The 57,671-nt window shown below is 38.2% G+C and carries 40 protein-coding genes and 2 pseudogenes (1 of these 42 running past the window's edge); 27 read left to right on the top strand and 15 right to left on the bottom strand.

Annotated elements, in window-relative coordinates:
- From PN450_RS17350 to PN450_RS17315, 8 genes and pseudogenes are all read left to right on the top strand, one after another.
- On the top strand, positions 1 to 11,396 hold the 3' portion of the coding sequence (locus PN450_RS17350; RefSeq protein ID WP_271837041.1) for a type I polyketide synthase. It extends 217 nt beyond the left edge of the window; only the last 11,396 of its 11,613 coding nucleotides appear in the window; the start codon falls outside the window, past its left edge; its stop codon occupies positions 11,394 to 11,396.
- A 58-nt stretch (positions 11,397 to 11,454) separates the two neighbouring features.
- Positions 11,455 to 12,387, top strand: coding sequence for an SAM-dependent methyltransferase (locus tag PN450_RS17345; protein WP_015078936.1), 933 nt, complete (start codon positions 11,455 to 11,457; stop codon positions 12,385 to 12,387).
- A gap of 36 nt (positions 12,388 to 12,423) precedes the next feature.
- Positions 12,424 to 22,872 carry a non-ribosomal peptide synthetase/type I polyketide synthase gene (locus PN450_RS17340; protein WP_271837040.1) on the top strand — a complete coding sequence of 3,483 codons (10,449 nt, stop codon included), beginning with the start codon at positions 12,424 to 12,426 and terminating at the stop codon, positions 22,870 to 22,872.
- A gap of 41 nt (positions 22,873 to 22,913) precedes the next feature.
- The gene (locus tag PN450_RS17335) at positions 22,914 to 23,672 is read left to right on the top strand and encodes an aspartate/glutamate racemase family protein (protein WP_148764552.1); all 759 of its coding nucleotides are present in this window, start codon (positions 22,914 to 22,916) and stop codon (positions 23,670 to 23,672) included.
- Between the two features lie 50 nt (positions 23,673 to 23,722).
- Positions 23,723 to 24,736: a hydroxyacid dehydrogenase gene (locus tag PN450_RS17330; protein WP_271837039.1), complete on the top strand. Its 1,014-nt coding sequence runs from the start codon at positions 23,723 to 23,725 to the stop codon at positions 24,734 to 24,736.
- Positions 24,737 to 25,030: 294 nt separating this feature from the next.
- Positions 25,031 to 26,809 carry an ABC transporter ATP-binding protein/permease gene (locus PN450_RS17325; protein ID WP_015078932.1) on the top strand — a complete coding sequence of 593 codons (1,779 nt, stop codon included), beginning with the start codon at positions 25,031 to 25,033 and terminating at the stop codon, positions 26,807 to 26,809.
- Between the two features lie 118 nt (positions 26,810 to 26,927).
- Positions 26,928 to 27,428 (top strand): annotated as a pseudogene (locus tag PN450_RS17320) (transposase family protein); the annotation flags it as partial.
- Positions 27,429 to 27,508: 80 nt separating this feature from the next.
- Positions 27,509 to 27,769: a hypothetical protein gene (locus PN450_RS17315; RefSeq protein WP_271837038.1), complete on the top strand. Its 261-nt coding sequence runs from the start codon at positions 27,509 to 27,511 to the stop codon at positions 27,767 to 27,769.
- A 230-nt stretch (positions 27,770 to 27,999) separates the two neighbouring features.
- Here PN450_RS17315 and PN450_RS17310 read toward each other — a convergent pair whose 3' ends face one another.
- Positions 28,000 to 28,485 (bottom strand): allophycocyanin subunit alpha-B, encoded by a 486-nt coding sequence (locus tag PN450_RS17310; protein WP_015083049.1) that lies wholly within the window; start codon positions 28,483 to 28,485, stop codon positions 28,000 to 28,002.
- A gap of 158 nt (positions 28,486 to 28,643) precedes the next feature.
- Here PN450_RS17310 and rlmD point away from each other — a divergent pair, with 158 nt between their 5' ends.
- Together rlmD and PN450_RS17300 are read left to right on the top strand one after the other, a co-directional pair.
- The gene (gene rlmD / locus PN450_RS17305; protein WP_148764556.1) at positions 28,644 to 30,026 is read left to right on the top strand and encodes a 23S rRNA (uracil(1939)-C(5))-methyltransferase RlmD; all 1,383 of its coding nucleotides are present in this window, start codon (positions 28,644 to 28,646) and stop codon (positions 30,024 to 30,026) included.
- A gap of 413 nt (positions 30,027 to 30,439) precedes the next feature.
- Positions 30,440 to 30,889: an ATP-binding protein gene (locus PN450_RS17300; protein ID WP_015083047.1), complete on the top strand. Its 450-nt coding sequence runs from the start codon at positions 30,440 to 30,442 to the stop codon at positions 30,887 to 30,889.
- Positions 30,890 to 31,024: 135 nt separating this feature from the next.
- On the opposite strand, the gene PN450_RS17295 is transcribed toward PN450_RS17300, so the two are convergent.
- Positions 31,025 to 31,324 (bottom strand): DUF6439 family protein, encoded by a 300-nt coding sequence (locus PN450_RS17295; RefSeq protein ID WP_271837036.1) that lies wholly within the window; start codon positions 31,322 to 31,324, stop codon positions 31,025 to 31,027.
- 66 nt (positions 31,325 to 31,390) lie between these two features.
- Between PN450_RS17295 and PN450_RS17290 the strand changes: the two genes are divergently transcribed.
- The gene (locus PN450_RS17290) at positions 31,391 to 31,735 is read left to right on the top strand and encodes a sll0565 family protein (protein ID WP_213711921.1); all 345 of its coding nucleotides are present in this window, start codon (positions 31,391 to 31,393) and stop codon (positions 31,733 to 31,735) included.
- A gap of 83 nt (positions 31,736 to 31,818) precedes the next feature.
- Positions 31,819 to 33,210, top strand: coding sequence for an asparagine--tRNA ligase (gene asnS / locus PN450_RS17285; RefSeq protein WP_271837035.1), 1,392 nt, complete (start codon positions 31,819 to 31,821; stop codon positions 33,208 to 33,210).
- Between the two features lie 49 nt (positions 33,211 to 33,259).
- Here the strand turns inward: asnS and PN450_RS17280 are convergent, their stop codons facing one another.
- From PN450_RS17280 to PN450_RS17260, 5 genes are all read right to left on the bottom strand, one after another.
- On the bottom strand, positions 33,260 to 34,072 hold the full coding sequence (locus PN450_RS17280) for a DUF4351 domain-containing protein (protein WP_148764562.1): 813 nt from the start codon (positions 34,070 to 34,072) through the stop codon (positions 33,260 to 33,262).
- 63 nt (positions 34,073 to 34,135) lie between these two features.
- Entirely contained in the window at positions 34,136 to 35,416 is a 1,281-nt protein-coding gene (locus tag PN450_RS17275) for a photosystem II assembly protein (RefSeq protein ID WP_271837034.1), read from the bottom strand.
- Positions 35,409 to 36,329 (bottom strand): SPL family radical SAM protein, encoded by a 921-nt coding sequence (locus PN450_RS17270; protein ID WP_148764566.1) that lies wholly within the window; start codon positions 36,327 to 36,329, stop codon positions 35,409 to 35,411. The genes PN450_RS17275 and PN450_RS17270 overlap by 8 nt, the downstream gene beginning before the upstream one ends.
- A gap of 484 nt (positions 36,330 to 36,813) precedes the next feature.
- The gene (locus PN450_RS17265) at positions 36,814 to 37,119 is read right to left on the bottom strand and encodes a hypothetical protein (protein WP_271837033.1); all 306 of its coding nucleotides are present in this window, start codon (positions 37,117 to 37,119) and stop codon (positions 36,814 to 36,816) included.
- Positions 37,106 to 37,495 carry a type II toxin-antitoxin system RelE/ParE family toxin gene (locus PN450_RS17260; RefSeq protein ID WP_271837032.1) on the bottom strand — a complete coding sequence of 130 codons (390 nt, stop codon included), beginning with the start codon at positions 37,493 to 37,495 and terminating at the stop codon, positions 37,106 to 37,108. The genes PN450_RS17265 and PN450_RS17260 overlap by 14 nt, the downstream gene beginning before the upstream one ends.
- Positions 37,496 to 37,635: 140 nt before the next feature.
- Between PN450_RS17260 and PN450_RS17255 the strand changes: the two genes are divergently transcribed.
- The 3 genes from PN450_RS17255 to dcm all read left to right on the top strand — a co-directional run bounded on the left by PN450_RS17255 (position 37,636) and on the right by dcm (position 40,153).
- The gene (locus PN450_RS17255; protein ID WP_271837031.1) at positions 37,636 to 38,085 is read left to right on the top strand and encodes a Tse2 family ADP-ribosyltransferase toxin; all 450 of its coding nucleotides are present in this window, start codon (positions 37,636 to 37,638) and stop codon (positions 38,083 to 38,085) included.
- 19 nt (positions 38,086 to 38,104) lie between these two features.
- Complete coding sequence (locus tag PN450_RS17250; protein WP_246862948.1) at positions 38,105 to 38,578, top strand: hypothetical protein; 474 nt, start codon at positions 38,105 to 38,107, stop codon at positions 38,576 to 38,578.
- Between the two features lie 255 nt (positions 38,579 to 38,833).
- Positions 38,834 to 40,153, top strand: a complete 1,320-nt coding sequence (gene dcm, locus PN450_RS17245) for a DNA (cytosine-5-)-methyltransferase (protein WP_148764574.1) — start codon at positions 38,834 to 38,836, stop codon at positions 40,151 to 40,153.
- A 23-nt stretch (positions 40,154 to 40,176) separates the two neighbouring features.
- Here dcm and PN450_RS17240 read toward each other — a convergent pair whose 3' ends face one another.
- The 3 genes from PN450_RS17240 to groES all read right to left on the bottom strand — a co-directional run bounded on the left by PN450_RS17240 (position 40,177) and on the right by groES (position 43,075).
- The gene (locus PN450_RS17240; RefSeq protein WP_148764576.1) at positions 40,177 to 40,854 is read right to left on the bottom strand and encodes an NgoBV family restriction endonuclease; all 678 of its coding nucleotides are present in this window, start codon (positions 40,852 to 40,854) and stop codon (positions 40,177 to 40,179) included.
- A gap of 167 nt (positions 40,855 to 41,021) precedes the next feature.
- Positions 41,022 to 42,656 carry a chaperonin GroEL gene (gene groL / locus PN450_RS17235; protein ID WP_271837030.1) on the bottom strand — a complete coding sequence of 545 codons (1,635 nt, stop codon included), beginning with the start codon at positions 42,654 to 42,656 and terminating at the stop codon, positions 41,022 to 41,024.
- A gap of 107 nt (positions 42,657 to 42,763) precedes the next feature.
- A complete protein-coding gene (gene groES / locus PN450_RS17230; protein ID WP_015083039.1) occupies positions 42,764 to 43,075 on the bottom strand; it encodes a co-chaperone GroES in 312 nt (103 codons plus the stop codon).
- Between the two features lie 1,054 nt (positions 43,076 to 44,129).
- Here groES and PN450_RS17225 point away from each other — a divergent pair.
- On the top strand, positions 44,130 to 44,807 hold the full coding sequence (locus PN450_RS17225) for a response regulator transcription factor (protein ID WP_015083038.1): 678 nt from the start codon (positions 44,130 to 44,132) through the stop codon (positions 44,805 to 44,807).
- Between the two features lie 36 nt (positions 44,808 to 44,843).
- Here PN450_RS17225 and PN450_RS17220 read toward each other — a convergent pair whose 3' ends face one another.
- Together PN450_RS17220 and PN450_RS17215 are read right to left on the bottom strand one after the other, a co-directional pair.
- Positions 44,844 to 45,467 carry a Uma2 family endonuclease gene (locus tag PN450_RS17220; protein ID WP_168694954.1) on the bottom strand — a complete coding sequence of 208 codons (624 nt, stop codon included), beginning with the start codon at positions 45,465 to 45,467 and terminating at the stop codon, positions 44,844 to 44,846.
- Positions 45,468 to 45,637: 170 nt separating this feature from the next.
- A complete protein-coding gene (locus PN450_RS17215) occupies positions 45,638 to 46,378 on the bottom strand; it encodes a sulfite exporter TauE/SafE family protein (RefSeq protein WP_148764580.1) in 741 nt (246 codons plus the stop codon).
- A gap of 43 nt (positions 46,379 to 46,421) precedes the next feature.
- Between PN450_RS17215 and PN450_RS17210 the strand changes: the two genes are divergently transcribed.
- From PN450_RS17210 to ureC, 4 genes are all read left to right on the top strand, one after another.
- Positions 46,422 to 47,261: an urease accessory protein UreD gene (locus PN450_RS17210; protein WP_148764582.1), complete on the top strand. Its 840-nt coding sequence runs from the start codon at positions 46,422 to 46,424 to the stop codon at positions 47,259 to 47,261.
- Between the two features lie 39 nt (positions 47,262 to 47,300).
- On the top strand, positions 47,301 to 47,603 hold the full coding sequence (gene ureA / locus PN450_RS17205; protein ID WP_015083034.1) for an urease subunit gamma: 303 nt from the start codon (positions 47,301 to 47,303) through the stop codon (positions 47,601 to 47,603).
- 212 nt (positions 47,604 to 47,815) lie between these two features.
- Complete coding sequence (locus PN450_RS17200) at positions 47,816 to 48,121, top strand: urease subunit beta (RefSeq protein ID WP_210422221.1); 306 nt, start codon at positions 47,816 to 47,818, stop codon at positions 48,119 to 48,121.
- Positions 48,122 to 48,172: 51 nt separating this feature from the next.
- The gene (ureC, locus tag PN450_RS17195) at positions 48,173 to 49,879 is read left to right on the top strand and encodes an urease subunit alpha (RefSeq protein ID WP_148764584.1); all 1,707 of its coding nucleotides are present in this window, start codon (positions 48,173 to 48,175) and stop codon (positions 49,877 to 49,879) included.
- A gap of 109 nt (positions 49,880 to 49,988) precedes the next feature.
- On the opposite strand, the gene PN450_RS17190 is transcribed toward ureC, so the two are convergent.
- Positions 49,989 to 50,705, bottom strand: coding sequence for a pirin family protein (locus PN450_RS17190; protein ID WP_148764586.1), 717 nt, complete (start codon positions 50,703 to 50,705; stop codon positions 49,989 to 49,991).
- 338 nt (positions 50,706 to 51,043) lie between these two features.
- On the opposite strand from PN450_RS17190, the gene PN450_RS17185 reads away from it, so the two are divergent.
- From PN450_RS17185 to PN450_RS17175, 3 genes are all read left to right on the top strand, one after another.
- Positions 51,044 to 51,457, top strand: a complete 414-nt coding sequence (locus tag PN450_RS17185) for a thiol-disulfide oxidoreductase DCC family protein (RefSeq protein ID WP_148764588.1) — start codon at positions 51,044 to 51,046, stop codon at positions 51,455 to 51,457.
- 146 nt (positions 51,458 to 51,603) lie between these two features.
- The gene (locus PN450_RS17180; protein WP_148764590.1) at positions 51,604 to 51,945 is read left to right on the top strand and encodes a type II toxin-antitoxin system RelE/ParE family toxin; all 342 of its coding nucleotides are present in this window, start codon (positions 51,604 to 51,606) and stop codon (positions 51,943 to 51,945) included.
- On the top strand, positions 51,935 to 53,050 hold the full coding sequence (locus PN450_RS17175) for a helix-turn-helix domain-containing protein (RefSeq protein ID WP_148764592.1): 1,116 nt from the start codon (positions 51,935 to 51,937) through the stop codon (positions 53,048 to 53,050). The genes PN450_RS17180 and PN450_RS17175 overlap by 11 nt, the downstream gene beginning before the upstream one ends.
- Positions 53,051 to 53,056: 6 nt before the next feature.
- Here PN450_RS17175 and PN450_RS17170 read toward each other — a convergent pair whose 3' ends face one another.
- A complete protein-coding gene (locus PN450_RS17170) occupies positions 53,057 to 53,485 on the bottom strand; it encodes a hypothetical protein (RefSeq protein ID WP_148764594.1) in 429 nt (142 codons plus the stop codon).
- Between the two features lie 138 nt (positions 53,486 to 53,623).
- On the opposite strand from PN450_RS17170, the gene psbQ reads away from it, so the two are divergent.
- From psbQ to PN450_RS17150, 4 genes are all read left to right on the top strand, one after another.
- Positions 53,624 to 54,076 carry a photosystem II protein PsbQ gene (psbQ, locus tag PN450_RS17165; protein WP_015083028.1) on the top strand — a complete coding sequence of 151 codons (453 nt, stop codon included), beginning with the start codon at positions 53,624 to 53,626 and terminating at the stop codon, positions 54,074 to 54,076.
- Between the two features lie 175 nt (positions 54,077 to 54,251).
- Entirely contained in the window at positions 54,252 to 55,409 is a 1,158-nt protein-coding gene (locus PN450_RS17160) for an NAD(P)/FAD-dependent oxidoreductase (protein ID WP_271837029.1), read from the top strand.
- A gap of 99 nt (positions 55,410 to 55,508) precedes the next feature.
- Positions 55,509 to 56,117: an IS607 family transposase gene (locus PN450_RS17155; protein ID WP_271837028.1), complete on the top strand. Its 609-nt coding sequence runs from the start codon at positions 55,509 to 55,511 to the stop codon at positions 56,115 to 56,117.
- A gap of 27 nt (positions 56,118 to 56,144) precedes the next feature.
- Positions 56,145 to 57,515, top strand: a complete 1,371-nt coding sequence (locus PN450_RS17150) for an addiction module component (RefSeq protein ID WP_246862941.1) — start codon at positions 56,145 to 56,147, stop codon at positions 57,513 to 57,515.
- Here PN450_RS17150 and PN450_RS17145 read toward each other — a convergent pair.
- Positions 57,468 to 57,671 (bottom strand): annotated as a pseudogene (locus PN450_RS17145) (hypothetical protein); the annotation flags it as partial. The gene PN450_RS17150 and the pseudogene PN450_RS17145 sit on opposite strands and share 48 nt — an antisense overlap.

Here is a 57,671-nt window from a genome sequence, read left to right as displayed (position 1 = left end):
GCGATCGCTGGAATGTGTCTGATTTTTATGACTCAGATCGTAGTAAACCCGGCAAAATCTATGTATCTCAAGGCGGTTTTCTCAATGACGTGTCAATGTTTGACGCGCACTTTTTTGGGATTGCACCGAGAGAAGCTTTGCATATCGATCCTCAGCAACGGTTACTTTTAGAAGTTGGCTATGAGGCGTTAGAAGATGCTGGTATGGCTGCGCCTACTGCCAGAATCGGCAAAACCGGTGTTTTTATTGGCATCACAAACAATGATTATGCTCGTCTGATTGCACCGGGAGGAGATTATAGCACAATAGGGGCTTATCATATCTCTGGCAACCATATAAATGCTGCTGCTGGACGCATTTCTTATCTTTTGAATCTCAATGGCCCTAGTTTGGCTATCGATACGGCTTGTTCTTCTTCACTGGTAGCAGTGCATTTAGCTTGCCGTTCTTTGCGCTCCCAGGAATGTCGGCAAGCTTTGGTGGGGGGAGTAAACCTAATTCTCACCCCGGAAGTGCCGATCGCCTTGTGCAGAAATCAGATGTTAGCTGCTGACGGTAGGTGCAAAACCTTTGACAAAAGTGCTGACGGATTTGGGATTGGTGAAGGTTGCGGAGTTGTTGTTTTAAAAAGGTTGAGTGAAGCCTTAGCAGATGGTGATCGCATTTGGGCGTTAATTCGAGGAACATCTGTCAATAACGATGGTGCCAGTGGCGGTTTTACTGTTCCTAATGGACCTATGCAGACAGATTTAATTCGTGATGCTTTAGCTGATGCTCGTCTAAGTGCCAATGCTATTGATTATGTCGAGGCTCACGGTACGGGTACATCTTTAGGAGATCCGATTGAAATTAAAGCGATCGCTGATGCTTTATGTGTCAATCGCTCTCCATCCCAACCTTTGTTAATCGGTTCTGTCAAAACAAATCTTGGTCATCTAGCGGCGGCGGCGGGGATTTCTGGCTTGATCAAGACTATATTATCTATCTATCATGGCGAAATTCCGGCACATCTCAATTTCCAAAAACCAAATCCTCACATTAATTGGGATAGCATACCTCTGCACGTGGTGACACAGACTCGCCCCTGGACTCAAGGCAATGGCAAGATAAAAGCGGCTGGAGTCAGTTCTTTTGGAGCATCGGGAACAAATGCTCATGCAATATTGAGTGAACCTCCGCAAGTACAATCCCCAACTAAAACAACATTTCCTGTACTGGTAACTCTGTCTGCTAAAGATGAAGAACGATTGCGTCTGTTGGCTGCTAACTTTGTTAATTATATTGACCAAAAACCGGAAGTTAACTTAACTGATATCGCCTTTTCTTTAAATACAGGTCGTTTTAATCATAAACAGCGATTAACTTTATTAGTTTCCAATACTGCTAGTTTTAAAGAACAACTTCGAGCTTTTGTTAATGGTAATGACCGAGAAGCTAATATCATTTACGGTGAGGTACGAGTAAATACTAAAATCGCTTTCGTTTGCAATGATGCAAGAACTATATTTCCAGCGATGGGGAAAGAGCTTTTTGTAAATGAGCCTGTATTTCGTGATGCTTTGATGCAATGCGATCGCCTATTTCAAAACTATTTAAATTTCTCTATAGAAGACTTACTTGATAACAATCAAGATATAAACGATCCTTTATATGTTCACCCAACATTATTTGCGCTGCAATATGCTCTTTGTGAACTCTGGAAATCTTGGGGAATCCGCCCTTCTGCAATTTTAGGGAATGGTTTAGGCGAATATATTGCTGCTCAACAAGCTGGAATTTTTTCGATTGGAGATGCAGTTAAATTAGTGGCAACTCGCGTTCATTTATTTAGCGAGCAAAGTGGAGAAAAAGAATTTTTAGCTTTTCAAAAAGTAGCTGAAGAAGTTTCTTATCGTAATCCACAACTCACTTTAATTTCTAATAATGGTGAGGTTGCTAATAATTATATTAAAACTGCTGCTTACTGGTTGCAACAGCTACATCACCCAGACAATATTGAAAAAGGGATTTTTACCTTACATCAGATGGGCTATCAAATATTTCTAGAGATTGGAAATCAGCCCATAAATAATATCGTTCATAGTAAATTACCAGCAAATGAAATCCTTTGCTTATGTAGTTTAGCAAAAGATTGCAGTAATTATCAGCAAATCCAAACAGTCATAGCTGAACTATATGTAAGAGGAGTAAATATTAATTGGCAAGAATTCCATCGCTCTCGCTCAGGACAAAAAATTAGTTTGCCCAGTTCTCCTTTTATTCGCAAACGCTACTGGGTAGATGCTATTAAATCAAATCGCTCTGGACACCCTTTATTAGGCGATCGCTTCCCCTCTCCCCTCTCTTCTATTCAATATCGAGCTAGTATTAGTCAGAACAACCCAGAATTTTTAACAGAACATCAAGTTTTTGGTAAACCGATATTTCCTGGTGCAGCTTTTATTGAAATGGCGTTAGCAGCGGCACAAAGCCAAGCTGTAATTTTAGAAAATATCGAATTTCAAAAAGCACTATTGCTGCAAGAACAAGAGGATACATTACAGTTAATTATTGAACAAAATTGTTTTCAAATATATCAGCAAAGTAATAATAATTGGGATGTACTTGTTACCGGGGGAATTGATAGTTTAAATATACTAGATGCAAATCGCCAAAATCTAGAACAAATAGTTGCTAACTGTCCAGAGCAGATGGAAATTAATTCATTTTATGAAAGATATCAAAAATCAGGAGTTAATTACGGCAGTAGCTTCCAGATCATTAATAAGCTTCAACGTGGCAAAAATAGTGCATTTGCTAAAATCAAGTTAACACAAATTCAGTGTCTAGAAGCCGAAAAATATAAGTTCCATCCAGTAATGTTGGATGCTTGTTTTCAGGCGATCGCTGCAATTTTATTTCAGCAAGAATCATCTGTAACTTATGTCCCAGTCCGCATTGCTAAATTTCAATTCTTCAAGTCCCCAGGTGCTAGTGTCATCAGTGCAGCTCGACTAACTAAAAATTCTAATAACTATATTATCTCTAATATTGATATTTATTCAGAACAAGGTGAGTTACTAGTAGCAATTACAGGATTTGAACTTAAATCAGTTCAAAGTCAAGAAATTATCCGCCATCAAATCCAACCACAATCTTACATAGAGGAGTGGATTACTTTAGCATCATTGTTACCTGATGGTAGAGATTATTTACTAAACCCTGATGCCATTAAAACTCTAGTTCAACCCCAGCAATTAGAACAGCAATTAGCTGAAAAATTGTACCAATATGAACGCTTGCTTGAAGAAATGGAAACTTTAAGCGTAAGTTATATATGGGAAGGTTTAAAAGAGCTTAACTGGCAACCCCAATTAGGTCAAATTTATCCAGAAGAACAGATTGCTACTCAAGGTGGAGTTGTTGATTTTTATCGTCCTTTATTGTCGCGGTGTTTAGCAATTCTAGCTGAAGAAGGAATAATTACTCAGCAAAAAGATGGATGGTTATTAGCAAAAGAACCTGTTATATCTTCATCTCAATTACCAATTCAACAACTACGTAGCGAATTTCCTGATTACCTTGCAGAAATTAATTTGATAGAACGTTGTGGTTCGGCTTTAGCTGCGGTAATGCGCCGCCAAATTGAGCCATTAGAATTACTATTTCCCCAAGGCGATTTGAATGCGATCGCATCTGTATATTCTGATGCGGCTGGTGCTAAGTTGATGAATGAACTAGTCGCAGCCACAATTAAAACTGTAGTAGCAAATTTACCAACAAATCGACAGTTACAAATCCTCGAAATTGGAGGGGGAACAGGCTCAAGTACCGCAGCAATTTTACCACATTTACCTCCAGAACAAATTGAATACACATTTACCGATATTTCTTCTAGCTTTTTAACCAGAGCCAAAGAAAATTTCAGTAATTATCCCTTCATTAAATATCAAACTTTAGATATAGAAAAAGCCCCCATTTCTCAAGGATTTCTACCTAGTTATTTTGATATTATTATTGCTGCTAACGTCCTTCATGCCACAGCAGATATTAATGAAACCCTTAATAATGTCCGTTCTTTACTAGCTCCTAATGCCATACTCATACTATTAGAAAGTACCGGAGCGCGTCCTTGGGTAGATTTAACCTTTGGGTTAACAGAAGGATGGTGGTTATGCAGTCAAGATCCGCACCGCAATGGTTATCCATTAGTAGATACAGAACATTGGCAAAACCTACTCGCCAAGCATCAATTTACAGAAATTAACATCATCGAACCAACCAATCCAAAGACACGGAACCTATTACAACAAAGCGTAATCATCGCCAAAAGCAGCCTTCCTTCTCTATGCACCTCTGTGTCTTGGCGCGAAATAATCTTTGCTGACACTAACGGAATTGCTCGCAGTTTAATCACCCCATTCCAACAGCGAGGAATTACTTGTTCCCTCATCTCCCCTCAAGACATTAACCCCGATAACCCCGACGATTACCTATCACTATTACAAAACCTGATAACACCAGAAACGCGTGAAATCATCTACCTCTGGTCATTACAAGAAATAGAAGGCGAAATTTATCAAGCTGTAGAAATTCATTGTAGACGTTTTCTATTTCTACTTCAGGCATTATTACAACAAGAAAACCCCCCCGCGCTCATTCTTGTTACTCAAGGGTCTGTACCAGCAAAAGAAATCACAACCTTAACTTCTCCAGCCCAATCTTCCTTATTAGGAATGGCTTTAAGCTTAGTTCTAGAGCATCCCGAACTAAATTTTAGAGCGATTGATTTAGATCCTCATGCACAAGATTTAGGAGAAAGATTATTTAGAGAAATCTACAACAACACCCAAGAAAACCGCGTCGCTTTGCGGGGCGAACAACGCTTCCGTCCGCGTTTGGTAGAGCGCAAATTAGCAGATGGAAACATCAATTTCCGTCAAGATGGCTTTTATCTAATTTCTGGTGGTACAGGCGGATTAGGTTTAGCCACTGCCCGATGGATGATAGAACATGGCGCGTGTCATTTAGTATTGTGCAGTCGCAGTGGTGCAAAAGCTCTCAATTCTGAAATTCTAGCAAGTCTGCAATCCATTAACGAAGACATCCAAATTAAAGATGTTGATGTCACAGATGCCGAGAAACTGCACGCCCTACTAGAAGAATGCCGATCGCAATATCCGTTGCGAGGAATTTTCCACATCGCTGGCACTTTAGACGATACAACATTACTGCGACTGACACCAGAACGTTTCAACTATGTTCTCGCCCCCAAGGTGAAAGGAACTTGGCTACTGCATCAACTAACCCTGAACGATACCTTAGATTTCTTTGTTTGTTATACCTCTGCTGTGTCGCTCATTGGTTCGGCGGGACAAGCTAATGCTGCGGCTGCGAATGCCTTTGAAGATGCCTTTACCTATTATCGTCATGCACACAATTTACCAGCTACAGTCATCAACTGGGGTCCGTGGAGCGAAATCGGTGCAGCAGTCGATCGCAATGTCTTAGAAAGATTAGCAGCCAAAGGTTATGATGCGATCGCACCAGATTTAGCACTCAATACTCTAGAAAAAATTCTGTTTAATCAAATTGTACGTGCTGGTGTAATTGCTATTGATTGGCAACGTTTTCCATACATTAATCAAAGCTTTTATCAAAACTTCTTACCCCAAATCAAACCTAAATCTCAAACTGCATCCAATCTTTTAGAACAGTGGCAAACCATACCTGTAAAACAGCGTCGTGATTTACTTATCCGCCAAATTAGTTTGCGAGTTTGCACTGTATTAGGACTATCAACTCATGAAGTATCTCCCCAACAAGGCTTTTTTGACATGGGGATGGATTCTCTCACTTCCACAGAACTTCGCAATCTTCTGCAAACAGATTTTAATTGCTCTCTACCCACAACAATCGCTTTTCGGTTTCCCAATGTGGAAACTTTAGCAGATTATCTCCTGCGGGAAATTTTAGTTACCTCTGAGGTGCAAACTCCTGTACAACAACTAATACAAGAAGTTCCCCAAATCCAAATTGAAAAATATACCCCCGAAAAACCGCAACAGGAAGAAGATCCAATTGTGATTGTAGGGATGGCTTGTCGATTTCCTGGCGGTGCGAATGATTTGGAATCATTCTGGCAACTTTTAGAACAGGGGAAAGATGCAGTCAGAGAAATTCCCAGCGATCGCTGGGATATGCAAGCATGGTATCATCCCGATCCAGATACACCAGGAAAAATCTATTCTCCTTACGGAGCATTTCTAGAGCAAATAGATCAATTTGATGCCGAATTCTTTGGCATTGTCCCCCGCGAAGCAGTCGCCATCGATCCTCAGCAACGCCTACTATTAGAAACAACTTGGCAAGCCTTAGAATCTGCTGGGCAAAACCCCCAAAAGTTACGCAACACTCAAACAGGGGTTTTTGTGGGGGCGATGACTCAAGACTATGCCCAGTTGAGTTACGCACCAGAAGCAATTAACGCCTATACTGGTTCTGGCACTTCTCTGAGTGTAGCTGCCGGTCGTATTTCGTATGTGCTGGGCTTGCAAGGTCCATCAATGACAGTTGATACTGCTTGTTCTTCTTCTTTAGTAGCAGTACACCTAGCCTGCAATGCTTTGCGTAATGGTGAGTGTGACATTGCCTTAGCGGGTGGTGTGAATATAATTTTAACTCCGGTAATTTCCTTAATTGAAAGTCGCGCCCATATGCTTGCACCTGATGGACGTTGCAAGACTTTTGATGCGAGTGCTAATGGTATGGTACGGGGCGAAGGCTGCGGGATGATTGTTCTCAAGCGGTTGAGTCAAGCCGTTAAAAGTGGCGATCACATTTTAGCTAAAGTTCATAGTACAGCCGTAAATCACGATGGATCAAGTAGTGGTTTGACTGTACCTAATGGTGATGCTCAAGAAAAATTATTACATCAAGCATTAAAGGCGGCGAAACTCAACCCAGAGCAAATAGATTTTATCGAAGCTCATGGTACTGGGACAGCTTTAGGCGATCCGATTGAATTAGAAAGTATGGCTGCGGTATTTGGCAAACGTCTCCAAAATCGACCTTTAATTATTGGTTCTGTCAAAACTAATTTAGGACATTTAGAAGGAGCAGCCGGAATTGCTGGGTTAATTAAAACTGTTTTAGCCCTACAACATCACAAAATTCCTCCCCATCTTCACTTTCAACAACCCAACCCCCGTTTTGATTGGAGTTCTCAGATTTTTGAAGTTCCAGTACATGGAAAAAACTGGCATCCTAGCCAACGAGAACGCATTGCTGGAGTAAGTTCTTTTGGATTTAGTGGTACTAATGCTCATATTATTGTTGGAGAAATTGCATCTAATTCTCCACAGCCATCTGAGCAGAAATTTTACCTCCTGCCGCTTTCGGCTCGTTCTCAAAAATCTCTCAAAGAATTAGCAAAAAATTATCAATACGCTTTAAATGAATCTGTGAATTTCGCAGATACTTGTTTTACTGCCAGTACAGGAAGGGCTATTTTCCGGCATCGATTGTGTGTCTTGGCTGACTCAAATACTACAGCCGAAAAAGCACTTGCTGATTTCCAAAAAGGTGAAGATTCTGATAATTTAATTACTCCAATTACATCAGAAACTCAAACAAAAGTAGTTTTCCTATTTTCAGGACAAGGTTCTCAATATTCAGGGATGGGACAAACTCTTTACAACCAAGAACCCGTCTTTAAAAATACTCTGGAACTTTGTGACAACATTCTGCAACCTATTTTAGGAAAGTCGCTCTTAGATTTAATTTTTCAATTGCAAAATAGTGAACAGCTAGAACAGACTCAAATCACACAACCAGCCCTGTTTTCACTGGAATACGCACTTGCGAAATTATGGCAATCTTGGGGAATACAACCTGCTGCCCTTTTAGGACACAGTATTGGTGAATATGTCGCCGCTTGTTTAGCAGGAGTCTTTTCTTTAGAAGATGCTTTGCAGTTAGTTGTTCAACGCGGTCGCTTGATGGGAGAACTACCGCATAATGGAGCAATGGCAGCAATTTATGCTGATTATCAAACAGTAGCCGATCATCTGACTCCCTATGGAAATCAAGTAAATATTGCCGCAGATAATGGTGCAATTAATGTTATTTCTGGCTTGAGTGAAATTGTTGAACAACTAGAGAAATCATTTATGGAGCAAGGTTATAAAACTAGACGTTTGGCAGTATCTCATGCTTTTCATTCTCCTTTAATGGAGCCAATCCTTGATGATTTTGCTAAGATGTTACAGCAAGTTTCTTTCCATGAACCAAGCCTGAATATTATTAGTAATGTCACAGGTAAACCAATTGGCAAAGAAATTGCTACTGCCGGTTATTGGCTGCGCCATCTTCGCAATACTGTACATTTTGGTCAAGGATTTAAATTGTTAATTGACAGTGGTTATCGCCATTTTTTGGAGTTAGGACCAAAGCCTGTGTTATTAGGTATGGCGCGGCTAAATTCTCAAAGCAAAGAAATATTATGGCTACCCAGCATTGTACCTGGACAAGATGAACAAGCCCAGATGTACAGAAGTTTAGCAACACTTTTTGTTAATGGTTATTCTATAGAATGGACAGAGGTATTTAAGCAAGTCCAGCGGGTTCTTTTACCTACTTATCCGTTTCAACGAGAACGTTATTGGTTATCAAATCCACAATTTTTTGTAAGTGATATTAAGACTAAACTGCATCCTTTTATTCATGAGGTTAAAAAGCTAGCTACAGGAGAAATTATTGTTGAAGGAGAGATAAGTTCTGAGTATCCAGATTATCTGGAAGGACACAAGGTATTTGGAAAAATCTTGTTTCCGGCTACGGGTTTTATTGAAACGATTTTAGTAGCTAGTCGGCAAATATTTACTGATGATTTGGCGATTATTCAAAATGTTGCTATTCATCAGGGGTTAGTTTTATCTCAATCTCAAACTAAATTGCAACTGATTTTTAAGTCTAAGAAGTCGTCTGGCTATAGTTTTGAGATATTTAGTAGTGATTCAGCAAAAGATAGTTGGGTACTTCATGTTACGGGTGAGATTAACGTTAATGAAAGACATGAAAAGCTCACACACAGACGCAGAGACGCAAAGGATGAAAGAAGGGAATCTGTAGATATAGCCAGATTTTATGAGTTTTATGAGCAGATGGGAATTAGCTATGGTCAGCGTTTTCAGGCTATTCAAGAACTCAGGTATTTTAGCAGTAGTTCTCAGGCTAAAATTAGTATCGATCGCAGTTTGGTAGATCGGCGATATTGTTTGCATCCTGTGCTTTTAGATGCTTGTTTACAAAGTATTGGCGCGGCTTTCCCAGAAATTCACGGTCAGGAATTGCATTTACCTTATGGTTTCTCTTCTCTAGAATTATTTGGCAATCCTGGTACTCAAGCTTGGACGCACATTGAGATTAAATCTCAGATTGATGGTGAAATCTGTGTAGATGTAGAGGTTTATGATGAGCAAGAACAGCTTTGCGCTCGGTTTACAGACTTAACAGCACGGCGGATTAATCCAGCAGTTTTACAACGTTTATGGCAAGAAACTGAAAATAATTGTTTTTACCAGGTGCAATGGCAAAAGCTTGATTCAGTTTCAACTATTACAGGAAACTCTCAACATTCATGGTTAGTGTTTGTACGTCCTAGCACAGCTTTGTATCAGTCGATTAATTTATTGCAAAAAGCTGGAGAAAAAGTTATTACTGTAGAACTTAGTGATGATTATAAACATCATTCTCTAGAAAGTTTTGTCATCAATCCATCTCGGAAATCTGATTTTCAACGTTTATATCAAGAAGCATATCCATCGGGTGAATTTCCTACGGGTGTGATTTTTGCTTGGGAAACTGTACCTAATGAAGCAAGTGCAGATACAGTTTACAAGAGTTGTAATGCTGTATTGTATTTAATTCAAACTATTACTAGTAATATGAAAAAATTACCTGATTTATGGTTAGTAACTCGTGGTGCGAATCGAGTTTTATCTGAAACTTATTTGCAACCGGAACAATCTCCGCTTTGGGGATTAGGAGCAGTAATTAATCATGAATATCCCCAAATTCGTTGTGTATGTTTAGATTTACCAGCAATTGTAGAATCTCATGAAGCTGAATTTTTGTTCAACGAATTTCATACATCAGGCAGTGAGTCACGCCTAGCTTTACGCCGAGGAAACCGTTATGGAGCAAGGTTAGTATCTGCAACAATTCCCGCAGCCCAAAAACAGCAATTAGTTAGCAAAGAGGGAGCTTATTTAATTACAGGTGGTTTGGGTAAACTTGGCTTGCTCATGGCTCAGTGGTTATCACAAATGGGAGCTAGCCATTTAGTTTTGTGTAGTCGCCATGTCAAATCTCAACCAGAAGCGATCGCCTCATTAACTAAAAATGGTACACAGATTACAATTGTCAATGCTGATATTACCTCAGCCGCAGATACGGAACAGCTATTCTCCCGTTTTGGCGCGGATTTACCCCCCTTACGCGGAGTCATTCACGCGGCGGCTGTCCTTGATGATGGGCTTTTAACTAATCAAAATTGGGAAAAATATCAAAATGTTATGCGTCCCAAAGTGGAAGGCACTTTATTATTAGACCGCTACACCCGCAATCTATCTTTAGACTTTTTCATAGCCTTTTCTTCTGCTGCTGTAATTCTAGGTTCACCGGGACAAAGTAGTTACGCTGCTGCTAATGCTTTTATGGATGCTTTAATACAGCAACGACAAAGTTTAGGATTACCAGGTATTAGTATCAAGTGGGGCGCATGGGATACAGGGAATAAAATTGAAAAACAACGTTTTGCTAATTGGGGTATTCACAGTATGCCTTCTGATACCGCTATCAAATATCTCAGTGACTTAATTCTCAGCGACGTTGATCAAGGAATTATTCTTGATATTGATTGGTCTACTTTTAATCAAGCTTTTAACCTTAATCAACCATTCTTTGCTGAAGTAATTACAACTAAAGCAGATAGCAAAGAGGCAAAATTATTAGAACGATTAAAATCTGTACCTATAGATGAACGAGCAGAAAATTTATCGCAAGGAATTGAGAAAGTTTTACGCGAAGTTACTGGATTATCTGGTAGTAGTGTGATTCATCACCACACCTCATTTTTAGAGTTGGGTTTAAACTCGTTAATGGTACTAGAATTTAAAAATCGACTGGAAAGTAATTTAGCTTGCACTTTACCTACATCTATAATCTTTGATTATCCTAATATTGCGAGTCTCAACATTTATTTGCAGAAAGAAGTGTTAGCAGATTCTGTTGATTTTGAGATAAAATCAAATGAATCTAGTGAGATTGTCAATCCTTATGAAAGTCTCAATGAAGATGAGTTGGCTATACTACTTAATCAAAAGTTAGCGGAGCTTGAAGAATATGGTGATTAAATATTAAAGCTAAATTTCAGTGCGTCAAAAATTTTTAATTGATAAATAGGAGAGTAAAGTGTTGGAAAATATTGGTAAAATCCCCTTCAACTATGAATGGCGCAATCGCTGGATAATCATCAAAGAATTTATCCAGAATCCACTTCAAGAACTTTGGTTTTTACGAGATAAATTTGAGGTATCTGAACTTTATACTAGGATAGCTAAACGAGAGTGTGATCTTCACGATCCCAATGTTCCCCAATGGCTCAACTTTGGCTATTGGCAAGAGGAAACGACTTATAACGGAGCCTGTGCTGCTTTAGCCCGGAAATTGGGAGAAATTGCCAAACTTAGCCCTGGAGACAAAGTTTTAGATGTCGGCTTCGGTTTTGCTGAACAAGATATACTCTGGGTGCGTGAAAACAATGTAGATGCAATTACTGGGATAAATACGACAGAAATACAAGTAGAAATTGCTCAAGAACGAGTAGCTAAGGCGGGATTATCTGAACGTATAAATCTTCAGGTGGGTTCGGCAACTAACATTCCTTGTGAGGACAATACTTTTGATAAAGTTACAGCTTTAGAATGTGCTTTTCATTTCAATACTCGTGAAGATTTTTTTGCGGAAGCATTTCGAGTTTTGCGCCCCGGTGGAAAGTTAGCATTAGCTGATTGTCTGCCAAGAGTAGGACGAAATATTGACTTTTGGCTGCGCGTCAATAGCAAGAAAATGTGTATTCCTTTTGTTAACCAATATGACCGCAATATTTATGTTGAAAAACTCAAAAAACATGGATTTGTAAATATCCAAGCTGTATCAATTAGTGAATATGTTTGGCCTGCTGCTGTGCGTTACTTTGCTGAGTCCAGTAAAGGCATTAGTAAACACGATTTAGTGATCAATCTCCAGCAAGATAATCCAGGTCTTGAGGCTTGGTCGAGAGATAGAGGTTGGTTTATGGCTTTTGATGATTATCTTTTATTTTCAGGGGAAAAACCGGATTAGATATTACCAGACAATCAAAAAATCGCGGACAAAAGCATGGCTCAAAATACAGATTATAAAAAATTAATAGCTACAACCCTCACAAAAATGGAGGCAATGCAGGCTCGCATTACTGAATTAGAAACTAGACAAAGTGAGCCGATTGCTGTTGTGGGAATGGGTTGTCGTTTCCCTGGAGGAATCAGTTCTCCTGAAGCTTATTGGAACTTTTGTCAAGCTGGACTTGATGCAATTGTAGAAGTTCCTCAAAGCCGTTGGGATATCTCAAAATTTTATGCTCCAGAGCCTACTCCTGGCAAAATGAACACTCGTTATGGGGGATTTTTACAACAGGATATTACAGAATTTGATGCCCGTTTCTTCTCCATATCTTCCCGCGAAGCAACTTCAATGGATCCTCAACACAGGTTATTACTTGAGGTGGCGTGGGAAGCGTTAGAAAACGCCAATTTACCACCAACTAATTTAGCAGGCGATCGCGTGGGTGTGTTTGTCGGTATCACTAGTGTTGACCACGCGATGACAGTCTACAAAAGCAAGTATGATGAAATCGATTCTTTTTTTGGTACAGGAAACTCCCTAAGTGCAGCAGCAGGTAGGTTATCTTATTTTCTCAACCTCCGCGGACCTTGTATGTCTATTGATGCAGCCTGTGCTTCTTCATTGGTTGCACTTCACCAAGCTATTCGCAGCTTGAGAAATCATGAGTGCGAAATAGCCTTAGTAGGTGGTGTCAATCTCATCTTAGATCCGGCAATTACGATTAACCTTTGTCAGTCGGGGATGATGTCTCCCGATGGTCGCTGCAAGACTTTTGATGCGGCTGCAAATGGATATGTGCGGGGCGAAGGATGCGGGGTTTTAGTTCTCAAACGCCTGTCTGTCGCTGAAAAAAATGGCGATCGCATTCTCGCATTACTACGGGGGTCTGCGGTCAATCATAACGGTGCAGCCGCCGGTTTAACAGTTCCCAGTGGACCCGCCCAACAAGATTTACTTCGTCAAGCCTTAGCTGATGCTAGAGTCAAACCCCAGCAAGTCGGGTATATAGAAGCACATGGTACGGGTACTTCTTTAGGCGACCCCATTGAGATGAACGCGATCGCGGCTGTGTATGGAGAGCGATCGCAACCTCTTTACGTCGGTTCAGTTAAGACTAATATCGGACATCTCGAAGCTGCCGCAGGGATAGCAGGAACAATCAAGACAATTCTCGCCCTCCAGCATGGTGAGATTCCGTCTCATCTCCACTTCCAAGAACCCAATCCCCTGATTAATTGGCAAGGATACCCGATCAAAATTCCTAGTCAAGCCATACCCTGGTCGAACAATGGCCAAGTCCGTATCGCTGGAGTCAGTTCCTTCGGTTTTTCTGGAACCAATGCTCACATAATTATTGAACAAGCACCTGCTGCCAACATACCAGAAATTAAACTGCAACGTCCCAGCCATCTGTTGACGATTTCTGCTCATAGCGAAACGGGTTTAAAAGAACTAGCACTACGTTTTCAGACCCGCTTAGAGTCTCATCCAGAGATGGGAGATATTTGTCATAGTGCGGCAATTGGTAGGTCGTCTTTACCTGAACGTTTAGCGATCATTGCAGATACATTGACAGAGTTGCAACAAAGATTAGCAGCTTTTGCTGAGGAAAAAAATATTGATCATGGGATTTTTTATCGACGTTTTACAGGAGAAAAATACCCTAAAATAGTCTTTCTTTTCACTGGTCAAGGAGCTTGTTATGCGGGTATGGGTAATCAACTTTACCAAACCCAACCGACATTTCGCCAATATATTGATCAATGTGCAGACATTTTAGGAAATTATTTAGAGTTTCCACTACAACAAATATTATTTGGCGATCGCACAGATTTACTCAATCAAACTGCATACGCTCAACCAGCTATATTTGCTCTAGAATATTCACTTGCCATGTTGTGGCAATCTTGGGGAATCAAACCTAGTTTACTAATTGGCCATAGCGTTGGTGAATATGTTGCAGCTTGTATTGCAGGAGTATTTAGTTTAGAAGCAGGTCTAGCATTAATTGTTAAACGTGGGCAATTAATGCAAACTGCACCTCTAGGAAAAATGGCTTCAGTTTTTGCAGATGAAGCTACGGTATCTGCTCTCATTCAAAACTATGGTAATACAGTTTCCATCGCGGCTATTAATCATCCTCAACAAATTGTGATTTCTGGGGAAAGTAATAGTATTGATGAGATTGTCGCCAACTGCAAAAGCCAAAAAATAGCCGTTCAATTACTATCTGTAAATGGGGCTTTTCATTCTCCATTAATGGAGTCAATCTTAGATGATTTTGAAATTGCTGCTCGTGAGGTTTCGTATCATCCTCCTCAAATTCTACTAGTTTCAGGAATTGATGGACAACCTTTAACAACTGCGCCTGATGCAAGTTACTGGAGACAACAAAGCCGTCAAGCAGTGCAGTATTTCCAGAGTCTAATTACGGCGTTAAACAAAGGATATAACCTATTTTTAGAAGTGGGTCCAAGACCAATACTAGCAGAACAAGGCCGTCGTTATAACGATGACGCTATATGGCTTAGTTCTCTCAATAGAGGCTTGGATAACTGGCAGACGATGCTATCAGCACTTGCCCAACTCTACATTAATGGAGTTAATTTTAACGCCGAAAAATTCAATAAAGACTATGGCTATAGAAATATCCAATTACCAAATTATCCTTTTCAAAGAAAACGTTTTCAATTTAAATCTACTGTTTTAGCAGAATCAAGTTTGAGCAAAGAAGTGCCTTTAGAAAGAGAGCTAATGGAGACTAATATGACTTTAGCAAAAGTTGCAAATATCAAAAAACATCAGCAAGAAATCGGTAATAAATTAAAGTCTATCTTGGCTTTGCTACTTAAAGAAGATGAAAATGACATTAGAGATGATGAGACATTATTAAATCTGGGAGCAGATTCGATTATTTTGACCGACTTTGTTCGCAAAATCGAAGAAAAATTTGGCGTAAAAGTCAAGATAGATCAATTATTTACTGATTTACAAACAATTGACGAAATATCTATTTATCTATCTGATTATATTAAACAAAAACCATCAAATACATCTGATGAAACAGCAATAAATGATATTTTAACTAAAACCTCAGTTCAAGTATCTAATTCCGAGTCAGAATTAAATAATTATCTGTGGGTGATTTCCCAATTACAACCAATTGCTGTTGCTTATATCTTGAAAGCTTTAGAAGTATTAGGTAAAAGACTAAGTATAGCAGACACCTGGACAACAGAAGATTTATTACAAACCTTACCCATAGCCTCAAAATATCATATTTTAGTTAATCGTTATTTAAAAACTTTAGAGCAAACTGGAATTATTCAAAATCAAGGTAATGTATGGATAGTAAAAAGCCTACCTACGCCTTTTTCTTTACCAGAAGCTATAGAGAATCTGCAAACAACTTGTCCAGCAGCAAAACCTGAATTGGAGATGCTACACCGCTGTGGAGAAAATTTAGGAGAAGTTCTCAAAGGAAATATAGATCCTTTAGAGTTAATTTTCCCAGCAGGTTCAGTTGTCCATGCAGAAAGTATATATGGCAATTCTCCTGTATCTCGTTTGATGAATCAACGAGTATCCCAAGCAATTAACTCTATTTTAAATAATTTTTCTAGTAGCGATCGCCCTTACCAAATTATTGAAGTGGGAGGTGGTACAGGTGCGACATCTGAAGCAATTGTTAATAATTTAAATCTCAATCATACAACTTATTTTTTCACTGAACTTTCTCCTGTTCTCCTCAATAAAGCACGGCAAAAATTTAAAAATAGGCATAAGTTTAACTTCAATCAATTAGATATTGAAAAATCACCAGTTTCTCAAGGGTTAACAGCGCATTCCTATCACATAGTTGTTGCTGCTAACGTGCTTCATAGTACCCGAAATATTACAGAAACACTCAATAATATTCGAGAACTACTAATACCTGGTGGTTACTTGGTATTACTAGAAACAGTAGAAAATAATTCATGGCTTGATTTAACTTTTGGACTCACACCTGGATGGTGGCGTTTTCAAGATAAAGAGTTACGTTTAGATACTCCATTGCTAAGTGGAGAAAGTTGGTGTGCTGCTTTAAAACGTTGTGGATTTGTCAATGCAGATATTTATTCTCAACAAAATAATATCAGCATCTACAATGGACAAGAGTTAATTATTGCTTCCACTTCTCCTGAGAGTGCTATTGATCACCAATCAAAAACAGTAGCTGTATCAATACCAACCTCTGGCAAAGAAGCTTTGATGATGGCTCAATTGCAATCTTTGAAAGAACTCAAAGATATTCATGAAAAAACTATTATCAAGCAATTAGAAATACTGCAATCTGCACCTGTTGCACCAAGCAATACACCAGAAGTTTTGTTGATTCAAACAGAAACTGCGCCTACTCCTAAAATAAGCAAAACAGAAACCACACCTCCTACCCAAAAAATTAGTTCTCCAAATTTGAATCCACTAGCTTTAAAACTGACAGAGAGTAAATCTTTAACCGAACAACAGCAAGCTTTCATCCAAAAATTAGAGATTGTTTATAATCAAAGAACAGCAAAATCCAAGGCATATTCGCAAAACAGCCGGAAGACAATGGTTGATGTGAAACCTACTATTGACTTCCGTATGGCTTTAAAAGAATTTCAGTATCCCATCGTTTCAGAATCAGCCCAAGGTGCATATTTTCGTGATATCGATGGCAATGATTACATCGACTTAGCAATGGGGTTTGGAGTTAACTTTTTTGGGCATAGTCCTGATTTTGTGTTGACAGAAATTCAGCAACAAATGCAACACGGAATTGGTTTAGGAATGCAGTCTAATATTGCAGCAGAAACAGCTGCTTTAATTTGTGAAATAACAGGTGTAGAACGAGTCGCTTTTAGTAATACTGGTACAGAAGCGATTATGGCAGCAGTTCGTATTGCTCGTTCTCGGACAAAACGCCAAAAAATTGTGATTTTTGCTGGTTCTTATCACGGTACTTTTGATGGCATTTTAGCCCGCGCTGGCGAGGAAGCAGGAACAGCTGAACCATTGAGTCTTGGTACACCATCAGGAATGGTTGAAGATGTTATAGTTCTTACCTATGGAGCGGAAGAAAGTCTAGAAATAATTGCAGAGCAAGCTGATAATTTAGCAGCAGTTTTAGTAGAACCTGTCCAGAGCCGTAAACCAGATTTACAGCCTAAAGAATTTATCCAAAAATTACGTAAATTGACTCAACAAAAAGAAATTGCCCTAATTTTTGATGAGATTATTACTGGATTTCGCATTACTCCAGGAGGAGCGCAGGAATGGTTTGAGATTGAGGCAGATATAGTAGTTTATGGTAAGGCGATCGGTGGTGGTTTGCCTATCAGTATGATCTGCGGTAAAGCAGATTTCTTAGACACAGTTGATGGCGGTTTCTGGAGTTATGGAGATGATTCCCATCCGCAAACAGAATTAACTGCTTATGGTGGTACTTTCTGTCGTCATCCCTTAGCTTTGGCTGCTTGTCGGGCAGTGCTTTTACATTTACGTGAACAAGGCGCAACGCTTCAAGAAACAGTCAATCAATTAACTAATCGATTAGCTATTGAGGTTAATCAGTTCTTTCAAGAAACAGGAATTCCTATCCGCATTGTTCATTTTGGCTCTTTGTTTCGCTTTGAATCTTCTGGTGCTTATAGTATTTTCCTCAAACCTATCGAATTACCACTTTTTTACTACTTATTAAATCTCAAAGGTGTGTATACATGGGAAAAACGAGTTTGTTTTCTCTCAACTCGCCATACCAATGAGGATATAAATAAAGTAGTAGCTGCTGTCAAAGAAGCGATTATAGAACTGCGACAAGCAGGTTTTTTCGCAAATGCTAAACCACCACAAACAAAGAAAAGAGAAGCAAGCGATCGCACTGAAGATGAAGATGCTAGGAATAATTTAAATCAGCAATTTCCTACCAGTGAAGCGCAACGTCAGCTTTGGCTATTGGCAGAATTAGATACAACTGCTTCAGCATCATATAATGTGACTACTTCCTTAGAATTGCGTGGTGCTTTAGATATTTCATCTTTGCAACAAGCGATTAATGAAGTAGTCAATCGCCACGAAGCGTTGCGAACCAAAATATTAGAACAAGGCGAACTACAGGAAGTTATCAGTAGTGTCAAAATTGACTTACCGTTAATCAATTTGATGGATGAATATAACCCAGAAGCAACTGCTTTAGTATTGAGAACTGAGTTATCGCAAAAGCCTTTTGACTTGGGTGTTGCTCCTTTATTTGCGGCTGTGCTGATGCGTTTAGCACCTGAACATTATCTGCTAACTTTAAAAACTCATCATATTGTTGCAGATGGTTGGTCACTAGGGCTAATTTTGAATGAACTCGGCAAACTTTATTCAGCAAAAATTGGTGTTGCTACAGAATCTTTATCGCCACCAATGCAGTTTCGCAAATATTTAGCTTTGCGACAGCAAGAAGCGCAAAGTCCACAAATGCAAGAACATCGTGATTTTTGGTTAAAAACTTATGAGGGAGAAATCCCCATATTTGAACTTCCTACAGACTTTCCTCGTCCTGCTGTCAAAACTTACACAGGCGGTAGAGAAAGTAAAATTATTGCTCCTCAACTATGGCAAAATTTACAGACTGTAGGACGCAAAAATCAAGCAACATTATTTATGACAATGTTTGCTGCTTACACATCTTTTTTGCGGCGCATTTCCGGTCATGATGATTTAGTAATTGGTATTCCCATTTCTGGACGACAAGTCGAAGGAAGCGAAAAATTAGTTGGCTTTTGTTCGCAATTTTTACCGATTCGTATCCAGACAGATGTCACTGCTTCTTTTGTTACACATCTTCGTCACACCAAAGAAACACTCATAGCCGCTTTTAAACACCAAACTCACGCCTTAGAAGAATTATTAGCAGCCTTAAAATTACAACGAGATTTTTCGCGTTCTCCCCTGATTTCAGTCTCTTTCAATCTCGACCCTAAATTAACTTTACCTGAATTTGAAGGACTGAACGTATCGCTACCACCAGAGCCAATTGGTTACACTCCTTTCGATTTGGGCTTTAATTTCATCGAAGTCAATGACGCACTGATTATCTACTGCAACTACAATACAGAACTGTTTAAGCCGGAAACTATCAAACAGTTTCTAGAAAGTTTTGAAATTTTGATGCAGGGTGTAATCAAAGATGCCAATATTTTACTGTCTGAGTTGCATTTATTAACACAAGTGCAACAGGAAGAATTATTGGCAAAATTAACAGGTTCAACAATAGAATTACCCCAAAATTCTACAATCATTGATGACTTTATTGCTCAAGTTAAATCTACACCCGATGCACCTGCATTAATAGTTGAGGAAACGACTCTTACCTATCGAGAACTGAATGAGAAGGTAAATCGTTTAACCAATTACTTACGTGAGAAATATAACCTTGGTGCGGGGAAGGCGATCGCACTCGCAATCGGACGCAATCAAAACTTAATTATCGCCATTCTAGCTACTTTTAAAACTGGGGCGACATACGTACCGATAGACCCCCAATATCCTAGCAGTCGCATCGATTTTATTGTAAAAGATAGTGGCTGTCATCTCTGTCTTACCGAAAGTAATTTTGTCTCTCAATTACCCCAAGAAATCGAAGCAATCTGCTTAGATAAAATCGACAATATTTTGGCTGATTTTGACATAAATGAGCCTAATTTCCAACCAGACACTAAGCAAATTGCCTATATTTTATACACTTCTGGCTCTACCGGAAACCCTAAAGGAGTCCTGGGTCGTCACATTTCTATTTTGAATGTAATTCGGAGTTTACGACTGACATTTAACTTAGATAAACATCCTGAATGGCGTTATATCTTCACTGCACCTGTCACCCATGATCCATCTTTTCGTAATATTTTCCTACCTTTAACCATAGGTGCTGCTTTATATATGTACGAAGTACAGCATATAGGGCATTTAGTTTCATTTTTACAAGAAAACAAAATCAATGCACTGCACACAACACCATCTATTTACCGAGAAATTTTAGCTGTACTCGCACCCCAAGAAACTATCCCCAGCTTAAAATATATCTCTTGCGGGGGAGAAAAATTAGACCGAGAAACTGCGATCGCTTTACGAAAACGCTTCCCTGCTGAAATTGTCAGCAATGTCTACGGTTCTACAGAAACTTGTGTAGGGGTATCTCAATATACAATAGACGACAACTTAAATACAGGCGTACCTCTTGGTCAGGTTTTCCATAACAATCGATTATTTGTCTTAGATGAATTCAATCACCCCGTACCTCTGCACGTAATCGGTGAAATTTGCGTAGAAGGTGCAGCATTAGCAGTTGGTTATCGTAATCTTCCTGAAATTACCAGAGAAAAATTTCAACCCAACTTTTTAAATTCAGAAAAAATTCTCTTTAGAACGGGAGATTTAGGTAAACAAATTGCTCCAGGTGTGATTGAATTTATAGGGCGAAAAGATAATCAAGTTAAGGTCAATGGCTATCGTGTAGATCCAGGAGAACTTGAATACCAAATTAGCCGCTATGCCGAGATTGAGAAAGCAATTGTCTTACCTATAGAGGTAAATAACCAAATTCAATTATCTGCTTATTGTCAAACTGATAAAGATATAAAAATTTCTGAAATCAGAGAATTTTTAGCTAAATATTCGCCAGTTTACATGATTCCTAGTTCCTTTATCTTCTTAAAGCAATTTCCCTTAACTAAACATGGCAAACTTGACTTGCGATCGCTCGTCGCTCTCAAGCCGACAGATCAACTAACACAAGTCTCTTATACTGCACCGCGTAATACTTTAGAATCAAAGCTAGTCCATATTTGGGAAAAAATTCTCACTAAACATCCCATTGGAATTTTTGATAACTTTTTTGAAATCGGCGGACACTCTCTGCTCCTTTCTAGAGTAGTCACTCACGTCCATAAAGAATTAAATGTATTAGTTAAATTAGCTGATTTCTTCAAAGTTCCCACAATTCTTGGATTAGCAGCTTTAATATCTAAAGCTCAATCTAACTATCAAGAACCCATACCAGCAATAACTCAACAAGAATCTTATCCCATGTCTCATGGACAACGCCGTCTCTGGGCTTTAGAATTCCTCGATCATAACCATTATGCTTACGGAATGCCAAGTGCTTATCAATTCAATGGTGATTTAAATATCGCTGCTTTTGAAAATGCTTTTAAAAAATTGATAGAACGCCATGAAATTTTACGCACTACGTTTACTTTAATCAATAATGAACCGCGTCAAATAGTAAACGAACAGATGGATTTTGCAGTCAACCAAATAGACTTAATAGATGATGAAAACCAAGCAGCAAAAATTGCTGAAGCTATTCGTAACAATGCCAAAACTATTTTTGATTTAGAAACAGGGCCTTTACTCAAGATTAATTTACTAAAGCTGAGTCAACAGAGTAATATAGTCCTATTCAATATGCACCATATCATTTCAGATGGTTGGTCAGCAGGCGTTTTAATTAAAGATTTTACTGCACATTATCATGCCTATGGTAAAGAGAATGTAGAATTAACGTCACCTCTAAGAATTCATTATAAAGACTATACTTCATGGCAAAATCAGCAACTCCAAACACCAAAATTGCAAGCACAAAGGGATTACTGGTTACCTAAATTGATTCCTGCTCCAGCACCGCTTGATTTACCTTTAGATTATACTCGACCAGCAGTACAAAGTTTTTCTGGTTCTGTGGTTATCTGGAAGCCAAATCAAGAATTCATCAAGGATTTTGAGTTATTAACTAAGACTCAAGAAGCTAGTTTATTTATGGGCTTACTAACATTAGTCAAAGGTTTTCTGTTTCGCTATACCGAGCAGAATGAAATTACAGTAGGCTCTCCCATTGCTGGAAGAAATCATCCCGATTTAGAAGAACAAATAGGTTTTTATGTGAATACTTTAGTCTTGCGCGATCAAATAACAGTAGACGATAGCTTTGCTACTTTACTGGCAAAAGTGAAAACAACCACAATACAGGCATATGATAACCAAGAATATCCTTTTGATAAACTAGTATCAGATTTAAATTTTAAACGCGATCCTAGCCGTAACCCTTTATTTGATGTTGTAGTTGTTCTGCAAAATAATCAAAATGTAGACCTAGCAATAGATGGGATTTCTGTTAATACCCTTGAGCAGGAACTTGTTACTGCTAAATTTGATCTAGAGTTCATTTTTGTGGACGAAGCGGAATTATATTTGAAGTTAATCTACAACACAGATATATTCGCTAAGGAACGTATTTCATTGATGATAAAGTCGTTAGAAACTCTTCTAGAAGAAGTAGTCAAATCTCCCGACACACCATTATTACATCTGTGCGATCACACAGATAAAGCTTGTCAAGAAGATAACAGTCTTTTCGCCACAAATTTTAATTTTTAGTAATTTATGCAAATAAAGAATTGCAAATTTGGAGAAAAATTATGAATAAAAAACTACCCGTGCTGGGAATTTTAGGCGGAATGGGGCCTGTAGTTACTATTGAATTTCTCAAAACTATTTATGAATACAACCAGTATATAGACAACGAACAAGAAGCACCCAACGTTATCGTTTTCTCACTTCCTGCTGCACCAGATCGCACGACTTCAGTGCATAGCGGAAATGAAAGAGAATTCATTGATTTTGTGCAAATACATTTAGAAAAACTGAATCAATTAGTAGACCGCATAGTGATTGGTTGTTGTACTGCTCATTATGCTTTGGCTCATCTACCAGAGCATCAGACTAATAAAGTAATCTCTTTAATTAAAATTGCTGATCAACAACTACAAGCGCATGATGAACCTGCACTTTTACTTGCAGGTTCAGGTACTTACAAGAAAAAATTGTTTGAGCAAGGTTGTACTGCTGCAAATATGATTATTTCTCCAGATGAAAAAGATTATCACTTGATTCATGAGATGATTTTTAAAGTATTAAAACGAGGACAAAACCCCCTAATAATTCTTGAAGATGTTCAAAAACTGTTAGATAAATACAATACTCGTTCCTTTATTTCTGGTTGTACAGAATTTCATATTCTCGCCAAACATCTCAAGCTTAATAGAATTGATTCTATTCAAGCGATTGACCCTTTAACTACTATAGCTAAAAACTTTTTTCAGTTATTAGATTCATCCTCATCTAATTCTCATTTGCTGACAAAAACAATGAAATTATCTCAGCAATTTCATTCATAAAATATTGATTCTAAAGCATCTTTGTATCAAACAAATTAAGGTTAATTAACATGACAGCTATTTACCCCCCCCAAAATTTCCCAAGCAAGACTAAAAATCATAAAGTTCTTTTAATTGGTAAAATGTATGATGAGATAGGTGAAAAACTGCTCGCAGAATACACTAATGTCGAGATTATCAAAGAACCAAAGCAGCATCAAATCCATGAGGCTATTCAAGATGTATCTGGCGTATTTGTCCGTTATCCTACTAAATTAGATGCCCAAGCAATTGGATTGGCAAAAAATTTAAAAGTTATTAGTACTTCTGGATTTGGAACTGATGCAATTGATATTGCTGCTGCAACAAAACGGGGAATTGTGGTAGTTAATAATCCTGGCTTGTCAACAACGGCTGTGACAGAACACACACTTTCCATGATTTTAGCACTTGCTAAAAAACTAACTTTTCTCAATCAATGTGTCAAAGCAGGAAACTACTTAATTCGTAATCAGGTACAACCCATTCAATTAGAAGGAAAAACTCTTGGTATTGTTGGTTTGGGAAGGATTGGTAGTGCTGTTGCGAAAATTTGTAGTACAGCATTGCAGATGCGAGTTTTAGCATACGATCCTTATGTTCCAAGCGGTAAAGCAGATGCCGTCAGAGCAACTTTAGTACAAGATTTAGACTACCTACTTACTGAATCTGACTTTGTATCTTTGCATCCTGAGCTAACTGATGAGACTTGTGAAATGTTCGATCTAGAAGCTTTTAAGAAAATGAAGCCTTCTGCTTTTTTAATCAATACATCTCGTGGAAAAGTAGTTCGCCAACCAGATTTAGTTACAGCTATACGCGAAAAATTAATAGCAGGAGCTGCAATCGATGTGTTTGAGCCAGAACCTCCAGCTATTAATAATCCTTTATATGAGTTTGACAATGTAATTTTCTCACCTCATCTAGCTGGAGTTACACCTGAAGCTGGTATGGCTGCTGCACTTTCCGCCGCTAACCAAATATTGCAAGTGCTTCAGGGCGAGAAGCCACCTTACATCATCAATTCTAAAGTTTGGAATTCATAATTTTTTAGGTTCTTCGGTACTTTTTATGGAGAACCTAGTTCAGAATCCTTGAAAACCTTATTGTGTCGGCATTTCATTCAAAATATGGGCATTATAGTTTATAACCCTTGTCCCGTAACCCCGTAAGGGTTTTGTGATAATCAATCCTCAACCACCATAAAACAAACGCAAGAGCCATAAATATCAATATTAATAATGTATTTTTCTTATTTGATAGCTATACCTTATGAAATATAAAACAAAGTTTCATAATAATTTATAATAGTAAAATATTATTTTTGTAAGATGTATAATATGCAAAATCAAGTTATTTATAATCAAGCTTCAAAAAATACTGCTTTCCTTGCTAATTTTACTCAGTTTTGGGTGGCTGTAAAAGCGATCGCCGCCCCTTACTGGTTTCCAACAGAGCCAGGTGTAAGAGCATTTTCAGATGTGATTCAGGCATGGGGAATGCTTGTTCTCCTCATTTTATTAATAATTGGGCTTGTGGGCATAACTGCCTTTAATAGCTTTGTTGATCGCTATTTAGTCGATGTTATTGTTCAAGATAAAGATATTTCTAAATTTGTTAAGACGTTAGCACTTTACGCCTTTGGGCTGCTCTTAATCACCCTCTTAACAGGATTTTCTAAATTTGTCAGAAAAAAAATTGCCCTTGATTGGTATCAATGGCTCAACAAGCAGATTTTAGAAAAATATTTTAGCAATCGTGCCTATTATAAAATCAATTTTAGCTCCGATATCGATAACCCAGACCAACGTCTATCTCAAGAAATCGAACCTATTGCCAGGACTGCTCTAAATTTTTCTGCTACTTTGTTGGAAAAAGTCCTGGAAATGACAACTTTTTTAATAATTCTTTGGTCAATTTCCAAACTAGTAGTAGCAATTCTACTTACTTATACTATTATAGGTAATCTGATTGCTGCTTATATGAGTCAAGAATTAGATAAGATTACGCAAGAGGAACTTGAATCTAAAGCAAGCTACAACTACAGCCTAACTCATGTTCGGAATCATGCTGAATCTATAGCTTTTTTCCAAGGAGAAAGCCAAGAATTAAATATAATTGAGCGCAGATTTAATACTCTCTTGAAAAATTCTGAAAGTAAAATTAATTGGGAAAAAAATAAAGACATTTTTAATAGAGGATATCGATCTGTAATCCAATTGTTTCCGTTTTTAATATTTGCACCTGCCTATATTCGAGGTGAAATTGATTTTGGACAAGTTAACCAAGCAGTTATAGCTTGCAGTATGTTTGCTAATGGTCTGGCAACATTAATTGATGAATTTGGAACTTCTGGAAGATTTTCCAGTTATGTTGAGCGTTTAGCTTATTTCTCGGATGCTTTAGAAGTTGTTACCAAACAACCGGAGAATGTCAGCACTATTAAAACCATAGAAGAAAATCGTCTGGCTTTTGAGGATGTTACCTTACAAACGCCTAACTATGAGCAGGTAATCGTTGAAGACTTATCATTGTCTGTTCAACCGGGAGAAGGTTTATTGATTGTCGGCCCTAGTGGTCGCGGTAAAAGTTCACTATTGCGCGCGATCGCCGGTTTGTGGAATGCAGGAACTGGCCGTTTAGTGCGACCTTCTCTAAAAGACCTGTTGTTTTTACCCCAACGTCCTTACATTATTTTAGGAACTTTGCGCGAACAGTTGCTTTATCCTAATAGAAATCGTCAGATGACCGATGCAGAACTCAAAGAACTATTGCAAAAAGTGAACCTGCAAAACTTGCTCAGTCGAATTGATAGTTTTGATACTGAGCTGCCTTGGGAAAACATATTATCACTAGGAGAACAACAACGCCTGGCTTTTGCACGCCTATTAGTGACTCATCCTAGCTTTACTATCTTAGACGAAGCGACCAGTGCTTTGGATTTGAAGAATGAAGAGAATTTATATCAACAGTTACAAGAGACGAAAACAACATTTATTAGTGTTGGACATAGAGAAAGTCTATTTGATTATCATCAATGGGTTCTGGAACTTTCACAAAACTCTAGTTGGCAACTTCTGACTGTCAAAGATTATCGAAATAAAAAAAATAGTTTATAACCCACATTCCGCCTGACGGGATGACGAAATAGTCTAAAAAGCTTATCGTATACAGATTATACAGATTTATGGTAAAAAAGATAGAAGCACTTTTCTCAATAAGGACTATCTATTGATAATGTTACCTGAATTCTACAAAACACACCTAAAAAATCAATTGAGTCTGGCAGAGTATATCTTGCTCAAAATTATGATTATTCTGCTGCAATCACTGAAAAAAGTAAGTTTAGAAGCTTTGGCTACTGCTCTACCAATTCCGATTAAATTTGAAAGTAGGAAAAGAAAAATACAGAGATTTCTATCTTTACCAAACCTAACAATTGAGAAAATCTGGTTTCCGATTGTAAAAACATTTTTAGAAACATATTTGAAGGATGAAGAATTAATTTATGTAGTGATGGATAGGACGGCTTGGGGACGCATAAATTTATTCATGATTAGTATAGTTTGGGATCAAAGGGCATTTCCTGTATATTTTGAGTTATTGCTAAAGTTAGGCAGCAGTAACTTTGAGGAGCAATCACGAATATTGAAGAAAATTTTACCCATTTTTAATAACTATAAAATCTGCGTATTAGGTGATAGAGAATTTTGTTCTATAAAACTAGTAAATTGGTTAAGTGCGATTCGTTGTTAGCTGAATCACGGTATCCAGCCCGTACATAAGGTATTGGACGTTGGACAGTACAAATGTTACTAATGTTTCGGTTACATCGTTGGGATGTTTTACCAGTGGATGACTTGGGTATTCGCAATGCTATTCGTAATGTCTATAATTTACCGGAATTCCCTTCACAATATTTATATTCTTTTCGATTCATTGAAGCTACACTAAGTGTAGCTAATGTTAATAATACCAAGCTTATTAGTATTATGGATATTCTTTGTTTTTACCGAATAAAAACCCAACTTCGATTTCAGTTGTTCCTATTAAGTGACGTAAATCACATATATATATGATTTAGATCCTCCCATAGAAGTCGCCATGTTGGTATAATTAATAGTAACTAAACTCTAGCCGAGTCATTAATAGGGAACACACTAACTGCCGACAGTCTACAACCAGTCTGTCGTTTTTTTTGCTATTAGTAACGTAAAAACTGATGATAATCATAACATATCCCCACAACTGGTTAATAACTTGATAGATATTGCCATAGCCACTACCAATTGTGGGGAATTAAAGACCTTTAAGACATCGCTTGAATGATGTAATCAAAGTAAGGTGCGGTTTCCCCAGCGTCTTCTGCATTCAATAAATCCAAAGACGCTTGTTTGAGAGAAGTGATAGCTTCTACCATTCCGGGAACAGGAACGCCTAGAGAGTTGTACATTTCTCGCACACCAACCAAACCAATTTTTTCAATGGGTTCTTTGTCACCAGCAAGTACACCGTAGGTAATTAGGCGTAAATACCAGCCAAAGTCCCGAATACACAAAGCCCGTTGTTTTTCGCCGTAAGCATTACCACCAGGGGAGATAAAGTCAGGGCGTTTTTGCCAAAGTTTTTTGGTAGCTTCTTGAACGATCTTTTTCTCGTTTTCTGAAAGGGTAGCAGCGATTCTTGTCCGCTTTACACCTGTTTCCAAAAATGCTTTGATGTTTTTGAGTTCGCCACTGCTGGGGTAACGCAGTTCGTCGTCAGCTTGGAGAATAACTTGGCTAATTACAGTCATGATTATCTAAATGACCTGAAATATTTATATCTGCTAGTTTACCGACTTAGAGGGACATTCGTGAAGTGTATGGGAAGATAGGGATAAATGAATTTACAATTCTACATTGGGAACTCCCTTCCCTGTGAAAAAGTTCCCTCTTCCCTTATAACTGACTAATGACTAATATAATGTGGCGACAAGATGAAATTATCGAACTGGAAATTACTGATTTAAGCGACACGGGTGATGGTGTGGGACGCTTTGAACAGCGGGTGGTTTTTGTTCCTGATACAGTACCAGGAGATATCCTACTTGTCAAATTATTCAATGTTAAGCCAAAATATGCTCATGGACAGGTGCAGGAATTATTGCAAGCTTCGCCTCAACGGGTGCGTCCAAGTTGTATTGTCGCTGATAAATGTGGTGGTTGTCAATGGCAACATATTAAATATGATTACCAGTTATCAGCCAAACGCAATCAAGTAACCCAAGCTTTAGAAAGAATTGGCGGTTTTGTAAATCCACCAATAGATCCAGTTTTAGTGGCTGCTGCATCCTTTGGTTATCGCAACAAAGTTACTTATCCTATTGGTATGTCCGCTACAGGTCATGTCCAAGCTGGATATTATCAAAAAGGTAGCCATAAATTAATTAACTTGAATCAATGCCCTGTGCAAGACCAGCAGTTAAATCCTTTATTAGCTGAAATCAAATTAGATATTCAAAAGCAGGGTTGGCCAATTTATGACGAAACCCGACACAAAGGCTTAATTCGCCATTTGGGTTTACGCATTGGCCGCCGCACAGGAGAAATGCTGCTAACTTTGGTCGTCAAAGATTGGAATTTGCCAGGAATCGAAACCCAGGCACAGCAATGGTTACAGCGTTATCCTCAATTGGTCTGCGTGTCACTCAACCGCAATAGCGATCGCACAAATGCTATATTTGGATCAGAAACCCGTTGTCTAGCTGGAATTCCTTACCTGCGAGAAAAATTCGCCGGACTGGATTTTCAAATCGGACCAGATACCTTTTTCCAAGTGTACACAGAAACAGCCGAAGCACTTTTAGAGGTGATTCAGTCAGAACTAAATTTACAAGGTCATGAAGTCCTAGTAGATGCCTATTGTGGTATAGGAACTTTAACTTTGCCCCTGGCCAAACAAGCACGGCACGTCACCGGGTTAGAATTGCAATCAACAGCAGTAGAACAGGCAATTGTTAATGCCCAACAGAATGGAATTAATAATGTGACTTTCCAAGTCGGCCCAGTGGAAAAAATTCTCCAGAATTTGGAAATTGTACCAGATGTGGTCTTACTTGATCCGCCCCGGAAAGGATGTGAAGCTAACGTTATCAAAACATTAAGAAACCTGAAACCATCTCGCATTGTTTACGTCAGTTGTAAAGTAGCTACTCTTGCCCGTGACTTAAAATTGCTTTGTGAAGAGGGGCTATATAAACTCACAAGGGTGCAACCTGCGGACTTTTTTCCGCAAACGGCTCATGTAGAAGCAGCCGCTTTTCTGGTGTTATCGGACAATGATCAGGATAGTTAATTCTTCACAAAAATAAAAATCAGAAATTTGTAGTCTAGTGGATACTCATAATGCTAGAATGAAATTACATAAAAATAGAAACTCATTTTGTTTTAAAGAAATCGAAGCTGCATAGACTCTTAATAAAGGTGAATAAAATTGTGTTAATTACAAAATGAGCAGTTAACGAGAATATCTTTCTCCTCTTGTTCAAAAATAGCAGTTTTTACTCATCTGCTAAATGAACAGATTAACTTAAGCAAATTGTAAATAAGCAATATGAATTCTCCCACTGAATTGCTATGCTCTAGCATTTTTATAAATTTAGTTTTACAGAGGCAAGTTTGAAGGCAGCATGACTACCTAATTTTGATCAGAATGCCCAAAAAAGCAAACTGATGTCTAGCTAAATATAAAGCTACGGGGTTTCTCTTGTGATTACCATTTCTCTTCGTCCAGTTGGGCGTTATTGGGGGACAATTAGTTTTGCCTCCACCCTTTATCTTTGTCCAATCCTAGATTTACTCTTGACTGATATTCCGGCAAAATTACAATCTGAACTGCGATTAGGACTGCAAGAAGCCCTAGTAAATGCCGCTAAACATGGGAATAATCTTGATCCCGGCAAATTCGTCGTCGTTCGGTTCTCATTAATAGATAATCAGTATTGGTGGATTATCTCAGATCAGGGTAGCGGCTTCACTCCCTCCCTCGAAGGTGATAGTGATCCCGATGACTATTTACCACCAGACGAAGCAGAAAGTGGACGGGGTATGTCCTTACTACATCAGATTTTTGATCAAGTAGAATGGAATCGCAAAGGCACAGAACTCACGCTTTGTAAGCAATTAGAAAGCCGTCGTTTATTATCTTTGCGAAGATAAGAAGGTGACTCGAAAAATTTCTTTTTTTTACTCTGTACTCTTTGCGCGTCTGCGGTTTAAAGGTAGTTTATCTAACCACAGAGGCACAGAGAACACAGAGAAAAGAGGTTGAGGAGGAGTTTTTTACCAAAATTTTTACTCGGCTACAGGTGAGAGTTTTTCCTTTATAGTCTCACGATTGTGTCCGTGAGTTGGGCAGGGAGGGGCGGAAATTGATTTATCTAGCCAGCCTACAGCCTGTTCTAGCCTTACTTTTGCCTCTTGGGGTTCATTTTTGACCAAAAATACCATGGCGGCGGCTGCCTGTTCACTAGCGCGGGAATTGCGGTTAGACTTGAGACGATGCCAATCATCAGGAGAGATACTCAGCCTTTCCATGAGGGCCTGTGCTAGTTCTAGAGTGCTAATTTCATTTAGTTGGCTAGTTTGTGACATAAGACTAAGTGCTGAGTTAAGAGTAAAAGTTATGATTTAATCATCATAGCCAATGACTAATCACCAATGACTAATTTAGACGAAAATCCCCAGCCAGATTTTGCACAGGAATTAGAGGAGGTAGAAACTTCACTGCGATTCTTGAAAGATAGATATACCCAAGTGCAAAATGATCAACAACAACAGGCACAATGGCAACAGGAATTAAAAAATTTAAAGCAAAATAGAAAGCAGACTCCAGAAATTAAGAACGAACTAAGCCGCCTGCAAAAACAGTTAGAAACCTTAGAAATCAACTTAGAAAGCCAGTTATTTTCTTGGAATAGCCTGAAAAGACCTTTTTGGCAAGCTGTCCGTTTTGGCGGTTTAGGCGTTATTATAGGTTGGTTATTAAAATCTTGGGTTGGTTGATTTAGAAAATCCCTAACTGAAAGATCCCCGACTTCTCTGAGAAGTCGGGGATCTGATTCTTTAAAAAATACAAATTGTAGAAAATGCTAAATCCTCGGATTGCGGAAATATTAAGAAGTGGTAAACCCGAAGAAACTTTGGTAGTCCAAGGTTGGGTAAGAACAAAACGCGAATTGAAAGGATTTGCGTTTCTGGAAGTTAATGATGGTTCATCTTTAGGTAATCTGCAAATTGTCATTAATCAAGATTTACCAGACTATCAAGGAATATTAAAACAAATCAATACAGGTGCTTCTATAGAAGTATCAGGAGTGCTGGTAGCTTCTCAAGGAAAAGGACAAAGAATAGAATTAAAAGCAGATACAGTAAAAGTATACGGAGACGCTGATCCTGATACCTATCCTCTGCAAAAGAAACGTCATTCCTTTGAGTTTCTGCGAACCATTGCCCATTTGCGTCCTCGAACTAACTCCTTTGGTGCGGTATTCCGGGTGAGAAATGCTTGCGCGACTGCTATTCACCAATTTTTTCAACAACGGGGCTTTTTATGGGTGCATACTCCCATTATTACCGCTAGTGATTGTGAAGGTGCGGGGGAATTATTTAGTGTTACCAATTTCAATTTAAAGAATGTTCCCAAAACTGAAAATCAGGAAATTGATTATAGCCAAGACTTCTTTAGTAAACCGGCATATTTAACAGTTAGTGGCCAATTAGAAGCCGAAATCATGGCTATGGCTTTTACTAATGTCTATACCTTTGGTCCTACATTCCGGGCGGAAAATTCTAATACTTCGCGTCACTTAGCCGAATTTTGGATGGTTGAACCAGAAATGGCTTTTTGTGATTTAGATGGTGATATGGATTTGGCTGAAGAGTTTCTTAAACATATTTTTAAATATGTGATGGAAACCTGTCCCGAAGACATGGAATTTTTTAATGAACGCATTGATAATACTGTTTTAGAAACTGCGAATAATATTATTAACAATCAATTTGCAAGATTGACTTATACAGAAGCAGTCAAACTTTTAGAAAAAGCTGATGTTAAGTTTGATTATCCTGTGAGTTGGGGTGCGGATTTACAATCAGAACATGAACGCTATTTAGCTGAACAACTGTTTAAAAAGCCTGTCATTGTTACAGATTATCCCGCACAAATCAAAGCTTTTTATATGCGGTTAAGTGACGATGAAAAAACCGTCCGCGCTATGGATATTCTCGCACCGAAAATAGGGGAAATTATTGGTGGTTCACAACGGGAAGAAAGACTTGATGTTTTAGAAAAACGGGTTTTAGCACAAGGTATGAACCCGGAAGATTTGTGGTGGTATTTAGATTTGCGTCGTTATGGTACTGTTCCCCATGCTGGTTTTGGTTTGGGGTTTGAAAGATTGGTACAATTTATGACGGGTATGGGGAATATTCGGGATGTGATTCCGTTCCCCCGCACACCACAAAGCGCGGAGTTTTAATGATTTTAGAGACGTTGTAAATAACGTCTCTTTTAAAAAGCTTATTTTTCTAATTGCTAACTTTTTGGTTTAACCAAGTTACCAAATCAGCAACATCTGAAAAATCAAATAAGGCTTCTCCTAAATCTTCTAAATCGTCAGCAGATAAATTTCTAACCTTGGTCATTAATGAATCATAGATATCACCAAAACGTTTTTTAAGCTGACGACAAATAATTTTCAATGCCTCTTTTTGCACGATATCTTGATAAATGACAGACTCTTTCATAATATCCTCCCGGAGAAATTGACGAACTAAATCTTTTTCAAACCGTAAACCTGCGAGAACTTCCACACAACCAGCAATATTTTGTTGCTGTTCCCTATCTGGAATTGTAGCGACTTTTTGAGCTACTTGGGATAATAAACTTTGTGCTGAGTCAGTGCGGGTTAAAGTTGCTAAAGGTAATAATGCGGAATTATCTAAAAATACCCTTGAATCTTGTTCCCAAAGACGCACAACCTCAAATTTGTGAATAGTGGTATGATCTCGATATTCTTCAGTAAAAGCGACTTCATTATCAGTTTCCTGCAAAAATATTAACACCTGAGTTACAGGACATTTATATTGACGTTTCAACCTGACAGAATAATCAAGCATTCGGAAATTAAGGGGAGTTTTAGATTTAGGTAAAGTCTGAAATTCAATATGCAGAATTTGGTTTTCTGTTTGCAGAAATGTCACAGAATCAGCACGAATGGGTTCAAGTGTTAATTCTGTTTTCAATACTTCAATTTGTGTTGGTTCTACCCCCAGCAACCAACGCACAAAATCAGCAGGATACTGTTCAGCTAAATATTTACAAGCGTTATCGTAGCTCAAATCTTTCTCCTTTACTAATCATTTTGGTGATATTTTAGAATAATTTATTTAACATTAAATCCTCTATTTTTTAGCTAATATTACATAATCATCTAATGTGTAGTGTGATTCGTGATTTTGATAAAAATACTTTTTGATCATAGAACTCATATAAACTTGTTGAGGTAAATTTTCTCTAGCAAATTTTGCAAAGCCACTAGAATAAGCTGTTCTTAAACCAGTTGAGGTTAGATATCTATACCAAACTAATTCTAATCCAAATTCTGCTACAAATTTACATACTAGATTTTCTTCTTGTTCTTTATCTTCTACTTTCTGAGTATTATAAAATTTAAATAACTTTTTATCTTGCACAATTAGTAATACATATCCTTGATGATTTAAACTTTCAGCAAATATTTGTTTATATATATTAGTCGCTTCCTGATGTTTAACTGTATCGTTAAAAAAACAATGGGAAATAACTATAAAATCAAAAAAGTTTTTTGGGATATTATTAGATTTTTCATCCCAGGTAAATATGTCGTTAGTCACAAAGCGAAAATAAGTATTTATGGAAGTAATCCGCGATTCAATATATTTACGCCAAAATTGAAGTCCTCGATACTGGAAAGCGTCTTGTTTTTCTAAAGAATAGTAAGATAAGTGCATTTGAGGAATATCAAAAAAGCTGCTACAACTTTGGAGAAATAAAGCCAAACCATAAGCTGTTGTTCCCGGTCCAGCAGCAATATCAAGAATGTTCAATTTAGTTGGTAGCAACCCATCTTGGTAAATTAAAAACCATGCTAAATAGAGACAATAGACATTTTCTGAAAAATATTTCATAAAATAGACATGGGGGGTCAGACTAAAACGGTAGTCTGGATCTTTTCCCATTTTTAAGGTATTAATATCATCAAGAGCATCTTCTAATTGAATTACTAATTTTTGTTCAGGAATTTTACTAAATTCCTCTTTAATATATTCCACTAGTTTAACTTCAAAATCATCAAATATACGCTCATCAATTCCTGTAATTTGTAGTTTATATTCATCATGCTCCACTAATTTAAAAGCTTGATATATATACTTAATAAATTCTGCATCTGACTTTAATAACAGATGAGATTTTGATTCTTTTACTGCTGTTATTTGTTTTCTTAAATTTGCGGTTTCGCGTTTATGTTCCTGGGAATTCCGTTCAAGTTGCAGTTTATCCCTAAATAGTTTCTCTAACCATGAAAAACTTGCTCCCGATTTTTGAATCTCTTGCAAAATTTTTACAGCACTTCGTGTATCACCACGCTGTAATGCTGATTTAAATTGCTGACTTCTCCACCAATTAATAATAAAATTACTCATAACCAAACCCGTCTTTTCCTTCTTTTATTTCTACACCTGGAAGCTGAGAAACTAACTTTTCTTTAAATCTCTGATAACTAAATCTATCAGAATTATACCACCAAGCATATTTTTGTTTAATTTCTTCAGCTTCTTGACGAGTTCCTGCGACAAGAGAACGATTATTATTAGGATGAAAATCTTGAATTACTACTCTATCTGCAATAGCTAATTTCTGAATAAAGGCATCTTCATCTATTACTAACGTTGGTAAAAGAGGTGTAATTGTAATAGAAATTTTAGGAATAAAACCTTTAAAACCATCAATACTTTGTCTGATTTTTTTAATAGCATTTAATCTGGCTTTAACACTAGGAGAACGGGGTTCAAAATCTCTTCTCACGGCTTCGCTACCTGTGGGAATGCTCATATTAATTCGCAGTCTTTGAAACCTTTGTAAATAATCAATATCTCTAGTAATAATGGGACTGCGAGTTTGAATTACTAAATTTGGCCGATAATCAAGCATTACTTCTAATAAACTGCGAGTTAATTGATGTTTAGACTCCAAAGGTTGATAAGGATCTGTTACACTACTCATGTAAATTCTGGGAGGTTGATTGGGATTTTTCCGATACCAAGTTTCTAATTCTTTTGCTAAAACAACCGCCGCATTTTCTTTATAAATTACCCATTTACCCCAGTCTTGACGCATTTGAGGATTAGGACTAAATGCAGCAGCATAACAATAACTACAGCCATATTGACAACCCCGATAAGGATTGAGGGTAAAGTCATAAGCAGCAATAAACCCAGTGGCTTTTGTTAGCAGTGATTTAGCATTTTGGGCGTAAACTGTAGTATCTCCAAATTTTTCGCGTACGCATTTTGTAGGAGTTTCGTCGCTATAACCTTCATACCTTGGTTTCGCCATATTTTAATATGTAAAGATAAAATACTTTTAATCCGTTTTGTTAATTCACCCTGAGAGATACTATTAACATCAGGGACAGCAACAGGATCAAAAGTCCGATTAATTACTTACAGCATTTTCTCTTTATCTAAGTTTTCTTGATAAAGAGGATTATTGTCAATTAAAGTTTTGACAATTTCGGTTAATTTTTGATAATTAGATTGATGATTAATAATTTGAGTCATAGTTAAACCTCCTTACAATGTATTATATTTTGGGTAAAATAGCAAATTATGACCTTAATTCCGTTTTACCCAACTAAGAGGATGTTTTAAAAGTTTTCAATGTATAAATTTACCCCTCTCCAAACCTCTTCCCTGCAAGGAGAGAGGCTTTAAAACCCCCCTTCCCTATCAGGGAAGGGGGGCTGGGGGGTTAGGTTCTTGGAGATTGTTGGTTTCATCTAATACTTTTCAAACAACCTCTAAGATAGTGAGCTTAAAATTTACGCAACTAAAGAAATACGCTCCTCACCTTTTTCAAGAATAAGACGATAACCACAAGATTGAACTATCTGTAAAAAATTACTAATGTTCATATCTTTTTGCTGACCAGAACAAATATCTTGAATAACAGCAGGAGGAATATTAACTTCTTCGGCTAATTGAGCAATGGATATATGATCATTCTCCATAATAGAGATTAATAACTCAGATAGCAAAAACTCCTGATATCCTGATGTAAATTTAGCTTTAAAATCGGGGTTTTGCATCATTCTATCAAGAGTTGATAGTTGTTCAATTTTCTTCATAATATCCTCCTTCTTGGTTACGTTTAATATAATCATTCATATAGTTGATAGCTTTTTCTTTCTGGTTTTTTGGTAATTTTTGTTGTTTTTTCTCAAAAGCATTGGTAACAATAATTTTTTGACCAGTAAAGAAGAAGCATAAAAATCGATCTGGCTGTGGTTTAAAAGCGTAGATTTTATCTCCTTCATTACGAAATTGCTCTTTATTACTTATTTGACCAAAATCACCAATTCGTTTGACTAAAAATAAAAATCTTAATTGTTGTTTTTCATCTAGTCTATTAAAATACTCTTGAGCCTTGCTTTGACCATTTTCATTAAAATACCACTCCAACTGAAACACTGAACCAACATAAATTAAATATTCTTTGGTCATATAAGTCCCATTATAGCAGCTACAATTTCTCTGAAAAAGTAGGAATCAACAAAAAATAGTTATCGGATAGCTAAGAGAGTGAAAAATCACTGAAATGACATGATAATATTCATTCTGTCCGAATATAGTAATCTTAGTTAATGGTAAAACTCTACTATCGCGGCATGGTAGACGAAAATGGCAAGCCCAAAATCGGTCGAAGTGCCAGACTATTAGGAGTTAGACTGGGTGATATTGATATAAATATCAAGCAAATGCCCGTAAATAGTCTAGATGAGCAAGGCTATTTATTACCAGAGTCAGAGCGTGAGTTTCAAGGTGAGCTTGTTGATGTTGCTATTAGAAATACAGGGGGAATGTCCGTTTCCCTCTCCATTGAAGCTTTACCAGCACCTCGCAAACCTACTAAATTTGGTGGATATGGAAAAGATCCCCTATGGCAAATTGATGATAGTAACATCACTGGAGATTTACAAGCTGTTCAGGATAGCCCAACCCACGTTAGCATTTCGCCAAGAGTTACAATGTCACTAGAAAGGTACGAATTAGCCTTGGCAAACACCCAAGATGATTGGGAAAGAATTGATTAGAACTAAATAGGAGGCAGGTATGGCGTGGATATTTAGTTTATCAGCAGAGTGTGGCTCTGATGAAAGCAGTGCTAAGGAATTTGCTCAACATTTTGACCAAATAATAATGGGAAACCTATGGATACTTTCAAATGGTAGCCAATTCCAAATTCGTACAGATACTTTTCAGGATATAGAAAAAAACTGGTGGTGTCGGGTTTGCCCAAATAATCTTAGTGAACTAGGAATAGACAATCCTGAAAGTGCTTATTTAATGACGGATTTAGGTCTCAAACTCTATTCAACTCTAGAATTTGCTCCTTCGTTTCGTTATGCTTTAGTTGGTTTAGAAGTTGATGAATTTAGAACCTATAGTGAACTAATAGAAGATTTACCTAATTTATCTATTCCAGGATTAGTTTTATCTACAGCACTTGCAGAAGAAGTAGAAACATTACCAGGTTTCCAACCGTTTTTTAATTCTGGTTATGTTTGGCAACCCTACAAGGGTTAAATTTATAATCCATTAATGGTATCTCCAGAATTAAAAAATAAGCTTGATAAACTTTTAGCTGTAAGTTGAATTGAAACTCAATATTCTCTTGTGTGCCTCTGCGTGCAAAAAAAGCCACATCCTTGCGGAACATTGAAATCTTTTTCTTTCACTCTTTCAGCAGTTACAGTACCGTTTATAAAAAATAATTATCGTGACTAAAAACATACATACTATGTTAATATATAAATTGTTTGTTGATATTAATAGCTAAAAATGTCTACCACTATTAAATTTATTGATTTATTTGCAGGGATTGGGGGAATGAGATTAGGCTTAGAAAAAGCCTGTAAATCTTTAGGAATTCACAGCGAATGTGTTTTAACTTCCGAAATTAAATCTACAGCAATTAAAGTTTATCAACAAAATTTTAATGAAGATAAAATCTGGGGTGATATCACGGAAATATCAAGTCAACAAATACCTGATTTTGATGTTTTATTAGCTGGGTTTCCCTGTCAACCTTTTAGTAGTGCAGGAACAAGACAAGGATTTTTAGATACTAGAGGAACTTTATTTTTTGAAATTGAACGTATTTTAAAAGATAAATCACCTTTTGGATTTTTATTAGAAAATGTTGAAGGTTTAGTTCAACATGATGACGGTAGAACATTAACAACTATTATAAATAAATTAGAACAATTAGGTTATCAAGTTAAATGTGATGTTTTGAATGCTAGAGATTTTGGTGTTCCTCAAGATAGAAAAAGAGTTTATATTACTGGAACTAAGACAAACTCTATTTCTTTAAATTTTCCTAGAAATAATAAATCTGTATTATTAAATATTTTAGAAGCAGGTTGTCCGACTTTACAAACAAATTTTGTTAAGAAATTATTAGCACAATATTCTCTTGATGAACTTTATGGTAAATCTATTAGAGATAAAAGAGGAGGAGAAGATAATATTCACAGTTGGGATTTAGAATTAAAAGGAAATGTTAGTACAGAACAAAGAGAATTACTAAATTTATTACTAAAACAAAGAAGAAGAAAAAATTGGTCTGCTAAAAAGGGTATTCAGTGGATGGATGGAATACCGTTAAGTTTAGATGAAATTGAGACTTTTTATCAACATAAAAATTTAAAACAAATATTAGATGATTTAGCCAATAAAGGTTATTTAAAATATGAACATCCTAAAGATATTCAAGAAGTAGTAAATAAAGATGGTAAAACAGTAAAGAAAAGAGAATATAGACTTGATTTACCAAAAGGCTATAATATTGTAGTTGGTAAACTCAGTTTTCCAATTAATAAAATACTTGATCCTCATGATATTTCACCAACTTTAGTAGCTACTGATATGCAAAGATTAGCAGTAGTTGATGGTAAAGGGTTAAGATGTTTAACAATTAGAGAGGGATTAAGATTATTTGGCTTTCCTGAAGATTATCACATTAATTTACCTATCAATAAAGCATTTGATTTATTGGGAAATACTGTAGTAGTTACTGTGGTAAGAGAAATTTCGGAAAGAATAGTTATTCAAAAAATGCTATCAGTTCCTAATCAAGTCTACGTTTTAAGTAGATAAAACTAATCACCCTTTTGCAAAACTTATAATTCTTCTCCTATATGATAAAAATAGTTATTTTTGACTGTTGCTAGCCAATCATAACTTTGATTCTGTGTTCCAGGATATTTCATCAAAGTATCATATAAACCTTCAACAAAATCAAACCTGGATTTAAATGGTTTTCGAGCTTTCTGACTTTTGGAATACCATACAACAGGTCTAATAGCGTCAATTTCATGTTGTTTTACATTGCATTTAACTGAGTAATTCGCTGATCCTCCCGTAATTTCCCATATCTTTTTCAACCAAATTTTTCTAACTTTGAATTTATAATCTTTTAATTCATAAGCAAAAATTAAATAATCAGCATCTAACCGATGTGCTTCTGTCTTTAAAGATCGACAATAAGCTTTGAAATTAGCTACATCAAATGAAGCATTATCATCATAATTAAATGTTTTGATTTCTAATAACCCTGTAGTATCTGAAATATCTAGTAAAAAGTCAGGAAACTCTTGTGTATTTGTTTTGGTTCTAAACTCAACTCCTTTTAGTCTCATCCATTCAGTTAACCATTCTTGAAATAAATCACCAATCGCACTTTTTTCATTAATCTTAACAGAGATATTAAGAAAGTTAAAAGTAATTTCTCCTTCTTGATTAGCAATATCTTGAATTAATAAATTATAAATTTGATTAGCAATAGGATGATAAGACATACAGGATATTAATTAATAATGAAACTTCAATATATCATCGGTATAATAATTAACTTATTTTCTTAAGATTGTCTTTATACTAAAAATAAAATTTAGCACTAGAAAAAAAACAGCCGCCCCCTTACGGAAGCGGCCATTATTCAAACTAGGAAAACTACGAAAAGATTTTAGTAGTCGTAATCTCCACCCATACCACCACCAGCAGCAGGAGCGCCGTCTTTCGCTTCAGGCTTGTCAACAATGATACATTCTGTTGTCAACACCATCCCAGCGATAGAAGCAGCGTTTTGCAGAGCAGAACGAGTTACCTTAGCAGGGTCAACAATACCAGCTGCCAACATATCAACGAATTCGTTGGTAGAAGCATTGAAGCCAATGTTGAAATCCTTCTCTTTCACTCTTTCAGCAATAACTGCGCCGTTTTGACCAGCGTTTTCGGCAATTCTCTTCAGAGGAGCAGGTAAAGCCCGAACAACGATTAAAGCACCAGTCAACTCTTCATCTTTGAGGTTGCTGTGCGCCCAAGCTTCCAATACAGGAGCGAGGTGAGCCAAGGTTGTACCACCACCGGGAACAATACCTTCTTCTACAGCAGCCTTGGTAGCGTTGATAGCATCTTCCAAGCGGAGTTTCTTGTCTTTCATTTCGGTCTCGGTAGCTGCACCAACTTTAACAACAGCTACACCACCGGACAATTTAGCCAAACGCTCTTGGAGTTTTTCTTTGTCGTAGGAAGATTCGGTTTCTTCCATCTGACGACGGATTTGCTCAACACGAGCCTTCACACCAACTTCATTACCTTCAGCCACAATTGTGGTGCTGTCTTTGGTGATGGTGATGCGACGGGCTTTACCTAAGCTTTCTAACTTGGTGGTATCTAGTTTCAAACCAGCGTCTTCGGTTACGAGTTGACCACCGGTGAGAACTGCGATATCTTCTAGCATAGCCTTACGGCGATCGCCAAAACCAGGAGCTTTTACAGCAGCCACGTTGAGGACACCGCGTAAACGGTTAACTACCAAAGTTGCCAAAGCTTCTTTTTCGATGTCTTCAGCAATAATTACCAAAGGACGACCGGAACGAGCTACTTGTTCGAGGACAGGAACTAAATCTTGTACCAAAGCAATCTTCTTGTCAGTCAACAAGATATAAGGCTCATCAAAAACGGTTTCCATCCGTTCTGCATCGGTAGCGAAGTAAGGGGAAATATAACCCTTATCAAAGCGCATCCCTTCGGTGATTTCCAATTCGGTGGTCATAGACTTCCCTTCTTCTAGGGAAATTACGCCTTCTTTGCCCACCTTGTCCATAGCTTGAGCAATCATAGCCCCGACTTCTTCGTCGTTACCAGCAGAAATTGCCGCAACTTGAGCGATCGCTTTAGAATCTTCTACAGGGCGAGCGTGTTCAGCAATTTTTTCGACTAAAAAGGCAGATGCTTTGTCAATACCGCGCTTCAATAAAATCGCATTAGCACCAGCAGCAACGTTCCGCAAGCCTTCTTTAACAATGGCGTGAGCCAAAACGGTAGCTGTGGTTGTACCATCACCAGCAGCGTCATTGGTTTTGGAAGCAGCTTGACGAATTAGAGCTACACCAGTATTTTCGATGTGGTCTTCTAATTCAATTTCTTTAGCGATGGTGACACCATCATTAACGATTTGTGGTGCGCCAAATTTCTTTTCTAAAACTACGTTACGACCTTTAGGTCCAAGGGTAACAGCTACAGCTTCAGCGAGAATATCAATACCACGCTCTAGAGCGCGACGGGCGTTTTCGTTGTAAATAATGCGCTTTGCCATAATAAGTCTAAATCCCGGTAGTAAATTAAATTTTTCTGATTTTCAAAGAAATTGGTGAGTGGTGAACAGGTAATTCGGAAAAATTCTTACCCATCACCCATGCCCAATTAGCTGACGATTGCTAAAATGTCTTTTTCAGAAAGCAATACATATTCTTCTGTCGCCAGCTTGATATCAGTGCCAGCGTACTTGGAGTACAACACTTTATCGCCAACATTAATGTCCATTGTTTGACGAGTCCCGTCGTCATTGCGCTTGCCAGGTCCAACAGCGGCGATTTCGCCAACTTGGGGTTTTTCCTGAGCATTATCGGGCAAAAACAAACCGCCTGCGGTTTTTTCTTGGGGGGCGCTTACTTTGATAAAAACGCGATCGCCCAGGGGCTTAACGGTGGAAACGCTTAAAGATACGGCTGCCATACAAAATTTTTTGCTAAATTAGCACTCTCGACTCATGAGTGCTAATCTAGCTTTATATAGGACATAATAGCAATCATGACTTGTGTACGGGTTTCCGAACTAGGGCTAGGGTGGCAATACTTAAGTGCAAATATCCAATTATTTTAGTTGTCAGGGTTTGTTGCGTAGGTAATGAATATTTTGATATGGACAACTTTATTTGCAAACTTGGGAAATTGTTATAGAACTGTAATCAGGGATCTACTCAATGAGTAACAGCACCGTGATCCACGAACAGGCATCTCATCCCTACAACTACTAGGGAACTGGGAACTGGGGACTGGGGATTGGGGACTGGTGACAGGGAGTATTTAGCTCTTCCCCCATTACTAATTACCCAGTCAAAAAAACAGATAAATGCTCAATTCTGTTACAAATCAGCTAGTCTAGAACTTGGTAATGCTGTTAACAAGGACTGGGGGAGCGATCAACCCATCAGTTAGCACACAGTTATTCCATAGGCATCTTCACAGCCCAAGCCAAAAACTTGCGTGTTTGTTGTTCTAGAACGATAATGGTAGTTTACCTAGATGGGGTCTGGTATCGCCAATTAAATCCAGAAGTCATGAGAGCAGGTCATCCAAGACCAGTAAATTGGCCATGAGGATGGTGAAAAAATCTGTATTTTTAACCCATGCTTTGCCAAAAAAAACTTCCCGGCTGATTTTGAACCTCTGATAGAGGCTTCACATCCTAAGGATAAGTAGAGCAGCAGTATGCCAATGAAAGCGCAGGTGAGTTTTGAACTAAGGTCATCTTGAAAAATACCGACTTGTGATTCACAAGGACGATAATTTAATCAGGGTTTTCAGCCTGCAACTTTCAAATGGATCTATAATAGCGCATTATAAAGACTACTGCTATACGTATCCTTACTAGACTTTTTCCATTCACCTGCAAGTCTGTTGAAAGTAACTAACACTTTTAAGACTTAGGGGAGTTAAAGTAAGTTAAGTGGGAAAAAAGACAACATCCTAAGTCATCCACCATACGGGATAACTATATCAATACCTTAATGGATCGAAGCGCGAGAAGTGCCACTGTTATGAAAGAACCCAGCATGAAAGACCACAAAAGACTTCTATTCATTGATGATGACCCTAACCTCATCTTGCTGGTGAAGGATTACTTAGAGTTCCGGGGCTACGAAGTCATCACGTCCGCCAATGGCAGAGAAGCCCTGGATCTTCTAGAAACCGAAGTTCCAGATATGATCATCTGTGATGTGATTATGCCGGAAATGGACGGATACACTTTTGTCGAAGAAGTCCGCAAGACTGAACGAACTAGTTGGATTCCCGTTCTTTTCCTCTCAGCTAAAGGTCAAAGTGCAGACCGAGTTAAGGGGTTAAATAAAGGTGCTGACGTATATATGATCAAGCCCTTTGAACCTGAAGAACTCGTAGCACAAGTAGAATCCTCACTCAAGCAAACTGTGCGTTGGAAAGAACATCAAACCAAGGGTGGGGACAGCAGTTCTCGTATCCAAGTTCCTTTCGATGTCCAGTTAACCCCCACTGAACTGAAAGTAGTCCAGTTTGTCGCTAGGGGTTTAGCAAACCGCGAAATCGCTGAAGAATTAAATGTCAGCCAGCGGACTGTTGAAAGCCATGTGTCCAATATGTTGGGCAAAACCAATCTCCACAACCGGACTGAATTAGCACGGTGGGCGATTGAAAATCAAATGGCTTAAACAATTTTAGATTTTGGATTTTGGATTTTGGATGATTTATCTAAGGTCTAAAGTCCAAAATTTTTGATTTTGGATTTGGGAAAATTCCGCTGGAGACGGAAAATCTACATCTTCATAAAGTTGCGTCATTGTTCCTGCAAAGTTAATGCTTTGTAATTGAAATGAAGTTTCCTCTCCTGCATAAGACTGTAATACCCAAAGTCCATCTTCATTACGGCGGAAACATTCAACTCTCGGTTTTTTCGGATTAATTAAAATATATTCTTGTAAAGTTTCTATAGTTTGATAATCAGCAAATTTGTCACCTCGATCAAATCCTTCTGTAGAATCAGATAAAACTTCGATTATTAAACAGGGAAATCTTTTATATCCTAGTGTGTCTTGATCACGCTTGTCGCAAGTTACCATAATATCAGGATAAAAAAATCTATTTAAAGACTCAATTCTGGCTTTCATATCAGAAATATATACTCGACAACCAGAACCACGCATATAATTACGCAGTAGTGTTGCCAAATTAAGAGCTATAGTAACATGAGCTTCTAATGCGCCAGCCATTGCGTAGATATATCCATCAATGTATTCATACTTAATGGGGCTATTTTCTTCTAATTCTAGATATTCTTCGGGAGTGATGTAGATTTGGGGAGAAGCAACCATATTTAAAACCTCAAAAATTAAGATGTAGGCTTAACACTTGCTATTTATACTAAACTAGCCATTTGTAATAGATTAAGAAAATCCTGATTTAGTCTTTGATAAATTCCTGAGTTAATTTTAGCATTGCATCATGATCAAATCAAGTTGCAAAAATTAAATGAAAAGTTATTTTACCAAAAAACTAATAATTCTCGTTGCTGCCATAAAATCAGGATACCACTGAACAGGACAAAGGAGATAACCAGTCGCCGGAATTGTTTCTCGCTGATTTTTTGGAGAACCAAATGTCCCAACCAGTTGCCAGGTATAGCAGCTAAACCAAGGACAATTCCATAACCAATATATGGTAATTTGAAAGCACCAAGAAAACCATAAACAACAATTTTAACGATATGAACAATTACTCGATTTGTTGCCTGAGTTGCGAGTAATTCTTCTTTTTGTAAGCCATAGTTAATATAAAGTGGAGCTAATACAGGACCCATACTCCCTATTAATCCAGAGAAAAAAGCATAAACAAAACCTGCTGGTAAAAAATACCAAGCTTTGACTGAAAAAGATTTTTCTTCATTTTTAAAAAAGTAACTAGCAGCCGAAAAAATCAGAAATATAGCAACTAAAATACTTAACCAATCTAATTTAAGTTTTGTTAGTGTAAAAGCTCCCAAAATTCCGCCAAAAATTGCTCCGGGTAACTCCCATTTAACAACATCCCAATTAATTTTTTGCCAATATACAAATACTCTTTCACTGTTTCCAAATAGCCCACTAATAGTAATTACGGGAGCGATCGCTACTGCCCCTAGAAACATCCCAACAATGGGCATAAGAATTAATGCACTCCCACCACCCGCTAATAAACTGATAAACCAGCCAACAATCCCAGCTAATGCCAACCAAAATATTGTCATAAATTATTGAATAATATGTTAAACCGGTTACTCTGCTCTCTAAATGATTGACAACTCATACACAATAAAAGGTTGGCATGGCAAACTTAACTTAGTTTATGCTCGTTGCCAAGATTCCACTCAGTTAATTTACAATCACCATCAAGCCCCTTTTAAGGTACAACGCCCCTTTTACCCAGAAGGACAGGGAATTTGCCATAGCGTGATTTTACACAATGCTGGAGGCGTTGTGGGAGGCGATCGCCTATCTTCAGAAATTCACCTCCAACCCCAGACAAACGCCTTAATTACTACCGCAGCCGCAAGTAAAATATATCGTAGTAATGGCTTATTAGCAAGACAAACCGTAGATATTCAAATTGATGCTCATGCTTGTTTAGAATATTTACCCCAAGAAACGATTTTGTTTAATGGGGCAATTTATCGCCAAGATGTGCGGGTAGAATTAGCTGTAGGTGCGAGTTATTTGGGCTGGGAAATTACGAGATTCGGTAGAAGTGCTAGGGGAGAAAAGTTTTTAGAGGGAGAGATGCGATCGCACACAGAAATCTGGCAAAATGGTATGCCATTATGGATTGATAGACAAATCGTCCCTGGTAGCGAAGAAGTGTTTCACAGTCCTCATGGTTTAAGAGACAATCCCGTTGTTGGTAGTTTTGTTGGCGTTGGTTTCCCCATATCTCCAGAAATCATCAACCAAGCACGTTCTTTAATTATTCAAAACTCTGATGCTGGAGTAACTCGCTTACAACATGGATTTTTGTGCCGATATCGTGGTAATTCTACATCCCAAGTCAGAAGTTGGTTTACAAATATTTGGCAAATGTTACGAGTATCTTGTCTAAATCGTGGTAATTGTATTCCTAGAGTATGGCAAATTTAAACGAACCACAGAGACGCAGAGAACGCAGAGGAGGGAACAATGCAGCTTACACCCCAAGAGAAAGATAAATTATTAATTTTCACCGCTGCTTTAGTGGCAGAAAGACGTAAAAATAGAGGGTTAAAATTAAATTATCCTGAAGCAGTTGCCTTTATTTCTGCGGCGATTTTGGAAGGTGCAAGAGATGGTCAAACTGTAGCAGATTTAATGAGTTATGGGACAACTTTATTAACTCGTGATGATGTTATGGAAGGGATTCCTGAAATGATTCATGATGTTCAAGTGGAAGCCACTTTTCCTGATGGTACAAAGTTGGTAACTGTACATAATCCAATTCGTTAGAAATGATTAAGATAGGAGAAAGTGCAAATGAAGACAAAACAATATGAGATTAACATCAGTTAATATTCAAGGTTATCGCCCTTTCAGCAATTTTGAAGCCCCATTACAGCCACTAGAAATTTTAGAGAGGCTTCCATGAAAGTTGAATGTCCTCAAGCTTTGAGACCATTTGTGGAATTCTTAGAAAACCTTTAAATCAGGAAAACTCAATTATGATACCAGGCGAAATCATCACACCCAATGGTGAAATAGAATTAAATGCAGGTCGTCCAACTACTAAAATAATAGTCGCAAATACAGGAGACAGACCAATTCAAATAGGATCACACTTTCACTTTTACGAAGTCAATAACGCGTTAAACTTCCATAGAGAAAAAACACGAGGAATGCGATTAGATATTCCCGCCGGCACAGCCATCAGATTTGAACCAGGAGACGAAAAAGAAGTTACTCTAGTTCCTCTCGTTGGTACACGCCAAATCTACGGCTTCAACAACAAAATTGACGGAGACCTCTAAAATTCTCTCTGTCTCTCTGCGTCTAAAGCGTGATAAAAAAAGGATAAAAATATGCCCTACAAAATGAACCGCCAAGCCTACGCCGATACCTTCGGACCAACAGTAGGAGACAGAATTAGATTAGCCGACACCGAACTATTTATAGAAGTAGAAAGAGACTTTACAACCTACGGTGACGAAGTTAAATTTGGTGGGGGAAAAGTCATTAGAGATGGGATGGGACAATCCCCAATTTCTAATCATGATGGTGCAGTAGATTTAGTTATTACTAATGCTTTAATTCTCGATTGGTGGGGAATTGTCAAAGCAGATATTGGCATTAAAGACGGCAAAATTTATAAAATTGGTAAAGCCGGAAATCCCTATATTCAAGACAATATAGATATTATTATTGGACCGGGAACAGAAGCTTTAGCCGGCGAAGGAATGATTCTCACTGCGGGGGGAATAGATACCCACATCCATTTTATCTGTCCCCAACAAATTGAAGTCGCTATTGCTTCCGGTATTACCACCATGATTGGTGGTGGGACAGGCCCAGCTACGGGAACAAATGCCACAACTTGTACCCCTGGTCCCTGGAATATGTACCGAATGTTGCAAGCTGCTGACGCATTCCCTGTCAATTTAGGATTTTTGGGCAAAGGTAACACCAGTAAACCCCAAGGACTGATAGAACAAATCGAAGCCGGGGCAATGGGGTTAAAACTCCATGAAGATTGGGGAACAAATCCAGCCACAATTGATACTTGTTTGACCGTTGCTGATGAATATGATGTGCAAGTAGCAATTCACACTGATACTTTAAACGAAGCCGGCTTTGTGGAAGATACAATTGCCGCTTTTAAACATCGTGCTATTCACACTTATCACACAGAAGGGGCTGGAGGTGGTCATGCACCAGACATTATTAAAGTTTGCGGACAAAGTAACGTTTTACCATCTTCCACTAATCCTACCCGTCCTTACACCGTCAACACTCTAGATGAACATTTGGATATGTTGATGGTATGTCATCATTTAGATGCAGCTATTCCTGAAGATGTATCTTTTGCTGAATCCCGTATCCGTCGAGAAACTATTGCTGCGGAAGATATTCTGCACGATTTAGGCGCGTTTAGTATGATTGCTTCTGACTCCCAAGCAATGGGGCGTGTCGGTGAAGTAATAATTAGAACTTGGCAGACAGCACATAAAATGAAGGTGCAACGGGGAAGCCTTGCTGGTGATAGTCATGCCGATAATTTACGAGCTAAACGTTACGTTGCTAAATATACAATCAATCCGGCAATTACTCATGGTATTTCTGAATATGTGGGATCAGTAGAAGCGGGTAAATTAGCCGATTTGTGTTTGTGGAAACCTGCTTTTTTTGGTGTCAAACCGGAAATTGTCATTAAAGGTGGCATGATTGCTTGGTCACAGATGGGTGATGCTAATGCTAGTATTCCCACACCCCAACCTGTATATATGCGCCCGATGTTTGGCAGTTTTGCTGGTGCTAGAAATGCAACATCATTAACTTTTGTGTCTCAAGCTGCTTTGTCCAGAGAAATTCCTCAACAATTAGAATTAAGAAAATTAGCGATCGCAGTTTCAGGAACTCGTCAAATTACTAAGCGAGATATGAAATTAAATGATGCTTTACCTCATATTGAAGTAGATCCAGAAACCTACGAAGTTCGCGCAGATGGTGAATTATTAACTTGTGAACCAGCAACCGTTTTACCAATGGCACAAAGATACTTTCTCTTTTAGAATAGATGAAGATAAGATCCCCGACTTCTGACATCAATTTATAATTTGTGGACACAATAAATAAAAGAAGTCGGGGATCTGGATATGAACGATTGCTATAACTGAATACTTAACCTAAATCAAACAGTAATATTTCTGCATTTGAATTACTGCTAATTGTTAATTTCTCTTCTCCTGTAATTTCTACTCCATCTCCAGCTTTCAATTCGTGATTATTGAAAATTACTTCACCTTTAGCTATTTGCAACCAAGCATAACGATGGTTTTGGACATGATAATTTACCACATCACCTTGTGCTAAAATTCCCACATATAAAGAGACATCTTGGTAAATAGTTACAGCCCCATCTCGTCCATCTTCTGCCGCAATCAAACGCATTTTTCCCTGCTTCTCTGACCTAGCAAAAGCTTTTTGTTCATATCTAGGTTTTAGTCCTTGCTGATTTGGTAAAATCCAGATTTGTAGTAGGTGTAATTCTTCAGTTTGAGAAGGATTAAATTCACTGTGCATAATTCCAGTTCCTGCACTCATAACCTGGGCTTCACCGGGAAGAATTACCGAACCTGTGCCTAAACTATCTTTATGTTCAACCGCACCTGATAAAACATAGGTGAGAATTTCCATGTCTTTATGTCCATGAGTGGGAAATCCTGCACCAGCAGCAATGCGATCATCATTAATCACTCGCAAAGAACGAAATCCCATCCGGTTGGAATCATAAAAACTGCTAAAGGAAAATGTATGATAACTATTCAGCCAATCAATATGATTATGTCCACGGGAATTGCCATCATGAATTACATAATTAATGGTATTTTGAGTCATGATTTCACATTGCTATTTAATAGTTAAGTAGGTGAACACAATAAAACCAAACTGTGTAAAGAAACGTAAAATCGCTGAAAACTTCTTTACTCTTGCCTCTTGCCTCTTGCCTATTGCCTTGCTATAACGACAATTTTCAACGCCAACCTACTTAGTTGTACTGGAAAATTGCCAAAGCAGAATTAGTTTTTTCACTGTTTATATAGTAAAGTAGATACAGATAAATTCACAAATACGCACTAAAAAGTAAGATCCAAGAACCCCAATCCCCCCGCAAGCGAGGAGGGTGCTATGATGTCTCTCGTTCAAGTGCATAACGCTATATAGCTAATAATTTTATGAATTACTACGTGATCTATGATGGCAACTGCAATCTTTGTGTAACTTTAGTGCAGTTGTTGGAAACTTTAGACCAAGGGAAACTGTTTCGCTACGTTTCTATGCAAGATGAGGAGACATTATCTCAATGGGGGATTACCTCGACAGATTGTCAACAGGGGATGATTTTAATTGATGGTAATGCTACAGAAAGACGTTGGCAAGGTAGTAATGCTGCTGAGGAAATTGGACGACTATTACCTTTGGGTAGTATATTTGTGGATGCGTATCGGGCATTACCGGGGATGAAATGGGCAGGAGATAGGTTTTATGAACAAATTCGGGATAATCGTTATACATTGTTTGGTAAGCGTTCCCAAACCTATCAATCACCATACTGTGTAGATGGTAGTTGCAAAACTGATAACGAGTAATATTGAGCCTGACCCTGATTTAGTATATAAGTTCTATTATGTAAGAATATAAACCTCTTTTCTGAGTAATTCCTGCCATTTTTGCATTTAGATCCTAAAATATATTTAACCTTTGAGGTTAACAATATTTATAGAACCGTGATAGAATGGATATTGTATTCGAGAGTAGCAAGTTTGAAGAAGAGTGCAATAACCAACGGCTTTTAGTGAAAAATCATGGTGCAGATAGAGCTAAACGTATCAGAAAACGGCTAGATCATTTGCGTTACTATGCCAACGTGCTTGAAGATATGCGAAATCTCCCCGGACGTTGCCACGAATTAATTCATGATCGAGCAGGTCAATTAGCACTCGATTTGGATCATCCATATCGGCTTATATTTGAGCCAGCAGATGAATCAATTCCTACCAAATCAGATGGTGGTCTCGACTGGAATCAAGTAACTGCCGTGAGAATAATCGGCGTGGAGAATTATCATGGAAAGTAAGATCCAAAATCGGTACAATCCAGATTACGTTTCTCCTCCGGGGGATACCCTTTTGGAAGTTCTGGAAGATAGGGATATGACCCAAGCAGAACTAGCGGAACGGACAGGAAGACCAAAAAAAACAATTAATGAAATTATTAAGGGTAAAGCTGCAATTACGCCAGAAACAGCATTACAGCTAGAACTAGTATTCAATATTCCAGCTAGTTTTTGGAACAATCACGAACGACGTTACCGCGAGTTTTTAGCACAACAGGAAGAAAAAAAGCGTTTAGCACAACAAGTACCCTGGCTGAAAGAAATTCCTGTGACAGCCATGATTAAATCTGGCTGGATTCGCCGCTGTGAGGATAAAGTGGAGCAACTGCGGGAACTGCTAAATTTTTTCGCAGTCGCCTCCCCTGAACAATGGGAGGGTATATGGTTGAATAATCATATAGAGTTTCGTAAATCTCAAGCATTTCAAAGCGACGCTGGAGCTATATCTGCTTGGTTACGTCGTGGAGAAATAGAAGCATCTAAAATTGCTTGCGCTCCCTACAATGCAACCAATTTTAGGGAAGCATTGCGAAAAATCCGTGCTTTAACTGTGGAACTACCAGAAATCTTCCAACCAAAAGTAGTACAGTTGTGTGCAGAAGCTGGTGTTGCTGTGGTTTTTGTGCCAGAACTTCCGAAAACACGAACTAGTGGTGCAACTCATTGGTTGAATGCTGACAAAGCACTCATTCAACTCAGTTTGCGGTATAAAACTGATGATCATTTGTGGTTTACATTCTTCCACGAAGCCGGTCACATTTTACTACATGGGAAGCGGGATTTCTTTCTTGAGGGAACAGGTGTTGTCTCTGTTGAGGCTCAAGAAAAAGAGAACGAAGCGAACAAATTCTCTGCGGATATACTCATTCCTCCTAGAGATTTGCAACGATTTCTGACATCAATCCCACAAATTAGTAAAGCAAATATTATTGAGTTTGCTAATGAGATTGGTATTGCACCGGGAATTGTTGTTGGTAGACTTCAACATGATCAAGTTTTACCTTCTAGCCACTGTAATGATTTAAAGCAAAGGTGGGAATGGGTAGTAGATGAGCAGAAAAGCTAATTATTTTTACTGACTCCGTTGATTAAACACCTCTAAAATTTGCCGACAAACCTGTTTAAGCTTTTCCCCAACAACAGCCGAGGGTGTGGAATCACCAACAAAACTCCAAGTTTCAACGGTAGAAAGTCGCCAAACTTCCCCACTGTGATCAAATCCAGCAGCTTCGACACCAATGGCGCGACGGTGATTATTGATAGGATCTTGATAAAATCGGATTTGAATTAAAATACTGCGACAGCGCCAAGATTTGCTGATACCAGGAAAGTGAAAACCAATGTCTATGGAATCTGGATCTACTAATTCTCTGGTTTCTGGGTCATTGTGCCAGGGTTTAAGATCGGATTTGACATCAGGAAATTCATATTTAAATAAATTGACTACTGTAGCAATTTTGCTGGCAAATTCTAGGTTTGTGGCTTGTTCGGCTGCGTTCACTCAATAATACTCCTCTATTCGCTTGGTCTGTGGGGAAGATCAAGACAGAAAAACCTAAGTTAATTGTAACGGTTCATTACATAGCGATCTAAAATAACACTGTTAATCTGTAAACAAATAAAAAATTAATTTTCATCTATGGTGCGTCAACGTTCTATTTTCTCACTGATTTTTGGATTATTGGCCACATTTTTGATTAGTTGTGGTAGTCCTACTGTTGCTACTGTACCACCATCTTATACAGCAGCGGAAGTTGCCAAAATTCAGGAATATGTTCCCGGAATTCAGATGGTGCGCGATCGCTCTTCAGAACTGAAAAACCTCATTTCTAAGGGTGAATGGGTGAAAGTGGGTAATTTTATCCACGGACCAATGACAGAAGCTAGGTTAAATATGACTTATATCATTCCTAATCTAGCCAAACAAAACCAAGCCAAAGCTCGACAAATCAGCAAAGATTTGTTGAATGACTTAGTAAGAATTGATCAAGCTGCTACTGCGAGCAATACTAGCCTAGCTGCGAGTAAATACAAAGAAGCTTTTGCAGATATTGACAAATTCTTAGAACTAGTTCCTGAAAAGAGTAGCTAAGAGAGGAGTCACCGAGTCAGGAGTCAGGAGGAAGAAAGAAGAAGAAAGAAATTTCTCCCCTGTTCCCTGTTCCCTGCTTCATTTCGAGTCTTGAATCACAAAATGCTAGGGTGATGGAGTGATAGGGTGGAAAGGAAGACTTTTGATTCTTCACCCCTGACTCCTAGCAAAAACCATGAATATAGTAATTATCGGCTGTGGTGTGGTTGGGGCGGCGATCGCCTATGAACTCAGCCAAGTTAAAGGTTTAAACATCACCGTTTTCGAGCAAAAACAACCTGCACAAGGTTCTACCAGCGCTGCCCTCGGTGTTTTAATGGGCATAATCAGTAGTAAAACCAAGGGTATTGCTTGGCGAATGCGACAAAATAGCATCCAACGCTATGAAACTTTGATTCCTGAATTAGAAGGGATTACAGGGCGAAAAATCCCTTGTAACCGTCAAGGAATCGTGATGCTGTTGTCAGAAAATTTAGAACACCCCTTAGAAAGTGGGGTTGAGGTGCTTTCAGAATGGGAACAACTGCGGGAAATTCGTCAATCTCAAGATTGGGAATTGCAAGTTTGGGATCAAAAACAACTGCAAAAATATTGTCCCCAAGTTAGTGATCCGCAAATTATTGGTGCTGTCTATTCTCCCCAAGACTTACAACTAAATGCTACAGCTTTAACTTTAGCCTTAGTAGATGCAGCCCAACGCAATGGGGTAAAATTCAAATTTGGTGTATCTGTGACGGGAACAGAAACCCCACCTCCACCACCCCCAACTCCTTTACACATCAAAAAAGGATTGGGAGAACCACATAAATGTAATTTTATTGAAACTACAGAGGGCGAAGTTACCGCTGATTGGTTTATCATGTCTGCGGGTTTAGGTTCAACGGCCTTAACTGCACAATTAGATCAAATGGTGAATATCCGTCCGGTGCTGGGACAAGCTTTATATTTAAGTTTAGGACGGACTTTAGGCAATCCTGATTTTCAACCAGTGATTACTGGTAATGATGTGCATATTGTACCAATGGGAAATGGTGATTATTGGATAGGAGCAACGGTAGAATTTCCTGATGATGAAGATCAAATATCTCCAAGTCCAGAATTATTGGATGCTGTCAGACAACAAGCGATCGCATTTATCCCAGATTTAGCCGCAGCTAAGGTTCTCCGCACTTGGTCAGGATTGCGCCCTCGTCCCGAAGGCAGACCAGCGCCAGTAATTGATAAGTTACCGGGTTTTACGAACGTTCTCCTGGCTACGGGACACTATCGCAATGGTGTTTTACTCGCACCAGCCACAGCCACAGCGATTCGGCAAATGATCGTACCCCAATAAGAATAAGATCCCCGATTTCTTAAAGAGGTCGGGGCGAAGCCAAACTCTCTAATCTCAAAATAACGTAGTATACTGGGGTTAATCGTATTTAACCGAAAGATGAAATACCTAACCCCAGAACAAGTTTACAAACAATTTGGCTATCACCCTAAGACAACGGCAGAATGGGCTGACTTAGGGAAAATAGAATGTATCCGTTCCCCTGGGGGACATCGGAGATATCCAGAGTCAGCATTCATCAAAACAGTCTCAATGGATAAAGAGAGGGTTCTTTATGCCCGTGTCAGCACAAAAACCCAGTTGTTAGACCTTGACACACAAATAGATTTTTTAGGTAAAACTTACCCAGGATGCCGGGTCGTCAAGGATGTTGCCAGTGGTATGAACTGGAAGCGGAAAAACTTTCTTAAATTAATGACTCAAGTTGCCCAAAATCAAATTTCTGAAATTGTCGTGGGACATAAGGATAGGTTATGCAGATTTGGTTTTGAGTTTGTTGAGTGGTTTTGCAATCTTCACGGCTGCAAAATTGTCGTGGTGAACAATGCCAAGCTATCACCGCACGAAGAGTTGATGCAGGATTTTATGGCTATCATGCACTGCTTTTCTTCCAAGCTTTACTTCCTTAGGGCTTACAAGAAAAAGATAGCCGAAGAGCAAAATATTCATGAAATAAATAGTAGTCAATACGAGTCAATGGGTGTATAGTAGTAAAAGACGTAGCAAACCAAGTCCATGAAACTCAAAGCAAAGAATCAGTTAACCGTTACGAGAATCGCTATTTTAGGGACTGAAAAACTAAATAATTGGAAATCTAACGAACTTGATTTAATCGCTTTGAGTTTAGGTAAACTACGCTCTGACTTGTGGAATGAGTTCGGGTCGTTAAAGGCTTGGGGCGTTTCTAAATTTGAGATTGACAAACAGCTACGCACCTTAAAAGACAAATACAAATTACCTGCTAAGTTATGGGAAGCAACTCTCTATGACGTAATTGATGATATTCACTTGGTTCAGGCTGCTTGTGTCGAAAAGGTGATGAAATCTTTGGGTCAATCGTTCCAGTCGTTCCAGGCTAAAAAAGGAGTTTTGCAACTTACCTTAGAAAGTCGGGAATGGTTGGAACATCCCAAACTTTGCACCTTAGTTAGAAAGTTTTGGTATCGAGGACACACGAAAGTTTGTAACCAAATTATTGTAAAGGCTTATGATACTAAAACAGATGATAAAGGTGTGGTGTGGTTGCGTTTTGGAGGTGTAACTCCATGTAAAACTCTCAAACTACCAACGACTTTACCAACAGAAATAAAGTGTCAAATAAGGCTAATTAAGCGTAATGGCAGATGGGAAATTCATTACACAACTGATATCCAAAAAGCTGAAAAAAAGACCGATGGTAAAATAATTGGATGTGATAGAGGTTACACCGAAGTTTATGCCACATCTTCTAATGATGGTGCTAGATTTTTAGGTAATGATTTTGGTAAAATCCAAACTCAAGAAACCGATTACAGAACAGCGAAACAAGTAAAACGTAATAAAATCAGGTCAGTTTTTAACAAGTCTACAGCTAAAGGAAACAGTGCCAAGGCTGATAGAATTAAACGAAATAATCTTGGTAAAATCAAGTGGGACAATCGGGAAAGATCCTTTAAAGGTAGGATTCAAACAATCGTTTTTACAGCTACGCATGACTTGATGACAGATGCGATCAAGGTAGCTTTTGAAGATTTGACGGAGCAAATAACAGGCAAAAAGCCCATGAGAAAGCGTATGAAGAGAAATGTTTCTTCATGGTGCAAGGGGATAGTTGCGGATGCCCTCAAACAAGTTTCAACCCGTGTAGGTTGCACGGTTGTTAGTGTGAATTGTGCGTATACGTCACAACTTGACTCCAGATTTAGTACCTTAACGGGTAGTAGAAATGGTGACAAGTTTACCGGACATGATGGGGTCGTGATGCACTCAGATACTAACGCTGCTGACAACGTTCTAGCAAGAATGAGTGACGTTGAAATCACTCGTTATATGAAACATTCCGATGTAAAAGTAATCTTGCTAGAACGAACTCAGAAGTTTCACCGATTCCCTAATAGTGGAAACTGAAGCGGAAACGGGCATGGAGTGCGATTCGTTGTTAGCTAAATCACGGTAATCAGTCCGTACATAAGCTAACCAACCCAATCCAATCATGGAAAAAGGCTGAACTCTCGGTCTGATATGGGTGAAAGTCCCATCTGCCAGACTCAGGTATGACTCCCT

Source organism: Dolichospermum lemmermannii CS-548 (assembly GCF_028330815.1).
In the GTDB taxonomy this organism is placed as follows: domain Bacteria; phylum Cyanobacteriota; class Cyanobacteriia; order Cyanobacteriales; family Nostocaceae; genus Dolichospermum; species Dolichospermum lemmermannii.
Note: the sequence above shows the minus strand (reverse complement) of the source record. Positions and strands in the feature narration are given on the sequence as shown.

What these genes read in the sequence shown, in the direction of transcription:
- PN450_RS17340 (WP_271837040.1), top strand. Translation starts at nt 12,424, where the DNA reads ATGGCTCAAAATACAGATTATAAAAAATTAATAGCTACAACCCTCACA.
- PN450_RS17335 (WP_148764552.1), top strand. Translation starts at nt 22,914, where the DNA reads ATGAATAAAAAACTACCCGTGCTGGGAATTTTAGGCGGAATGGGGCCT.
- PN450_RS17330 (WP_271837039.1), top strand. Translation starts at nt 23,723, where the DNA reads ATGACAGCTATTTACCCCCCCCAAAATTTCCCAAGCAAGACTAAAAAT.
- PN450_RS17325 (WP_015078932.1), top strand. Translation starts at nt 25,031, where the DNA reads ATGCAAAATCAAGTTATTTATAATCAAGCTTCAAAAAATACTGCTTTC.
- PN450_RS17315 (WP_271837038.1), top strand. Translation starts at nt 27,509, where the DNA reads ATGTTTCGGTTACATCGTTGGGATGTTTTACCAGTGGATGACTTGGGT.
- PN450_RS17310 (WP_015083049.1), bottom strand. Translation starts at nt 28,485, where the DNA reads ATGACTGTAATTAGCCAAGTTATTCTCCAAGCTGACGACGAACTGCGT.
- rlmD (WP_148764556.1), top strand. Translation starts at nt 28,644, where the DNA reads ATGACTAATATAATGTGGCGACAAGATGAAATTATCGAACTGGAAATT.
- PN450_RS17295 (WP_271837036.1), bottom strand. Translation starts at nt 31,324, where the DNA reads ATGTCACAAACTAGCCAACTAAATGAAATTAGCACTCTAGAACTAGCA.
- PN450_RS17290 (WP_213711921.1), top strand. Translation starts at nt 31,391, where the DNA reads ATGACTAATTTAGACGAAAATCCCCAGCCAGATTTTGCACAGGAATTA.
- asnS (WP_271837035.1), top strand. Translation starts at nt 31,819, where the DNA reads ATGCTAAATCCTCGGATTGCGGAAATATTAAGAAGTGGTAAACCCGAA.
- PN450_RS17275 (WP_271837034.1), bottom strand. Translation starts at nt 35,416, where the DNA reads ATGAGTAATTTTATTATTAATTGGTGGAGAAGTCAGCAATTTAAATCA.
- PN450_RS17270 (WP_148764566.1), bottom strand. Translation starts at nt 36,329, where the DNA reads ATGGCGAAACCAAGGTATGAAGGTTATAGCGACGAAACTCCTACAAAA.
- PN450_RS17265 (WP_271837033.1), bottom strand. Translation starts at nt 37,119, where the DNA reads ATGAAGAAAATTGAACAACTATCAACTCTTGATAGAATGATGCAAAAC.
- PN450_RS17260 (WP_271837032.1), bottom strand. Translation starts at nt 37,495, where the DNA reads ATGACCAAAGAATATTTAATTTATGTTGGTTCAGTGTTTCAGTTGGAG.
- PN450_RS17255 (WP_271837031.1), top strand. Translation starts at nt 37,636, where the DNA reads ATGGTAAAACTCTACTATCGCGGCATGGTAGACGAAAATGGCAAGCCC.
- PN450_RS17250 (WP_246862948.1), top strand. Translation starts at nt 38,105, where the DNA reads ATGGCGTGGATATTTAGTTTATCAGCAGAGTGTGGCTCTGATGAAAGC.
- dcm (WP_148764574.1), top strand. Translation starts at nt 38,834, where the DNA reads ATGTCTACCACTATTAAATTTATTGATTTATTTGCAGGGATTGGGGGA.
- PN450_RS17240 (WP_148764576.1), bottom strand. Translation starts at nt 40,854, where the DNA reads ATGTCTTATCATCCTATTGCTAATCAAATTTATAATTTATTAATTCAA.
- groL (WP_271837030.1), bottom strand. Translation starts at nt 42,656, where the DNA reads ATGGCAAAGCGCATTATTTACAACGAAAACGCCCGTCGCGCTCTAGAG.
- groES (WP_015083039.1), bottom strand. Translation starts at nt 43,075, where the DNA reads ATGGCAGCCGTATCTTTAAGCGTTTCCACCGTTAAGCCCCTGGGCGAT.
- PN450_RS17225 (WP_015083038.1), top strand. Translation starts at nt 44,130, where the DNA reads ATGGATCGAAGCGCGAGAAGTGCCACTGTTATGAAAGAACCCAGCATG.
- PN450_RS17220 (WP_168694954.1), bottom strand. Translation starts at nt 45,467, where the DNA reads ATGGTTGCTTCTCCCCAAATCTACATCACTCCCGAAGAATATCTAGAA.
- PN450_RS17215 (WP_148764580.1), bottom strand. Translation starts at nt 46,378, where the DNA reads ATGACAATATTTTGGTTGGCATTAGCTGGGATTGTTGGCTGGTTTATC.
- PN450_RS17210 (WP_148764582.1), top strand. Translation starts at nt 46,422, where the DNA reads ATGATTGACAACTCATACACAATAAAAGGTTGGCATGGCAAACTTAAC.
- ureA (WP_015083034.1), top strand. Translation starts at nt 47,301, where the DNA reads ATGCAGCTTACACCCCAAGAGAAAGATAAATTATTAATTTTCACCGCT.
- PN450_RS17200 (WP_210422221.1), top strand. Translation starts at nt 47,816, where the DNA reads ATGATACCAGGCGAAATCATCACACCCAATGGTGAAATAGAATTAAAT.
- ureC (WP_148764584.1), top strand. Translation starts at nt 48,173, where the DNA reads ATGCCCTACAAAATGAACCGCCAAGCCTACGCCGATACCTTCGGACCA.
- PN450_RS17190 (WP_148764586.1), bottom strand. Translation starts at nt 50,705, where the DNA reads ATGACTCAAAATACCATTAATTATGTAATTCATGATGGCAATTCCCGT.
- PN450_RS17185 (WP_148764588.1), top strand. Translation starts at nt 51,044, where the DNA reads ATGAATTACTACGTGATCTATGATGGCAACTGCAATCTTTGTGTAACT.
- PN450_RS17180 (WP_148764590.1), top strand. Translation starts at nt 51,604, where the DNA reads ATGGATATTGTATTCGAGAGTAGCAAGTTTGAAGAAGAGTGCAATAAC.
- PN450_RS17175 (WP_148764592.1), top strand. Translation starts at nt 51,935, where the DNA reads ATGGAAAGTAAGATCCAAAATCGGTACAATCCAGATTACGTTTCTCCT.
- psbQ (WP_015083028.1), top strand. Translation starts at nt 53,624, where the DNA reads ATGGTGCGTCAACGTTCTATTTTCTCACTGATTTTTGGATTATTGGCC.
- PN450_RS17160 (WP_271837029.1), top strand. Translation starts at nt 54,252, where the DNA reads ATGAATATAGTAATTATCGGCTGTGGTGTGGTTGGGGCGGCGATCGCC.
- PN450_RS17155 (WP_271837028.1), top strand. Translation starts at nt 55,509, where the DNA reads ATGAAATACCTAACCCCAGAACAAGTTTACAAACAATTTGGCTATCAC.
- PN450_RS17150 (WP_246862941.1), top strand. Translation starts at nt 56,145, where the DNA reads ATGAAACTCAAAGCAAAGAATCAGTTAACCGTTACGAGAATCGCTATT.